55 protein-coding genes and 1 riboswitch (1 of these 56 only partly in view) are annotated in these 55911 nt (G+C 67.0%); of the genes, 32 read left to right on the forward strand and 23 right to left on the reverse strand.

All coding sequences use genetic code 11. The annotated features are described in order from the left end of the window. Window positions 1-19 precede the first annotated feature (19 nt). The 3 genes from N5C88_RS27225 to N5C88_RS27235 form a co-directional block, all read right to left on the reverse strand. A complete protein-coding gene (locus N5C88_RS27225; protein ID WP_280016603.1) occupies window positions 20-445 on the reverse strand; it encodes an organic hydroperoxide resistance protein in 426 nt (141 codons plus the stop codon). A gap of 143 nt (window positions 446-588) precedes the next feature. Continuing rightward, entirely contained in the window at window positions 589-1050 is a 462-nt protein-coding gene (locus N5C88_RS27230; protein ID WP_054456924.1) for a MarR family transcriptional regulator, read from the reverse strand. Between the two features lie 63 nt (window positions 1051-1113). Further along, on the reverse strand, window positions 1114-1818 hold the full coding sequence (locus N5C88_RS27235) for a Crp/Fnr family transcriptional regulator (RefSeq protein ID WP_280016604.1): 705 nt from the start codon (window positions 1816-1818) through the stop codon (window positions 1114-1116). A 169-nt stretch (window positions 1819-1987) separates the two neighbouring features. Here N5C88_RS27235 and N5C88_RS27240 point away from each other — a divergent pair, with 169 nt between their 5' ends. The 7 genes from N5C88_RS27240 (at window position 1988) to N5C88_RS27270 (ending at window position 10466) form a co-directional block, all read left to right on the forward strand. Then, complete coding sequence (locus tag N5C88_RS27240; RefSeq protein WP_059374160.1) at window positions 1988-3964, forward strand: AMP-binding protein; 1977 nt, start codon at window positions 1988-1990, stop codon at window positions 3962-3964. A gap of 5 nt (window positions 3965-3969) precedes the next feature. Beyond that, window positions 3970-4767, forward strand: a complete 798-nt coding sequence (locus tag N5C88_RS27245; RefSeq protein WP_054456930.1) for an ABC transporter ATP-binding protein — start codon at window positions 3970-3972, stop codon at window positions 4765-4767. Between the two features lie 11 nt (window positions 4768-4778). After that, on the forward strand, window positions 4779-5708 hold the full coding sequence (locus N5C88_RS27250; protein WP_042796065.1) for a branched-chain amino acid ABC transporter permease: 930 nt from the start codon (window positions 4779-4781) through the stop codon (window positions 5706-5708). A gap of 26 nt (window positions 5709-5734) precedes the next feature. Beyond that, complete coding sequence (locus N5C88_RS27255; RefSeq protein WP_059374159.1) at window positions 5735-6799, forward strand: branched-chain amino acid ABC transporter permease; 1065 nt, start codon at window positions 5735-5737, stop codon at window positions 6797-6799. A 126-nt stretch (window positions 6800-6925) separates the two neighbouring features. Then, window positions 6926-8266 (forward strand): ABC transporter substrate-binding protein, encoded by a 1341-nt coding sequence (locus tag N5C88_RS27260; protein ID WP_118933242.1) that lies wholly within the window; start codon window positions 6926-6928, stop codon window positions 8264-8266. A 60-nt stretch (window positions 8267-8326) separates the two neighbouring features. After that, complete coding sequence (locus tag N5C88_RS27265; protein ID WP_088143324.1) at window positions 8327-9169, forward strand: ABC transporter ATP-binding protein; 843 nt, start codon at window positions 8327-8329, stop codon at window positions 9167-9169. A gap of 28 nt (window positions 9170-9197) precedes the next feature. Then, entirely contained in the window at window positions 9198-10466 is a 1269-nt protein-coding gene (locus N5C88_RS27270) for an AMP-binding protein (RefSeq protein WP_118933243.1), read from the forward strand. A gap of 19 nt (window positions 10467-10485) precedes the next feature. Here N5C88_RS27270 and N5C88_RS27275 read toward each other — a convergent pair whose 3' ends face one another. The 5 genes from N5C88_RS27275 to N5C88_RS27295 are packed head-to-tail and all read right to left on the reverse strand — an operon-like array spanning window position 10486 to window position 13766. Next, entirely contained in the window at window positions 10486-11310 is an 825-nt protein-coding gene (locus tag N5C88_RS27275) for a sulfite exporter TauE/SafE family protein (protein WP_059374156.1), read from the reverse strand. 8 nt (window positions 11311-11318) lie between these two features. Then, window positions 11319-12554, reverse strand: coding sequence for an FAD/NAD(P)-binding oxidoreductase (locus N5C88_RS27280; RefSeq protein WP_059374155.1), 1236 nt, complete (start codon window positions 12552-12554; stop codon window positions 11319-11321). Between the two features lie 18 nt (window positions 12555-12572). Continuing rightward, on the reverse strand, window positions 12573-12992 hold the full coding sequence (locus tag N5C88_RS27285) for a DUF6691 family protein (RefSeq protein WP_059374154.1): 420 nt from the start codon (window positions 12990-12992) through the stop codon (window positions 12573-12575). A gap of 1 nt (window position 12993) precedes the next feature. Beyond that, window positions 12994-13425: a YeeE/YedE family protein gene (locus tag N5C88_RS27290; RefSeq protein ID WP_118933245.1), complete on the reverse strand. Its 432-nt coding sequence runs from the start codon at window positions 13423-13425 to the stop codon at window positions 12994-12996. Then, window positions 13422-13766: a metalloregulator ArsR/SmtB family transcription factor gene (locus N5C88_RS27295; protein WP_059374152.1), complete on the reverse strand. Its 345-nt coding sequence runs from the start codon at window positions 13764-13766 to the stop codon at window positions 13422-13424. Before N5C88_RS27295 ends, N5C88_RS27290 begins: the two co-directional genes overlap by 4 nt. A gap of 123 nt (window positions 13767-13889) precedes the next feature. On the opposite strand from N5C88_RS27295, the gene N5C88_RS27300 reads away from it, so the two are divergent. The 4 genes from N5C88_RS27300 to N5C88_RS27315 all read left to right on the forward strand — a co-directional run bounded on the left by N5C88_RS27300 (window position 13890) and on the right by N5C88_RS27315 (window position 17239). Continuing rightward, window positions 13890-14753, forward strand: coding sequence for an MBL fold metallo-hydrolase (locus N5C88_RS27300; RefSeq protein WP_280016605.1), 864 nt, complete (start codon window positions 13890-13892; stop codon window positions 14751-14753). An 85-nt stretch (window positions 14754-14838) separates the two neighbouring features. Beyond that, window positions 14839-16305 (forward strand): polyphosphate:AMP phosphotransferase, encoded by a 1467-nt coding sequence (pap, locus tag N5C88_RS27305; RefSeq protein ID WP_059374150.1) that lies wholly within the window; start codon window positions 14839-14841, stop codon window positions 16303-16305. Between the two features lie 23 nt (window positions 16306-16328). Next, window positions 16329-16778 carry a GNAT family N-acetyltransferase gene (locus tag N5C88_RS27310; RefSeq protein ID WP_059374149.1) on the forward strand — a complete coding sequence of 150 codons (450 nt, stop codon included), beginning with the start codon at window positions 16329-16331 and terminating at the stop codon, window positions 16776-16778. Further along, on the forward strand, window positions 16775-17239 hold the full coding sequence (locus tag N5C88_RS27315) for an HIT family protein (RefSeq protein ID WP_280016606.1): 465 nt from the start codon (window positions 16775-16777) through the stop codon (window positions 17237-17239). The genes N5C88_RS27310 and N5C88_RS27315 overlap by 4 nt, the downstream gene beginning before the upstream one ends. Window positions 17240-17252: 13 nt before the next feature. Here the strand turns inward: N5C88_RS27315 and N5C88_RS27320 are convergent, their stop codons facing one another. Then, window positions 17253-18410, reverse strand: coding sequence for a glycosyltransferase (locus N5C88_RS27320; RefSeq protein WP_059374147.1), 1158 nt, complete (start codon window positions 18408-18410; stop codon window positions 17253-17255). Between the two features lie 2 nt (window positions 18411-18412). Then, window positions 18413-18790 carry a hydrogenase gene (locus tag N5C88_RS27325; RefSeq protein WP_251878242.1) on the reverse strand — a complete coding sequence of 126 codons (378 nt, stop codon included), beginning with the start codon at window positions 18788-18790 and terminating at the stop codon, window positions 18413-18415. 230 nt (window positions 18791-19020) lie between these two features. Here N5C88_RS27325 and nhaA point away from each other — a divergent pair, with 230 nt between their 5' ends. From nhaA to N5C88_RS27355, 6 genes are all read left to right on the forward strand, one after another. Continuing rightward, complete coding sequence (nhaA, locus tag N5C88_RS27330; protein WP_280016607.1) at window positions 19021-20241, forward strand: Na+/H+ antiporter NhaA; 1221 nt, start codon at window positions 19021-19023, stop codon at window positions 20239-20241. A gap of 66 nt (window positions 20242-20307) precedes the next feature. Then, complete coding sequence (locus N5C88_RS27335; protein WP_118933249.1) at window positions 20308-20697, forward strand: DUF488 family protein; 390 nt, start codon at window positions 20308-20310, stop codon at window positions 20695-20697. Between the two features lie 82 nt (window positions 20698-20779). Then, window positions 20780-21442 (forward strand): thiaminase II, encoded by a 663-nt coding sequence (gene tenA / locus N5C88_RS27340; protein ID WP_118933250.1) that lies wholly within the window; start codon window positions 20780-20782, stop codon window positions 21440-21442. A 57-nt stretch (window positions 21443-21499) separates the two neighbouring features. Next, entirely contained in the window at window positions 21500-22261 is a 762-nt protein-coding gene (locus tag N5C88_RS27345; RefSeq protein ID WP_280016608.1) for a uracil-DNA glycosylase, read from the forward strand. A gap of 278 nt (window positions 22262-22539) precedes the next feature. Further along, window positions 22540-24339 carry a DEAD/DEAH box helicase gene (locus tag N5C88_RS27350; RefSeq protein WP_054456966.1) on the forward strand — a complete coding sequence of 600 codons (1800 nt, stop codon included), beginning with the start codon at window positions 22540-22542 and terminating at the stop codon, window positions 24337-24339. Between the two features lie 89 nt (window positions 24340-24428). After that, a complete protein-coding gene (locus N5C88_RS27355) occupies window positions 24429-25616 on the forward strand; it encodes an SAM-dependent methyltransferase (protein ID WP_280016609.1) in 1188 nt (395 codons plus the stop codon). A gap of 53 nt (window positions 25617-25669) precedes the next feature. On the opposite strand, the gene N5C88_RS27360 is transcribed toward N5C88_RS27355, so the two are convergent. Further along, window positions 25670-26770, reverse strand: a complete 1101-nt coding sequence (locus tag N5C88_RS27360; RefSeq protein WP_059374140.1) for a tRNA CCA-pyrophosphorylase — start codon at window positions 26768-26770, stop codon at window positions 25670-25672. Beyond that, entirely contained in the window at window positions 26767-28917 is a 2151-nt protein-coding gene (locus N5C88_RS27365) for a lytic transglycosylase domain-containing protein (protein WP_059374139.1), read from the reverse strand. Before N5C88_RS27365 ends, N5C88_RS27360 begins: the two co-directional genes overlap by 4 nt. A 115-nt stretch (window positions 28918-29032) precedes the next feature. On the opposite strand from N5C88_RS27365, the gene N5C88_RS27370 reads away from it, so the two are divergent. From N5C88_RS27370 to N5C88_RS27400, 7 genes are all read left to right on the forward strand, one after another. Continuing rightward, complete coding sequence (locus N5C88_RS27370) at window positions 29033-29707, forward strand: 5-formyltetrahydrofolate cyclo-ligase (protein ID WP_059374138.1); 675 nt, start codon at window positions 29033-29035, stop codon at window positions 29705-29707. A 418-nt stretch (window positions 29708-30125) separates the two neighbouring features. Continuing rightward, a complete protein-coding gene (locus tag N5C88_RS27375) occupies window positions 30126-31559 on the forward strand; it encodes a circularly permuted type 2 ATP-grasp protein (protein WP_280016610.1) in 1434 nt (477 codons plus the stop codon). 2 nt (window positions 31560-31561) lie between these two features. After that, window positions 31562-32533, forward strand: a complete 972-nt coding sequence (locus tag N5C88_RS27380; RefSeq protein WP_059374137.1) for an alpha-E domain-containing protein — start codon at window positions 31562-31564, stop codon at window positions 32531-32533. 13 nt (window positions 32534-32546) lie between these two features. Next, window positions 32547-33350: a transglutaminase family protein gene (locus N5C88_RS27385; protein ID WP_280016611.1), complete on the forward strand. Its 804-nt coding sequence runs from the start codon at window positions 32547-32549 to the stop codon at window positions 33348-33350. 55 nt (window positions 33351-33405) lie between these two features. Then, window positions 33406-34269: a proteasome-type protease gene (locus N5C88_RS27390; protein ID WP_059374135.1), complete on the forward strand. Its 864-nt coding sequence runs from the start codon at window positions 33406-33408 to the stop codon at window positions 34267-34269. 345 nt (window positions 34270-34614) lie between these two features. Further along, the gene (locus N5C88_RS27395) at window positions 34615-35409 is read left to right on the forward strand and encodes a DUF3800 domain-containing protein (protein ID WP_280016612.1); all 795 of its coding nucleotides are present in this window, start codon (window positions 34615-34617) and stop codon (window positions 35407-35409) included. A 131-nt stretch (window positions 35410-35540) separates the two neighbouring features. Then, window positions 35541-36539, forward strand: a complete 999-nt coding sequence (locus N5C88_RS27400) for a tripartite tricarboxylate transporter substrate-binding protein (protein ID WP_118933257.1) — start codon at window positions 35541-35543, stop codon at window positions 36537-36539. 76 nt (window positions 36540-36615) lie between these two features. Here the strand turns inward: N5C88_RS27400 and metF are convergent, their stop codons facing one another. The 9 genes from metF to N5C88_RS27445 form a co-directional block, all read right to left on the reverse strand. Continuing rightward, complete coding sequence (metF, locus tag N5C88_RS27405; RefSeq protein WP_059374132.1) at window positions 36616-37464, reverse strand: methylenetetrahydrofolate reductase [NAD(P)H]; 849 nt, start codon at window positions 37462-37464, stop codon at window positions 36616-36618. Continuing rightward, window positions 37464-37799, reverse strand: a complete 336-nt coding sequence (locus N5C88_RS27410) for a phage holin family protein (RefSeq protein WP_006389784.1) — start codon at window positions 37797-37799, stop codon at window positions 37464-37466. The genes metF and N5C88_RS27410 overlap by 1 nt, the downstream gene beginning before the upstream one ends. 120 nt (window positions 37800-37919) lie before the next feature. Then, entirely contained in the window at window positions 37920-39338 is a 1419-nt protein-coding gene (gene ahcY / locus N5C88_RS27415; RefSeq protein WP_059374131.1) for an adenosylhomocysteinase, read from the reverse strand. A gap of 100 nt (window positions 39339-39438) precedes the next feature. Further along, window positions 39439-39574, reverse strand: a riboswitch (S-adenosyl-L-homocysteine riboswitch). Window positions 39575-39609: 35 nt separating this feature from the next. Next, window positions 39610-40716 (reverse strand): glycosyltransferase family 1 protein, encoded by a 1107-nt coding sequence (locus tag N5C88_RS27420; protein ID WP_280016613.1) that lies wholly within the window; start codon window positions 40714-40716, stop codon window positions 39610-39612. Window positions 40717-40794: 78 nt separating this feature from the next. Further along, complete coding sequence (locus tag N5C88_RS27425) at window positions 40795-41031, reverse strand: DUF1289 domain-containing protein (RefSeq protein ID WP_054457003.1); 237 nt, start codon at window positions 41029-41031, stop codon at window positions 40795-40797. Window positions 41032-41136: 105 nt separating this feature from the next. After that, window positions 41137-42027, reverse strand: a complete 891-nt coding sequence (locus N5C88_RS27430; RefSeq protein ID WP_280016614.1) for an alpha/beta hydrolase — start codon at window positions 42025-42027, stop codon at window positions 41137-41139. Further along, window positions 42024-42671, reverse strand: a complete 648-nt coding sequence (leuD, locus tag N5C88_RS27435) for a 3-isopropylmalate dehydratase small subunit (protein WP_280016615.1) — start codon at window positions 42669-42671, stop codon at window positions 42024-42026. Before leuD ends, N5C88_RS27430 begins: the two co-directional genes overlap by 4 nt. Continuing rightward, window positions 42668-44089, reverse strand: a complete 1422-nt coding sequence (gene leuC / locus N5C88_RS27440; RefSeq protein ID WP_059374128.1) for a 3-isopropylmalate dehydratase large subunit — start codon at window positions 44087-44089, stop codon at window positions 42668-42670. Before leuC ends, leuD begins: the two co-directional genes overlap by 4 nt. A gap of 36 nt (window positions 44090-44125) precedes the next feature. After that, complete coding sequence (locus tag N5C88_RS27445; RefSeq protein WP_280016616.1) at window positions 44126-45103, reverse strand: tripartite tricarboxylate transporter substrate binding protein; 978 nt, start codon at window positions 45101-45103, stop codon at window positions 44126-44128. Window positions 45104-45229: 126 nt separating this feature from the next. On the opposite strand from N5C88_RS27445, the gene N5C88_RS27450 reads away from it, so the two are divergent. Next, entirely contained in the window at window positions 45230-46153 is a 924-nt protein-coding gene (locus tag N5C88_RS27450) for a LysR family transcriptional regulator (RefSeq protein WP_118933261.1), read from the forward strand. 34 nt (window positions 46154-46187) lie between these two features. On the opposite strand, the gene N5C88_RS27455 is transcribed toward N5C88_RS27450, so the two are convergent. After that, window positions 46188-47192, reverse strand: a complete 1005-nt coding sequence (locus N5C88_RS27455) for an Lrp/AsnC family transcriptional regulator (protein ID WP_280016617.1) — start codon at window positions 47190-47192, stop codon at window positions 46188-46190. An 81-nt stretch (window positions 47193-47273) separates the two neighbouring features. Here N5C88_RS27455 and N5C88_RS27460 point away from each other — a divergent pair, with 81 nt between their 5' ends. Together N5C88_RS27460 and N5C88_RS27465 are read left to right on the forward strand one after the other, a co-directional pair. Beyond that, window positions 47274-48590, forward strand: coding sequence for an MFS transporter (locus N5C88_RS27460; RefSeq protein WP_059374124.1), 1317 nt, complete (start codon window positions 47274-47276; stop codon window positions 48588-48590). 79 nt (window positions 48591-48669) lie between these two features. After that, window positions 48670-50097 carry an amidase gene (locus N5C88_RS27465; protein ID WP_280016618.1) on the forward strand — a complete coding sequence of 476 codons (1428 nt, stop codon included), beginning with the start codon at window positions 48670-48672 and terminating at the stop codon, window positions 50095-50097. Window positions 50098-50162: 65 nt separating this feature from the next. Here the strand turns inward: N5C88_RS27465 and metK are convergent, their stop codons facing one another. Continuing rightward, a complete protein-coding gene (gene metK / locus N5C88_RS27470) occupies window positions 50163-51326 on the reverse strand; it encodes a methionine adenosyltransferase (RefSeq protein WP_088143368.1) in 1164 nt (387 codons plus the stop codon). 277 nt (window positions 51327-51603) lie between these two features. Between metK and N5C88_RS27475 the strand changes: the two genes are divergently transcribed. The 5 genes in view from N5C88_RS27475 to xerC are tightly spaced (at most 34 nt apart) and all read left to right on the forward strand, a layout consistent with a single transcriptional unit that may run on beyond the window. Next, a complete protein-coding gene (locus tag N5C88_RS27475) occupies window positions 51604-52470 on the forward strand; it encodes a lysophospholipid acyltransferase family protein (RefSeq protein WP_059374122.1) in 867 nt (288 codons plus the stop codon). Between the two features lie 34 nt (window positions 52471-52504). Then, window positions 52505-53395, forward strand: coding sequence for a lysophospholipid acyltransferase family protein (locus N5C88_RS27480; protein ID WP_251878252.1), 891 nt, complete (start codon window positions 52505-52507; stop codon window positions 53393-53395). A gap of 30 nt (window positions 53396-53425) precedes the next feature. Beyond that, window positions 53426-54337 (forward strand): diaminopimelate epimerase, encoded by a 912-nt coding sequence (gene dapF, locus N5C88_RS27485; protein ID WP_251878253.1) that lies wholly within the window; start codon window positions 53426-53428, stop codon window positions 54335-54337. A gap of 3 nt (window positions 54338-54340) precedes the next feature. Then, window positions 54341-55018 carry a DUF484 family protein gene (locus N5C88_RS27490; protein ID WP_059374119.1) on the forward strand — a complete coding sequence of 226 codons (678 nt, stop codon included), beginning with the start codon at window positions 54341-54343 and terminating at the stop codon, window positions 55016-55018. Window positions 55019-55038: 20 nt separating this feature from the next. Beyond that, window positions 55039-55911, forward strand: partial view of a tyrosine recombinase XerC gene (gene xerC / locus N5C88_RS27495; protein ID WP_251878254.1) — the 5' portion only. Its footprint extends 123 nt past the window's final position; only the first 873 of its 996 coding nucleotides appear in the window; its start codon is at window positions 55039-55041; the stop codon falls past the right edge of the window.

Below are 55911 nucleotides of genomic sequence, written 5' to 3' on the forward strand. Positions count from 1 at the left end.
ATCAACAACCCATCAACGATCAAGCAATCGTCAACGTCACATCAATATTGCCCCGCGTAGCATTCGAATAAGGGCAAACGATATGCGCCGCAGCGACCAGCTTCTCGGCCTCGGCCCGCTCCATCCCCGGCAACGAAATCTTCAATTCGACTTCGATCCCGAACCCCGTAGGAATAGGACCGATGCCAACAGCGCCGTCGATCGTCGCATTCGACGGCATGGCGATCTTGTCGCGGCCGGCGACGAATTTCATGGCGCCCATGAAGCAGGCCGAATAGCCCACGGCGAACAGCTGTTCCGGATTGGTGCCGGCCGCGCCCGCGCCGCCCAGTTCCTTCGGCGTGGTCAGCTTGACGTTCAGGTTGCCGTCGTCCGTCGCGCCCGTTCCTTCACGGCCGCCGGTAACGTGCGCATGGGCGCGGTACAGCACTTTTTCGATAGACATGATGCGTTTCCTTGTAGGGAAGTGGGGGTTGAACTGCCAGGCCTGGCGGGAACATCCCGCTGCGACCCTTACTATTTAAATAGCGCAATATTAAATAGCGCACTATTTATTTAACCTAACAGTAGCGGGCCTGGCCCGCTACTTCAAAGACTTGCGCTCAGCTTCTCCCGCAGCGCATGCAGCGTTTTCATCATACCTTGCGCCTCTTCCAGCGAACACTGCGCGGCGCCCGCGATCGAGTGCGGCACGGCCTCGGCCTGCGCGCGCAGTTCGCGGCCCTGGCGGGTCAGCCCGACAATCACCTGGCGCTCGTCTTCCACGGCGCGCTTGCGCGTCACCAGGCCCGCCGCTTCCAGGCGCTTGAGCAGCGGCGTCAGCGTGGCCGAATCCAGGAACAGGCGCTCGCCGATATCCGTCACCGTAATCTCGTCGCCTTCCCACAGCACGAGCATCACCAGGTACTGCGGATAGGTCAGATCCAGCCCGCGCAGCAGCTTGCGGTACACCTTGTTCATCGCCAGCGAAGTCGAGTACAGGGCGAAGCACAGCTGGCTGTCCAGCAGCAGCGGATTGAATGCAGCCTTGGCTTTGGATCGAGATTTCATTGCGCAATATTAAATAGCGCGCGATTTATCGTCAACAACTATTTTGAGCAAAACCGCCGGCGCCTATGCCGGCTCGCCCTCGGTCGCGGCACGGTCTGACCCGTATTGTTTCAGACCGTCCAGGTCCAGCACCCGGACAGCGCCGTATTCCACGTTCAGCAGGCCCGCCTCTTCCAGCTTGCGCAGCGCCTGGTTGGCGCGCTGGCGCGACACCCGGGCCAGATAGCCGACTTCTTCCTGCGTAATCGCCAGGCGCATGCCCATGCCGGGATACAGCAAAGGGTTGAAGAGTTCGGCCAGGCAGCGGGCCACGCGCGCATCCGGGTCCAGCAAACGGTCGTACTCCGCCTTGCCGATGAACTGCGCCACGCGCTCGTTCAATTGGTGGAGCAGATAGCGGTTGAATGGGATGCTGCTGTCCAGCAGCCAGTCGAACGTGGTGGCCGGCAAACGCGCCACCACCGAATCCCGCAGCGCAACGATGTCGTACTTGCGGATCTCGCGCTTGAGCAGCGAACCCTCGCCGATCCAGCCGCCCGCAGGCACGCCGGTCAGCGAAGCCACCTTGCCTTCCGCATTGCCCACCGAAACCTTGACCAACCCTGCCAGCACTCCTATCCAAGCCTGGGCGAGTTCACCTTTGCGCTCTATGATCGACCCGGCAACCACCTGCTGCACGGTAAGGTCCCGCTCGACGCGCTCTTGCTGATCGCGGCTGAGCACGCGAAACCAGGCGGCGGCGAGTTGCAGGGAGTCGGATAGCTGCATCGGGAATACCCTAAAAGTTCCTTGAATGTCGCGATGGTGACAGTTGGTAGCAACCCAACCTTATACCTTAACTCCTGCCGTAAATCTAAAACCAACTGGTCAAGCGCCTCATCGCCGCCGCCGCTCTCGCGGACTCCCGGCCCGATGCGCCCAAACCGGAGGAGACATCGTGGCACATACACCGCCCGCATCTGCACAGATGCCGGCGGCGCTGGATACCTTTCCGGCGCTGCTGTTCACGCATGCCAGCGTTCGTGGGTCGCGGCCCGCCATACGCGAAAAAGATCTGGGGATCTGGCAAACCCTCACGTGGTCCGAAGTGGCGGAGCATGTCCGGCACGTCGCGCATGGCTTGGCCGCATTGGGCATCAAACCCGGCATGCACGTGGCCGTGATCGGCGAAAACCGCCCGCGCCTGTACATGGCCATGATGGCTGCGCAGTCGCTCGGTGCGATACCGGTTCCGCTCTACCAGGATGCCGTGGCGCAGGAAATGGTCTACGTGCTGCAGGACGCCGAGATCAGCGTGGCCATCGTCGAAGATCAGGAACAGGTCGACAAGATGCTCGAAGTCCACGAGCAATGTCCCGCGCTCAAGCACGTGGTGTATGACGATCCGCGCGGCCTGCGCCATTACACCGACCCGATGCTGCGCTCGTATGAACAGCTGGAAGAGCTGGGCCGCGAGTACGCCAAACAGCATCCCGGCTTCTTCGACCAGGCCGTCGCAGCCGTGCAGCCGCATGATCCGGCCGCCATGTTCTACACCTCCGGCACCACCGGCAAGCCCAAGGGCGTGGTGCTCACGCACCATGCGCTGATCGACCGCGCGCGCGCCGTGTCCGATATGGAAAAGCTGACCGACCAGGAAGACGTGCTGGCCTATCTGCCGCCCGCCTGGATCGGCCAGAACATGTTCTCGTACACGCAGCTGCTGGTAACGGGCTTTACCGTGAACCATCCTGAATCGCCCGACACCGTGTCGATCGACATGCGCGACATCGGCCCCACCTATTACTTCGCGCCGCCGCGCGTGCTGGAAGGCCTGCTGACACACGTGATGATCCGCATGGAAGACGCGGGACTGATCAAACGCAAGCTGTTCGCGGCCTGCATGAAGCTCGCGCGCCGCGTGGGCGCCAAGATCCTGGACGGCGAGCAGGTCGGCGCCTGGGACCGTCTGCGCTACGCGCTGGGCAACATGATGATCTACGGTCCGCTGCGCAACGCGCTGGGCATGAGCCGGGTGCGCGTGGCCTATACCGCGGGCGAGGCCATCGGCCCCGACCTGTTCGTGTTCTACCGCTCCATCGGCATCAACCTCAAGCAGCTCTACGGCTCCACCGAAACCTCGGTCTTCGTCTGCGTGCAGCCCGACGGCCAGGTACGCGACGACACCGTGGGCCCGCCCGTCGAAGGCGTGGAGATCCGCGTGGCCGACAACGGCGAGATCCTGGTCAAGAGCCCCGGGCTCTTCAAGGAGTACTACCGCAACCCCGAAGCCACCGCCGAAGCGCGCAGCGCCGACGGCTGGTTCCATACGGGCGACGCGGGCTATCTGGACACCGACGGCCAGTTGAAGATCATCGACCGCGCCAAGGACGTGGGCAAGCTCGCCAACGGCGCCCTGTTCGCGCCCAAGTACATCGAGAACAAGCTCAAGTTCTTCCAGCACATCAAGGAAGCAGTCGCCTTCGGCGCCAACCGCGACGACGTGTGCGCCTTCATCAACATCGACCTGGAAGCCGTGGGCAACTGGGCCGAACGCCGCGGCATGCCCTATGCCGGCTACACCGACCTGGCGTCCAAGGACGAGGTCTACCAGCTGATCGCCGAATGCGTGGAACAGGTCAACGCCGACCTGGCCACCGATCCCAAGCTGTCGGCCTCGCAGATCAGCCGCTTCCTGATCCTGCACAAGGAACTGGATCCGGACGACGACGAACTGACCCGCACGCGCAAGGTGCGCCGCGCCTTCATCGCGCAGAAGTACGGCGTGCTGATCGACGCGCTCTTTGGTGGCAAGCAGTCGCAGTTCATCGAGACCGAAGTGAAATTCGAAGACGGACGCACCGGCAAGATCTCGGCGGATCTGAAGATCCGCCCGGTCAAGACGTTTCCCGCCATTACTGCCAAGGCCGCGTAGAGATCATGAGCAACAACGACCGCGACCAGCGTATCGGCGACGTCATGCTGGACATGCAGAACATCTCGCTGTCCTTCGGCGGCGTGAAGGCGCTGACGGACATATCCTTCAACGTGCGCGAACACGAGATCCGCGCCATCATCGGCCCCAACGGCGCCGGCAAGAGCTCGATGCTCAACGTCATCAACGGCGTCTACACGCCGCAGCAGGGCGGCATCGAATTCCGCGGCGAACGCTTCTCGCGCATGAATCCGCGCCGCGCCGCTGAAATGGGCATCGCGCGCACGTTCCAGAACCTGGCCCTGTTCAAGGGCATGAGCGTGCTGGACAACATCATGACCGGCCGCAACCTGCGCATGAAGTGCGGGCTGCTGGCCCAGGCCTTCCGCCTGGGACCGGCCGAGCGCGAAGAGATCAAGCACCGCGAATTCGTCGAGAACATCGTCGACTTCCTGGAAATCCAGGCCTACCGCAAGACGCCCGTGGGCCGGCTGCCCTACGGCCTGCAAAAGCGCGTGGACCTGGGCCGCGCGCTGGCGATGGAGCCGCGCCTGCTGCTGCTGGACGAGCCCATGGCCGGCATGAACATCGAAGAGAAGCAGGACATGAGCCGCTTCATCCTGGATGTGAACGACGAGTTCGGCACCACCATCGTGCTGATCGAGCACGACATGGGCGTGGTCATGGATATCTCGGACCGCGTCGTGGTGCTGGACTACGGCAAGAAGATCGGCGACGGCAAGCCGGACGAGGTCCGTGCCAACGAAGACGTCATCCGAGCTTACCTCGGCGTATCGCACTAAGGCGGACAGACATGGGATTTTTTCTAGAGACCTTACTCGGCGGCCTGATGAGCGGCATGCTGTATGCCCTGATCGGCCTGGGCTTCGTGCTGATCTTCAAGGCTTCGGGCGTCTTCAACTTCGCGCAGGGCGCGATGGTGCTGGTCGCCGCGCTGTCCATGGCCCGCTTCTCGGAGTGGCTGCCGCGCTGGTTCGGCTTTGACAACATGATCCTGGCCAACGTGCTGGCATTCATCGTCAGCGCCATCGTGATGTTCCTGCTGGCGGTCGCCATCGAACGCTTCGTGCTGCGCCACCTGGTCAACCAGGAAGCCACCACCCTGCTGATGGCCACGCTGGGCATCAGCTACTTCCTGGATGGCCTGGGCCAGATCACTTTCGGCAGCTCGGTGTATTCCATCAACGTCGGCATGCCCAAGGATCCGCTGATGATCCTGGACTCGGTCTTCGAGGGCGGATTGCTGATCAACCTGGAAGACCTTACCGCAGCGGTGATTGCCGCCCTGCTGGTGGCCGCGCTGGCGCTGTTCTTCCAGTACACCTCGACCGGCCGCGCCCTGCGCGCGGTGGCCGACGATCACCAGGCCGCGCAGTCCATCGGCATTCCGTTGAACCGCATCTGGGTGATCGTCTGGAGCGTGGCCGGGCTGGTCGCGCTGGTGGCCGGGATCATCTGGGGCTCGAAGTTCGGCGTGCAGTTCACGCTGTCCACCGCGGCGCTGCGGGCCCTGCCGGTGGTGATCCTGGGCGGCCTGACCTCGGTGCCGGGCGCCATCCTGGGCGGCCTGATCATCGGCGTGGGCGAAAAGCTGTCCGAGGTCTATTTGGGGTCGCTGGTGGGCGGCGGTATCGAAATCTGGTTCGCCTATGTGCTGGCGCTGGTGTTCCTGCTGTTCCGTCCGCAAGGGCTGTTCGGCGAGAAGATCATCGACCGTGTCTGAGCCCAAAGGCCCTCTAGGATAAAAACATGTTCTATCGCGAAAACGGCCAGTTCAAGACCAGCTATCGCGCTGACCAGCAGATCTTCCCGATCCGCCAGGACCGCATCTTCATCTGGCTGCTGCTGGCGGTGGCGTTCGTCGCCATCCCGGCCATGGCCAGCGACTACCTGCTGCGCGCCATCCTGATCCCGTTCCTGATCCTGGCGCTCGCCGCCGTGGGCCTGAACATCCTGGTGGGCTATTGCGGCCAGATCTCGCTAGGCACCGGCGCCTTCATGGCGGTGGGCGCCTATGCGGCCTGGAACTTCGGCGTTCGCTTTCCCGGCATGCCGCTGGTCGTCCAGATCCTGCTGGGCGGCTTCTTCGCCACCATTGTGGGCGTGATCTTCGGCATACCCAGCCTGCGCATCCGCGGCCTGTACCTGGCGGTGGCGACGCTGGCCGCGCAGTTCTTCGTGGACTGGGCGTTCCTGCGCATTCCCTTCTTCACCAACTACTCGTCGTCCGGCAACGTCTCGGTGCCGCCGCTGACGGCCTTCGGCCTGCCGGTGCAGAGCGCGCTGGAAAAGTACCTGTTCGTGCTGATCCTGGTCGTCATCTTCAGCCTGTTGGCCAAGAACCTGGTGCGCGGCGCCATCGGCCGCCAATGGATGGCGATCCGCGACATGGACGTGGCGGCCTCCGTCATCGGCATCCGCCCCATGTACGCCAAGCTCACGGCCTTCGCGGTCAGCTCGTTCATCGTCGGCGTGGCCGGGGCCTTGTGGGGCTACATCCACCTGGGTTCATGGGAACCGCTGGCGTTCGACCTGACGCGTTCGTTCCAGCTGCTGTTCATGGTCATCATCGGCGGGCTGGGTTCGATCATCGGCAGCTTCTTCGGCGCGGCGTTCATCGTGCTGGTGCCGGTGGCGCTGTCCAACATCCCGCACGCGCTGGGCATCCCGCTGTCGGTGGACACGGCGGCGCACATCGAACACATGGTGTTCGGCGCGCTGATCGTGTTCTTCCTGATCGCCGAACCGCACGGACTCGCCAGACTATGGAGCATCGGCAAGGAGAAGCTGCGCATCTGGCCGTTCCCGCATTGATTTCGCATTGATTTCCGCGGTCCGCGGCGGCACAAGCGCGGCGGACCCGCCCTGAATACCCGGCTCAAGACCGGGCCAATCCCGGTGTCCCAGGGTTTACTGACCCAAACACCACGCAGGAGGTAAATGGAGATGAAGCGTCTTAACCTGAAGTTGGCGGCAGCTTTGATGGCCGCAGCCGGCGCCGCAGGCGCCGTGGCCACGCCGGCAATGGCGGCGGAAGAGCAGTTCGTTCCGTTGCTGGTGTATCGCACCGGGTCCTTCGCGCCCCTGGGCATTCCCTGGGCCGACGGCAAGCTGGACTACCTGAAGCTGGTCAACGAACGCGATGGCGGCGTCAACGGCGTCAAGATCACGTACGAAGAGTGCGAAACCGCCTACGCCACCGACCGCGGCGTGGAATGCTACGAGCGCCTGAAGGGCAAGGGCACCGGCGCATCGGGCTTCGACACCCAGTCCACCGGCATCACCTTCGCCGTCAGCGACAAGGCCATGGTCGACAAGGTGCCGGTCGAAACGATGGGCTACGGCCTGTCGCAGTCGGTCGACGGCAGCGTGTTCGAGTGGAACTTCCCGCTGCTGGGCACCTACTGGACCGCGGCCGACGTGATGATCCAGGACATCGCCAAGAAAGAAGGCGGCATGGACAAGCTCAAGGGCAAGAAGATCGCCCTGGTCTACCACGACTCGCCGTATGGCAAGGAGCCGATCCCCCTGCTGCAGAAGCGCGCGGCCAAGGAAGGCTTCGAGCTGGTGCTCTATCCCGTGACCGCCCCCGGCGTGGAACAGAAGTCCACCTGGCTGCAGATCCGCCAGGCGCGCCCCAACTACGTGCTGCTGTGGAGCGCCGGCATCATGACGCCGACCGCCATCCGCGAAGCCCAGGCCAGCGGCTATCCGCGCGACAAGATGTACGCCATCTGGTGGGCCGGCTCTGAAGGCGACGTGAAGGACCTGGGCGATGTCGCCAAGGGCTACAACGCCATCACCATCCACAACAGCGGCGCCGAACACGACAAGGTCTACGACGACCTGAAGAAGTTCGTCTACGACAAGGGCCAGGGTTCGGACAAGACCGGCAAGACCACGCTGGGCACCATCGCCCATACCCGCGGCATGATGATCTCGATGCTGCAGGTGGAAGCGATCCGCACCGCGCAGGAAAAGTTCGGCAAGGGCAAGGCGCTGACGCCGGACCAGGTGCGCTGGGGCTTCGAGAACCTGGACCTGACGCAGGAGAAGCTGGACAAGCTGGGCTTCGGCCAGATCATGCGTCCGGTCAAGACCTCTTGCAGCAACCACAAGGGCGACGACTGGGCCCGCATCGTGCAGTGGGACGGTGCGAAGTTCAAGGTCGCCTCCGACTGGTACCAGGCCGACAAGACCATCCTGGACCCGATGGTCAAGGAAAGCGCAGCGAAGTACGCGAAAGAAAAGAACATCACGCCCCGCACTTGCGAGAACTGATGTGAACCGGCCGCCGGTCCTGCATAAGGGGCCGGCGGCCACCAAGCCGCAGGAACAGCCATGACCGCTGCAACGACTTCCGCAGTACCCGCAGACACCCCCAAGGTGCTGCTCGACGTGAACGGCATCGAGGTGATCTACAACCACGTGATCCTGGTGCTCAAGGGCGTTTCCCTGCAAGTGCCGGAAGGCAAGATCGTGGCCTTGCTGGGCGCCAACGGCGCGGGCAAGACCACCACGTTGCGCGCCATCTCAAACTTGCTCAAGGGCGAGCGCGGCGACGTCACCAAGGGCCACATCCAATACCGCGACCAGCGCATCGAGAAGCTGTCGCCGGCGGAATTGGTCAAGCGCGGTGTGGTGCAGGTGATGGAGGGCCGGCATTGTTTTGCCCACCTGACCATCGAGGAAAATCTGCTGACCGGCGCCTATACGCGCAGCATGAGCCGCGCCGACACCGCGGCGGCGCTGGACCGCGTCTACCAGTATTTTCCGCGCCTGAAGCAGCGCCGCGCCAGCCAATCCGGCTACACCTCGGGCGGCGAACAGCAGATGACCGCGATCGGCCGCGCACTGATGGCCAACCCGAACATGATCTTGCTGGACGAGCCCTCCATGGGCCTGGCGCCGCAGATCGTCGAGGAAATCTTCGAGATCGTGCGCGACCTGAACCAGCGCGAGCGTGTCAGCTTCCTCTTGGCCGAGCAGAACACCAACATTGCGCTGCGCTACGCCGACTACGGCTACATCCTGGAAAACGGCCGCGTGATGATGGACGGCGCGGCGGCCGACCTGGCCCAGAACGAGGACGTGAAGGAGTTCTATCTGGGCATCTCCAGCGGCGAACGCAAGAGTTTCCGCGACAACAAGTTCTACCGCCGGCGCAAGCGCTGGCTGGCGTGATCCCTGGCATACGAGAGGGTGTGATCCCATGTCCCAGTTTTTTGATGTTCTCGAAACCAGAGCGCCCGAGCAACGCGAGCGCGAGCTGATGGCCGCCCTGCCCGGCGCGATCGCGCGGGCCATTGCGCGCGCGCCCGCCATCGCCGAGCAGCTGCGCGGCATCGACCCCGCCGCCATCACGTCGCGCGCGGCCCTCGCGGGCCTGCCGGTGCTGCGCAAGCACGAACTGCTGGAACGCCAGCAGCACAGCCGCGCCGACGCGGCCGCGCCTGCCGGACCGCAGAAAGCCTTCGGTGGCTTCTCCGCCATCGGCTGGGGCGAGGCGATGCGGGTGTTCGCGTCCCCCGGTCCCATCTACGAGCCGGAAAGCGCGCGCAGCGATTACTGGCGCTTCGCCCGGGCTCTGCACGCCGCGGGATTCCGCGCCGGCGAGCTGGCCTACAACTGCTTTTCGTATCACTTCACCCCCGCCGGCTCCATGATGGAAACCGCGGCGCATGCCGTGGGCTGCACCGTGTTTCCCGGCGGCACTGGCCAGACAGAACAGCAAGTGCGCGCGATCCAGGACCTGGCGCCCACCGGCTATACCGGCACGCCCAGCTTCCTCAAGATCATCCTTGAAAAAGCCGACGAGCTGGGCGTGAAGCTGGATTCGCTGCGCCGCGCGCTGGTGTCCGGCGAAGCCTTTCCGCCGTCGCTGCGCGACTGGCTGGCCGCGCGTGGCATCGACGGCTACCAGGCCTACGGCAGCGCCGACCTGGGCATGGTCGCGTTTGAAACCCCGGCCCGTGAAGGCCTGGTTCTGGGCGAGGACATCATTGTCGAAATCGTGCGCCCCGGCACCGGCGAACCCGTGCCGGACGGCGAAGTCGGCGAGGTCGTGGTCACCACCTTGAATCCGGACTATCCGCTGGTGCGCTTCGGCACCGGCGACCTGTCCGCCGTCATGCCCGGTATTTCGCCCTGCGGGCGCACCAACACCCGCATCAAGGGCTGGATGGGGCGCGCGGACCAGACCACCAAGGTGCGCGGCATGTTCGTGCATCCGTCGCAGGTGGCCGACGTGGCGCGCCGCCATCCCGAGATCCTGCGCGCGCGGCTGGTGATCAGCGGCAGCACGGGGTCCGACCGCATGGTGCTCAAAGTGGAATCGCGGGTACGCAGCGAAGAGCTGGGCAAGCGCATCGCCGAATCGGTGCGCGACGTGACCAAGCTGCGCAGCGACGTGGAATGGGTGGATGCGGATGGCCTGCCGAACGACGGCAAGGTCATCGACGATATCCGCACCTACGAGTAAGCGACGCGGGCTCGCGGCCTCATGCGGCCGCGAGCAGCGCCAGCACGCCCTTCACCAGCATCGCCACGGCCACCAGGCCCGCGAACAGCGCAAAGCTCTGCTGCAGGCGGCGCGGGGGAAACCGGTCGGCCACCTTGCGCCCGCCCAGCATGCCCAGCACCGCCGCCGCCGTGAAAGGCGCGGCGATACGCCAGTCCAGATGCCCGCCCGCCGCCGCGGCCACGACGCCGCTGGCGGACACCAGCGCGATCACGGCCAGCGACGTGCCGACGATGGCCTGCATGGTCAGGTCGGTAGCGCGCCGCAGCGCGGGCACGATGACAAAGCCGCCCCCCACGCCCAAGAGGCCGGACAGGAATCCCGCGATCAGCCCCGCACCCGTCAAGGCGCGCGCGCAGGGCGCGGTCCAGCGCAGCCGGCCGGTGCTGGCGTTGAGCTGGCAGGGCGGCGTGCGCGGCGCGGCCTGCGCCGCCGGCTTGTTGCCTTGGTTCCACATGCGCCAAGCCACCATGCCCAGCACGCCGGCGAAGATGATGGCCAGCGGCGCATTGGGCAAACGCCGCGCCGCCCACAGACCCAGCGGCGACACCAGGATGCCGGTAACGGCCATGAAGCCCGCCGCGCGATAGCGCACCTGCCCTTTGCGCAGGCCAAGCACCGCGCCCAGGGCGGCCGACAGCCCCACCGCCAACAGGGCGATGGGCGCGGCCTGCGACACCTGCAAGTGCAGGCCGAAGACCAGCAGAGGCACCGCCATGATGGCGCCGCCCGCGCCGGTCAGCCCGAGTATCAGGCCCACGCACGCCCCCAGCGCCGCGCTGGCGGCCAACACCGTATCGATCATGGAGACGCTCAGTTACCCAGCGGGCGGGCCAGCCATTCGCGGCCCTTGAGCATGCCGTTCCAGTAGATCCAGGGCAGCATCGTGGCCTTGAGGAACCAGGCGCTCTTGCGCGGCACGGTCGGGTCCAGCGGGAAGGTGGGCAGCAGCTTACCGCCGTAGCCGAACTCGGCCAGCACGATGCGGCCGCGCTCCACCGTCAGCGGGCAGGAGCCGTAGCCGTCGTACTTGACCGGCATGGCGTAGCCCTCGCGCAGCGCCAGCAAGTTTTCGGCCACCGTGACGATCTGCTTGCGCGCGGCCGCGGCGGTCTTGGCATTGCTGGTGCAGATGCCGTCACCCAGTCCGAATACGTTGCCGTGGCGCACGTGCAGCAGCGTGGACGGATCCACTTCGCACCAGCCGGCGGCGTCAGCCAGCGGGCTGTTCTTCAGGAAGTCATGCGGCACCTGCGGCGGCACCGCGTGCAGCATGTCGAAGGACTTTTCCACGCGCGTCACCGCGCCGTCGGCGTCCTTGAGATCGAACCAGGCCTTGCGTGCCGCGCCGTCCACCGCCACCAGCGCCGAGTTGAAGGCCAGCGCGATGCCGTAGCTTTCGACATAGCGCATCAGCGGCGGAACAAACGTGGGCACGCCGAACAGCGCCGCGCCCGCCAGGTCGAACTCCACGTCGATGCGGTCCAGCACGCCGGTGCGCTTCCAGTGGTCGCAGGCCAGGTACATGGCCTTTTGCGGCGCGCCGGCGCATTTGATGGGCATGGCCGGCTGCGTGAACAGCGCCTGCCCGCCCTTCAACCCGCGCACCAGTTCCCAGGTATAGGGCGCCAGGTCGTAGCGGTAGTTGGAACTGACGCCGTTCTTGCCCAGCGTGTCGGCCAGGCCCTCGATCTTGTCCCAGGCCAGGCGCAGGCCGGGGCAGACGATCAGCTGCTGGTAGCTCACCGCCCGGCCGTCGGACAGCAGCACGCGGTTGGCCTCGGGTTCGAAGCCAGCCGCGGCCGCCTGCAGCCAGGTGGCGCGCCTGGGCATGACTTCGCGGGTCGGGCGCACGGTCTTGGCGACGTCGAAGGCGCCTCCGCCCACCAGCGTCCAGGCCGGCTGGTAGTAGTGCTTGTCGCTGGGTTCGATCACGCCGATGCGCAGGTCCGGGCGGCGGCGCAGCAGGCTGGCGGTGACGCCTATGCCCGCCGATCCGCCGCCCACCACCACCACATCGAAATCGCGCTGCGCCTCTGCTATCGGCATGCTTGTCTCCTTGCCGGTCTACCGGCTTTTGAATTTTTCCAGGACTGAAAATATTGCCATGCCGGCAACCATGGCGGCCACGAAGATCAGGGCCTCGGACACGCCGGCGGATGCCGCCACCAGCGCCGGCCCCGGGCAGAAGCCGGCCAGCCCCCAGCCCGCGCCAAACGCCAGGCTGCCCGCGGCCAGGCGCAGGTCCACGCGCGTGGCCGTGGGCCAGCGCAGGGGTTCGCCCGACAGGCTGGCGCGGCGGCGGCGCAGGAAAGCGAAGCCCACCGCCGTGACCAGCACGCCGCCGCCCATGACGAAGGCCAGCGACGGGTCCCAGGCGCCGCCGATATCCAGAAAGCCCAGCACCTTGGCCGGGTTGGCCATGCCGGAAATGATCAGGCCCAGCCCGAATACCAGGCCTGACGCGAAAGCGATCAGCGCAACCATGTCAGAGTCCTCCCAGATGGCGCGTGGCATAGACCACGACAAAGCCGGCAGCCATGAACAGGGCGGTGGCGGTCAGCGAGCGGCGCGATCCGCGCGACACGCCGCAGACCCCATGGCCGCTGGTGCAGCCCGAGGCGTAACGGGTGCCGATGCCCACCAGCAGGCCCGCCACGATCAGGCGCGTCGTGCTGGCTTCGACCACGATGGGCGGCAAGGCGCTGCCCAGGCGGTACAGCCATGGCGCGGCGAACAGGCCGATCAGGAAGGCCACGCGCCACATGCCGCCGCGCTCGGGAGGCAGCAGCCCGCCCAGGATGCCGCTGATGCCGGCAATGCGGCCCGCACCCGCCATCAGCAGCACGGCCGCGGCGCCGATGAGCAAGCCGCCCGCGCCGGCGGATACAGGAGTGAAGGAGGTCCAGGCAATGCTCATTTCAGTGACTCCAGTGACTCCATGGTCCGGCCGCAGTACAAACTGGATAAGGTCTTCATCACCTGGCTGACCTCGAAGCTGGCCATCTGGTAATAGACGTACTTGCCCTCGCGCCGGGTCGCGACCAGCCCTTCGTCGCGCAGTACGCCCAGCTGCTGGGACAAGGTGGGCTGGCGGATGCCGGTCAGCGATTCGAGCTCGCTCACATTGCGCTCGTTCTGGACCAGTTGGCACAGCAGCAGCAGGCGGTCTTCATTGGCCAGCGCCTTGAGCAAGGCGCAAGCTTGGGAGGCGGATTCGCGCAGGGCGGCGGCTTCGCACTCGGTCAGGACATGATTCATTTGATGCGCATCAATCTGCTGGGTAGGATTTGATCATTATATTGACTAATATAATATTCAACAATATTATTGAAATACATATATTGTTTCCTGATGCAGCCACTCGCTGCGACGCGAGCGTCCATGTCTCCCCAGATCCAGGCCTTCTTCGACACCGTCACCGCCACCGTCACCTATGTGGTGCATGAGCCCGCGCCAGGCGGCGCCTGCGCCATCATCGACTCGGTGCTGGACTACGATCCCAAGTCCGGCCGCAGCAGCACCGCCAGCGCCGACCGCGTGGCCGACTACGTGCGCCAGCACGGCCTGAAGACGGAATGGCTGCTGGAAACCCATGCCCATGCCGACCACCTGTCGGCCGCGCCCTACCTGCAGCGCCAGCTTGGCGGAGTCATCGCTATCGGCCAAAGCATCCAGACCGTGCAGGGCGTCTTCAAGAAGATCTTCAACCTGGAGCCGGAGTTCCAGCTGGACGGCTCGCAGTTCGGCCATCTGTTCAAGGACGGCGAGACCTTCCGCATCGGCGCGCTGACGGCGCAGGCCATCCACGTGCCCGGCCACACGCCGGCCGACATGGCCTATCTGATCGGCGATGCCGCCTTCGTCGGCGACACGCTGTTCATGCCGGACGTGGGCACGGCGCGCTGCGACTTCCCCGGCGGCGACGCCCATCAGCTCTACCATTCCATCCAGCGCCTGCTGAGCCTGCCCGCCGAAACCCGGCTGTACATGTGCCACGACTACCCGCCCGCCGGGCGCGAAGCCTCCTGGCAGACCACGGTGGCCGAACAGCGCCGCGCCAACATCCACGTGCGCGACGGCATAGGCGAAGACGCATTCGTGGACATGCGCACCCGGCGCGACGCCACGCTCTCCATGCCCACCCTCATCCTGCCCGCCATCCAGGTCAACATCCGCGCCGGCCACTTCCCGCCGGCCGAGGACAACGGCGTGCGCTACCTGAAGATCCCCGTCGACGCGCTCTGACCGCGCCGCGATCCGGGCTTGCGCGCCTGGGGCTTATCCCGCAAGATCGGCTGATCGCAGAATTGCCGATCAGACGGATCCCCCCATGTTTGCAGAAGCCGAAGCCGACCCCAGCCTGTCCAAGGAAGAATTCAAGCCGCTGGAAGCGAAGCTGCGCGTCGCCTTGCTGAACGCGCAATACCAGCGTCTGCAGAACGCGGACAAGACGCTGCTGGTGGTCATCGCCGGCATCGACGGCGCCGGCAAGGGCGCCACCGTCAACCTGCTGAACGAATGGATGGATCCGCGCCATATCAAGACGCTGGCCTACGGACCGCGCGAAGGCCCCGCGCTGGAGCGTCCGCCCTTCTGGCGCTACTGGCACGATCTGCCGCCCAAGGGCAGCACCGGCATCGTCTTCGGTTCCTGGTATACGCCGCTGGTGCTCGAAGCCACGCGCAAGAAGCCTGACCAGAACAGCATAGAAGCCCAGGCCGCCGCGATCCGCCGCTTCGAGGCCATGCTTGCGGCCGAGGGCGTCCAGATCGTCAAGCTCTGGTTCCATCTGTCGGCCCAGGCCCAGAAAGCGCGTGCCGAGCGATTATTGGCCAGCCCTGAAACCTCCTGGCAGGTCAGCCCGGTCGATCTCAAGGTCTACAAGAAATACGACCGCATCCGCAACGCCGGCCAGGTGGTGCTGAACCATACGGACAGCGGCCACGCCCCCTGGGTCGTGATCCCCAGCGCCGACGAGGACATGCGCGCGGCGCGTACGGCCGAAGCGGTGCTGGCTGCCATGCGCCAGCGCGGCGTGCCGCGCATCCCGCCCGCCTTCGTGGCGCATGCCAGCCCCACGCGCATCGTCGACCGCCTGGGCGACCTGGACTACAACGCCAAGACCGAAAAGGACGACTACGAATCCGAACTGGGCCTGCTGCAAGGGCGGCTGGCGCGCGCGGCCCGTTCCAGGAAATTCCAGGAACGCTCGCTGGTGCTGGTGTTCGAGGGCCAGGACGCGGCCGGCAAGGGAGGCGCGATCCGGCGCGTGACGCATGCGCTGGATGCGCGCCAGTTCGACATCACGCCGATCGCCGCGCCCACCACCGAGGAACTGGCCCGGCCCTATCTGTGGCGCTTCTGGCGCCACGTGCCGCGCCATGGACGTATCGCCATTTTCGATCGCTCCTGGTACGGCCGCGTGCTGGTCGAGCGCGTCGAGAAGCTGACCGCGCCGGCCAACTGGCGCCGCGCCTATGCCGAGATCAACGACTTCGAGGGCCAACTGGCCGCCAGCGGCGCGCTGGTGCTGAAGTTCTGGCTGGCGGTCACGCCCGACGTGCAGCTGGAGCGCTTCAAGGAGCGCGAGAATTCGCCCTTCAAGAACTTCAAGATCACGCCCGACGACTGGCGCAACCGCGACAAATGGAAGGACTACGCGGCCGCCACCAACGAAATGCTGACGCGCACCGACGTCGCGCACGCGCCGTGGCATCTGGTTTCGGCCAACGACAAGCGCTACGCTCGATTGCAAGTGCTGCGACACATCGTCGAAGCCATGGAAGATCAACTCTGAATCCCGCCTGGAGGCCGCAAGCCATGAGTACCGCAGAAATCCGTCCCATCGTCGCCGCCGACTTCGAAGCCTGGCTGCCGCTATGGAAGGGCTACCAGGAGTTCTATCGCGTCAACATCGACGACGCGGTCACGCGCAACACCTGGGCGCGCTTCCTGGACCCCGCCGAACCCATGCACGCGGCGCTGGCGTACGAAAGCGGCCGGGCCGTCGGCATGGTGCACTGGATCTTCCACCGCTCCACCTGGACCGCAGGCGACTATTGCTATCTGCAGGACCTGTACGTGGACCCGGACGTGCGCGGCACCGGCGCCGGCCGCAAGCTGATCGAGCACGTGTACGCGCAGGCGGCCGCCGCCAATTGCGCGCGCGTTTACTGGCTGACCCATGAAACCAACGCCACCGCGATTCAGCTCTACGACCGCATCGCCGACCGCTCGGGCTTCATCCAGTACCGCAAGGTGATGCCGTGAGCGCACGCGACCCCAACTGTCCGCTGTGCCAGGAAGACGGCGGCACGCTGCTGTGGCGCGGTCCGCACCTGCGCATCATCGAGGTCGCCGACGCCGATTATCCGGGCTTCACGCGGGTAATCTGGAACGGCCATCTGGCCGAAATGACCAGCCTGTCCACCCACGGCCGCGACCTGCTGATGCGGGCCGTGTACGTGGTGGAAGAAGCCCAGCAATCGGTCCTGGGACCGGACAAGATCAACCTGGCCTCGCTGGGCAACATGGTGCCGCACCTGCACTGGCACGTGATCCCGCGCTGGCGCGGCGACCGCCATTTTCCCGACCCGATCTGGGCGCCGCCGCGCATCGCCGCCGGCGCTGAATCGTTGGAATGGAAAGAGCGCCAGGCGCGCGTGCAGGCGCTGCTGCCGCGCTACCGGGACCGGCTGGTCGAGGCCATGAACGCCCTGCTCTGGCACTGAGCCGCCGCCCGCCTCAGGCGGCGCGCGCAGCCCCCCGCAGTTCCGCCAGCCAGCCGGCGTACGCCTGTTCCACCAGCGCAGCCGCGCGTTCGGCGGAAAATCGGCCCTGGCCCCGGATCAGCTCACGGCCCGCATCACCCATGCGGCGGCGCAGCGCCGGATCGGCCAGCAAACTTTCCAGCGCGCTGGCCAATGCCGCCGGATCGCTCGGCGGCACCAGCAATCCGGTCACACCGGCCTCCATGGTTTCCGGCACCCCGCCCACGTTGGCGCCCACCACCGGCACCCCCATGGCCGCGGCCTCGATGAAAACGGTGCCCAAGGCCTCGCGCCGCGTCGGCAACGCGAACACATCGAAGGCCGTCAGCACATTGCCGATATCGTCGCGGCGGCCGGTGAAATGCACCCGCGGCGCCAGGCCCAGTTGCGCCGCCTGCGCCTGCAGCTGCCCAGCCATGGGCTGGCCTTCGCCCACCAGCACCAGATGGGCATTCGGAAACGTGGCGGCGATGCGATGGAAGGCGTCGATCAGGTCGCAATGGCCCTTGTCCGGTCGCATGACGGCCACGCAACCGACCACCAGCGCGTCCTCGGGCAAGCCGAGTTCGCGCCTGACGCAGACGCCAGGGTGCACCTGCGGCAGCACCACCGGCGAATGGATGGTGGCGACAGCGCCCGGGCGGGCGCCGCCGTCCAGCAATTGCCCGCGCACGTAGCGGCTGACGGCGATGACGCGGTGCGCCAGCCAGGTGTAGGCGTAGAGGGAATTGATGGGCTTGGCCAGATGGCGGGTACGCACGATGAGCGGCGTGCCGGCCAGCCGCGCCGCGATGGCGCCCAGGACGGTGTCGCGCCGGCTGTGCGTATTGACCACGTCGAAACGGCCGCTGCGCAATAACCGGCGCACGAAGGCAACGCAGCGCACGAAATTGAGCGGGCCGTCCATGGGGACGAGATGCACCGTGAAACCGGCCTCGCGCAGACGCCTGCCCAGCTCTGCATCCGGCTGGCAAACCGCTTCCAGATGATGGCCGCGCTCGCGCATGGCGATCATTTCCTTGTAGATGCAGAACTCCTGGCCGCCGAACGAGGTGGCGGCTTCGGTATGCAGGATGCGCAGGCGCGTATCCGTGGCGGCCACGCGCTGGAACGATTCGATGGGATCGCGCATGATCAGGGATGACCGCTATGGGTGGTGTGCGCGTCGCTCCAGCGGCGGCCCTGCGACAACAGGTAGGCCTCCAGGTAAGCGATGTCTTCCTGGTTCAACTCGGCCGCGCCTGCGCTGGCGCGATCGCGCGGGCACTCCGAAGCCTGCATCCGGCCTTCGGACCAGACGCGGGCCGCGCCCGTGCGGGACAGTTCAAAGCGCGCACCCGAGCGGGCCCAGCCCAACAGACGCGCGCTGGGAATCAGTTGACGGGTTTGATAGACACCGTGCGGCGTCGGCGCCGCAGGCACGACCAGTGCGTCGCCGACATCCACCAGACGGCTCGCGGCGCCGGGTTTGCCAGGCGTGTAGGTCAATACCGTAAGAGGGCGTAATGGCATTTGGCTAGCATGAGTCGCCAGGCGGCGTTGCGAGCCACGGACTGGTCGGGATTCGAGGGAAAGGGGTTTGGCCGCCGGACAAGCAACGCCAAATATTCGACGCTGATGAGCTATTTTTTCGAATAATTGAAAGATGTTCGACGAAGTAGAGGAATCCCGAAAGTTGAATTCAGGTAAAATTCAGGAATGAAACGCGCATCTTATCAAAACGTAAGCAAGGGCGGTACTGCATGAGCGCCCCTACCGTCCCTCCCCACAAGCCGGTCTCGTTCCTGCAATCGTTTCTCCGCTCCGAAGCGCTGGGCGGTTATGTCCTGATGCTGGCCGCGCTGGTCGCCCTGGTGGTGGCCAACAGCCCGGCCGCGCCGGCCTATTTCAGCGTGCTGGAGACCAAGCTTGGCTTCCAGGCAGGTCCGGTCGTGCTCAAGGAAACCGTGCTGCACTGGATCAACGACGGCCTGATGGCGGTGTTCTTCCTGTTGGTCGGGCTTGAGATCAAGCGCGAAGTCCTGGACGGCCAGCTGCGCGGCGCCGCCCGCATCGTGCTGCCCGGCATCGCCGCCCTGGGCGGCATGGCGCTGCCCGCGCTGATCTACGTGCTGATCAACTTTGGCAGCCCCGGCACTTTGCGCGGCTGGGCCATTCCGGCCGCGACCGACATCGCCTTTGCGCTGGGCATCCTGGCGCTATTGGGCAGCCGCGCGCCGACCTCGCTGAAGATCTTCCTGACGGCGCTGGCCATCCTGGACGACCTGGGCGCCATCGTCATCATCGCCTTGTTCTATACCGCCGAACTCAACGTGGTCGCGCTGAGCATGGCGGGCGCCCTGCTGGTCTGCCTGTTCTGCCTGAACCGCTCCGGCGTGCTGCGCCTGACGCCGTACCTGCTGATCGGCGCCGTGCTCTGGTACTTCGTCCTGAAGTCCGGCGTGCATGCCACGCTGGCCGGCGTGGCGCTGGCGCTGACCATTCCGCTGCGCCCGCAGAACCAGGGCCATCCGGGCGCGCATTCGCCCCTGCATGCGCTGGAACATGCGCTGCATAAGCCGGTCGCCCTGCTGATCGTGCCGATTTTCGGCTTCGCCAATGCCGGCGTGTCGTTCGCCGGCATGGGCCTGGGCAGCCTGGCGGCGCCCGTGCCCCTGGGCGTGGCGCTGGGCCTGTTCCTGGGCAAGCAGCTGGGCGTGTTCGGCTTTGCCTGGCTGGCCATCAAGAGCGGCATTGCCACCCTGCCGCGCCACGCCAGCTACATGCAGCTGTACGGCGTGTCGCTGCTGTGCGGCATCGGCTTCACCATGAGCCTGTTCATCGGCGCCCTGGCGTTCAGCGACCCGGCCGCCATCGACGCCACCAAGATCGGCGTGCTGACGGGCTCGCTGGCGTCCGCCGTGGTCGGCTTCCTGGTGCTGCGCACCTGCGGCACGCGCGCCGGCGCCGCGGCAAATCCTTGAACGCCGGTTGAGCAGGGACGGCGGGCGCTAAAGTAGCGAGGTTCGCCATCCTTCCCTGGAACCGCCATGAAACCGTCCGCCATCGCTGTGCAACGCGTCTACGAGGGCTTGGGCCCGGAAGGCAGCTACCGGGCGCTGGTGGACCGCATGTGGCCGCGCGGACTGCGCAAGGCGGACCTGCACCTGGACGAATGGGCCCGCGACATCGCGCCCACCCTGGAACTATGCAAATGGTTCAGCCACATCGAAGACCGCTGGGAAGAATTCCGCCAGCGCTACCAGGCCGAACTGGCGGAACCCGAACAGCAGGCCCGCATGGCTGCCCTGCTGGACGCGGCCGGCGACCGTCCGCTGACCCTGCTCTACGGCGCCCGCAATACTGAACACAACCAGGCCGTGGTGCTGCGCGAGGTCCTGCAGGACTATGTCCGGCATCACCGCAAGCGCAAGGCCTGACGCCCCGCACGTTTTGCTACCCTAGCCCGCTTTTATCGACCGGCGCGCAGCCGCACGCCGACAGTCTGTCTTGAGGAACCCCATGTCTTTCAGCTCCGACGCCTGGGCGCGCAACGCCGCACTCTACGAAACCACGCGCGACATGCCGTTCAACCGCGAACTGGCCAGCGGCCAGCTCGACGAGAACGCATTCAAGCACTACATGATCCAGGACGCGCACTACCTGGTGGCCTTCGGACGCGCGCTGGCCATCGCCTCTGCCAAGGCCGACGACGCCGACGGCGTGGTGCAGTTCGCCGACGCCGCCAAGGGCGCGGTGGTGGCCGAACGCACGCTGCACGCGGGCTTCCTGAAGCAGTTCGGCATCGATGACGCCACCTTCGAAGCGACGCCACTGACCCCGGCCTGCCACCACTACACCAGCTACCTGATCGCCACCGCCTGGAGCGCGCCGTACCCGGTGGCGCTGGCGGCCCTGCTGCCGTGCTTCTGGATCTACGCCGAGATCGGCCGCGAAATCCATGCGCGCGCGGCCCAACCCAATCCCTATTCGGCCTGGATCGAGGCCTATGCCTGCGAGGACTTCCACGCCCTGGTGCGCCGGGTCATCACCACGGTCGACCGCGTCGCCGAAAAGGCGTCCGCCGAAACACTGGCGCAGATGCACGCCGCGTATACGCGTGCCGCACAGTTGGAATGGATGTTCTGGGATTCGGCCTATCGGCAGGATGGGTGGCCGGTTTGAAGCAAGACGGGCCGACTCACCCCGGCCCGCGGTCCGCGCTATGCCAAAATCCCGCCCATGCCGACCGACAACCGACTGACTCCCCTAGCCCTCTCCGCCCAGACGGCGCAACTGCCAGCCGCCTGGCAGGAGGCTTTTGCCGCCAAGCCTGTGGCCGATGCCCTGGCCGCCGTGACCGCACATGTGGAAAGGCGCCTGAGCGAAGGTGCGACCATTTACCCCGCGACGCCTTTCCGCGCCCTGCACGGCCTGGAGCCGTCGGACGTGCGCGTGGTGATCCTGGGGCAGGATCCCTATCACGGCCCGGGCCAGGCCCAAGGCCTGGCGTTCTCGGTGCCGGACGACTGCAAGCGGCCGCCCAGCCTGCGCAACATCTTCAATGAGATCGTCCAGGAGTTTCCGGGCACCCGCGTGCCGGCGGGCAACGATCTGAGCGATTGGGCGGATCAGGGCGTGTTGCTGCTGAACACCGCGCTGACCGTGGAAGACGGCCAGCCCGCTTCGCATGCCAAGCGCGGTTGGGAAACGGTGACGGACGCGTTGATCGCCCTGGTCGCGCGCGACCCGTCGCCCAAGGTTTTCATGCTGTGGGGCGCCCATGCCCAGGCCAAGCGGGCGTTGCTGCCGGACAACAGCGGCCACCTGGTCCTGATGTCCAACCACCCCTCCCCTCTGTCTGCCAGAAGGCCCCCGGTGCCCTTCCTGGGCTGTGGCCATTTCCTGACCACCAATCAGTGGCTGACCAACCAAGGGAAAAACCCTATTGATTGGGCGCTGGACAAAAAAATAATTCCCATGCAGGGCGAATTCGGGTTATGATCGCCGCACTGCACAAAACGAGTTCGGCATTTACCGCCTTGATTTAGCGGAAGTTTTCGCAGTCTGCCGGGTGACACAGTCCCGGCCCCATGCCGAACTATCATCGATTCCTGACCTCCTTTCCTTTCGCCCTGCGTTCCACTCAGTACACGAGAACGCGCCACGCGCACGGTTGATTCGGTCGGCACGATGCTCCATCAACCGTCGCCTGGATCCGGCCGCCTAATCCCCTGGCCCGACCAAGCACTGCGTCGCATTGATTGCGGCAAGGGAAAGTAATGTCTTTCGAAAACCTGGGTCTTGCGCCCGCTCTGTTGTCGGCCATTCAAGACGCTGGCTTCACCTCCCCCACTCCTGTCCAAGCTTCGGCCATTCCGCAAGCGCTGGCTGGCCACGACCTGATGGTGTCCTCGCAGACGGGTAGCGGCAAGACCGCGGCCTTCATGCTGCCGGCCCTGCACCGCATCGCCCAGATGCCCGCCAACAAGGGCGTCGGCGTGCAAGTGCTGGTGCTGACCCCGACCCGCGAACTGGCCCTGCAAGTCACGGACGCCACCGCCACCTACGGCCGCAAGCTGGCCGACCTGCGCACCGCCACCGTCGTGGGCGGCATGCCTTACGGCGCGCAGCTGAAGGCGCTGTCGCGCCGCGTGGACGTGCTGGTCGCCACCCCCGGCCGCCTGATCGACCACCTGAACTCGGGCCGCGTCAAGCTGAACACCGTGCACACGCTGGTGCTGGACGAAGCCGACCGCATGCTGGACATGGGCTTCATCGAAGATATCGAGACCATCGTCAGCCGCCTGCCGGAAGGCCGCCAGACGCTGCTGTTCTCGGCCACGCTGGACGGTACCGTCGCCAAGCTGGCCTCGCGCATGATGCGCGAGCCGCAGCGCATCGAGATCGCCGGCGCCAAGGAAAAGCACACCAACATCACGCAAAGCCTGCTGTACGCGGACGACGCCAGCCACAAGATGCAGTTGCTGGACCACGTGCTGCGCGACGCCTCGCTGGACCAGGCCATCGTCTTCACGTCGACCAAGCGCGGCGCCGACGATCTGGCCGACCGCCTGGCCGACCAGGGCTTTGCCGCCGCCGCCCTGCACGGCGACATGAACCAGCGCCAACGCACCCGCACGCTGTCGCAACTGCAGCGCGGCCAGCTGCGCATCCTGGTCGCCACCGACGTGGCTGCCCGCGGCATCGACGTGCAAGGCATCAGCCACGCCGTCAACTTCGACCTGCCGATGCAAGCCGAAGACTACGTGCACCGTATCGGCCGTACCGGCCGCGCCGGCCGCAGCGGCCTGGCCTTCACGCTGGCCACGCATTCCGAGCGCCACAAGGTCCGCCGCATCGAGCACTACATCGGCCAATCGATCACCCCTGAAGTGATCGCCGGCCTGGAACCCAAGCGCACCCCGCGTCCCTCGGCTGGCGGCGCCGGCCCGCGCGGCGGCAAGCCGTTCGGCAAGCGTCCCGGCGGCGGCTACCAGGGCAACCGCGAGGGTCGTTCCTTCGGCGGCCCGCGTGGCGAGTTCAAGCCGCGTGAAGGCGGCTATCAAGGCAACCGCGAGGGCGGTCCGCGCGAAGGCGGCTACCAAGGCAATCGCCCGTTCGGCGACCGCCCGGCCCGTTCCTTCAGCGATCGTCCGAGCTTCGGCGACCGTCCGCAGCGTGAAGGCGGCTACCAGGGCAACCGCCCGTTCGGTGACCGTCCCCAGCGCGAAGGCGGCTTCCGCGGCGGTGACCGCGATTCGCGCCCCAGCTTCGGCGACCGTCCCAGCTATGGCGACCGCCCCCAGCGCGATGCCCGCCCGTTCAGCGAGCGCGGCCCGCGTGAAGGCGGTTTCCGTGGCGGCGACCGCGATTCGCGCCCCAGCTACAACGACCGCGCCAGCTTCGGCGACCGCCCGAGCTTTGGCGATCGTCCCAGCTTCGGCGACCGTCCGCAACGTGAAGGCGGCTTCCGCGGCGGCGACCGTCCGGAAGGCGGTTTCCGTGGCAAGCCCTCGTTCGACAAGCGCCCCGGCGGCCCCGCCAAGCGCTTCGGCAAGTCGGCTGACCGCCGCGGCTAATCCGCCCGCTTGAGCCCAACACAAACCCCGCGCCTGTCGCGGGGTTTGTTTTTTGGGAAAATGTCCGCTTGTCCACGCACCGCCCGACCATGCAACGATCCGCCCCCGCCAACCTGCCCGCCCTCTCTCCCGCCGCCCAGGAACACAGCGCTGCCGCAGCGGCGCACCTGCGCGCCACCATCGCCGCCCACGGCGGCTGGCTGTCGTTCGACCACTGGATGGCGCAAGCGCTGTACGCGCCCGGGCTGGGCTATTACGCGGCCGGCAACGTCAAGCTGGCCGACGCCGACGGTGACGTCCGCGCGCCCGCCGGCGACTTCGTCACGGCGCCCCAGCTGACCCCGCTGTTCGCCCGCACACTGGCCCGCCAGGCGGCCCAGGTGCTGCGCCAGACGCAGACCGACGCCGTGCTGGAATTCGGCGCCGGCACCGGCGCCCTGGCCGAAGGCGTGCTACGCGAATTGGACGCGATGGGCCTGGATCAGACCCGCTACCTGATCCTGGAAGTGTCGGCCGACCTGCGCGTCCGCCAGGCTGAACGGCTGGCGGCATTCGGCGAGCGTGTGCAATGGCTGGACGCGCTGCCCCAGCGCTTTGCCGGCTGCGTGCTGGCCAACGAAGTGCTGGACGCGATGCCGGTGTCGATCTTCCGCTGGAGCGAGACCGGCGAAGTGCTGGAACGCGGCGTGGCGGTGGACGCCGCGCAAGGCTTCGTCTGGGAAGACCGGCCCGCGCCGCCGGCGCTGGCCGCCGCCGTCGCCGCCCGCATGCCAGCCCTGCCCGGCTACGTGTCCGAGATCAACCTGCAAGGCGAAGCCTGGATCGCCGCCATGGGCGGCTGGCTGGAGCGCGGCGCGGCGCTGTTGGTGGACTATGGCTTTCCGCGCAGCGAGTACTACCATCCGCAGCGCGCCGGCGGCACGCTCATGTGCCACCTGCGCCACCACGCCCACGGGGATCCATTCACCGCGCCGGGTTTGCAGGACATCACCGCCCATGTCGATTTCACCGCCATGGCGGATGCCGCGCTCGAGGCCGGCCTGCAGGTCCTGGGCTATACCTCGCAGGCCCGCTTCCTGATGAACGCGGGGCTGATGGATCTGTTGGCGCAGCTGGACCCGAGCGACGTGCAGCAATACGCGCAGGCCGTGGCGCCCGTGCAGAAACTCCTGTCCGAATCGGAGATGGGCGAACTGTTCAAGGTATTGGCGGTGGGACGCGGCATTACTGAACCGCTGGCAGGGTTCTCGCGCGGCGACCGGCTAGGCAAGCTGTAAGAACGCGTGGCGGCCCGCATGCTTGGCCGCCACGTTTCAAATCGATAGCGGAATCACTGCGCCCGCAGGCGCTCCAGGCGCGCGGCGCGCACCTGCTCCTTGATGCGCGCCGGCTCTCCGGCGCAAGCTTTGGCGATGGCCCCGGCATCCACGCCGCGTACGATCGCCACGCGCGACTGCCAGGCCGCGCGGTCCACGGAACGCAGCACGGCAGCCGTGTCCAGCAAATCCAGAAACCGCTCCGGCTTGCGCAACGCATCGGCGCGCTCCATCAGCGCCAGTTGCGCATCGGCAGCATCGCCACCTTGTTCCACGGCATCGAGGCCCGCCAGCACCTCCGGCAACAGCCGTGCGTAATCGTTGCATTCGGTAGGCACGCGCAGACGACGGCCCATGGCATCGCGTTCGGGCGTCAGCCGGCACAGCAAGGCATAGCGCCCCGGCAGCGACAGGCCCTGCGAGGCCGCGCGATCCACATCGGCCGCAGTCTGTTCCACGCCTTGCAGCTCGGGCATCACGCGGGCCAGCGCGCCGCATTGCTGCAATATGCCCAGCATGCGCGACGGCGCCGCCGCCATCAGGCCGCGCGACAATTCCTTCCAGACCCGTTCGGCCACCAGCGCGTCAGCCTCGCCGGCCTCGACCATGCTGCGGCACAGCGCCAGGGTCTCGGGCGCCACGGAAAAATCGGCAAAGCGCGCCGCGAAGCGGGCCAGCCGCAGGATGCGTACCGGATCCTCTTCGAAGGCCTCGCCAACATGACGGAAGATGCGGTCGCGCACGTCGGCGGCGCCGCCCAGGGGATCGACCAGCTCGCCATCCTGCCTCTGCGCGATGGCGTTGACGGTGAGGTCGCGGCGGCGCAGATCCTCTTCCAGCGTGACGTCGGCGCCGGTATAGAACGTGAAGCCCTTGTAGCCACGCCCCGACTTGCGTTCGGTGCGCGCCAGCGCGTATTCCTCTTTGCTGCGCGGATGCAGAAACACGGGGAAGTCGCCGCCGACCGGCACGAAGCCGCGGCGCGCCATGTCCTCGGGCGTGGCGCCGACCACGACCCAGTCGTGGTCGCCGGGCGGCAGGCCGAGCAGTGCATCGCGCACCGCTCCGCCCACGATATAGACCTGCAGGCCGTCCGTGGCCGGATCCCGCGTCATGGGATCGAGGTGCTTTCCGCGCCCAGCGGCACGATGTTGCCCAGGCGTTCCTTCAGGGACTGGGACTGGCCGGTGAACATGGCCGCGTAATACACCGAGTTGGACATCACGTTCTTCACGTAGGTACGCGTCTCGTTGAACGGGATGGTTTCGGCGAAGATCGCGCCTTCCACCGGATGCGTAAAGGTCGAGCGCCAGTTATGCGGACGGCGCGGGCCGGCGTTATAGCCTGCGCTGGCCAGCATCTGCGAACCATTCAGGTCGCGCAGCACCATGTTGAGGTAGTTGGTGCCGAGTTCGGTGTTGGTGTCGAAGTCGTTGACACTGTCGGGCGTGAAATTGCTCATGCCGATCTTGCCCGCGACCCACTTGGCCGTGGCCGGCATCAGCTGCATCAGGCCGGAGGCGCCGACGTGCGAGCGCGCATCCATGATGAAACGCGATTCCTGGCGGATCAGGCCATAGACCCAGGCCGGATCCAGCGCGATGGCGTTGGCCTTGGCGGTGACGCGGCCCTCGAAGGGCGCGATGAAGCGCTGGCTGAAGTCGAACTCTTTTTCCGTGCGGTCGGAGGTGTTGACCACGCGGTCGTAGATGTTCTCGGCACGCGCCAGTTCGGCGGCGGCCATCAGCTGGCGGTCGCTCATGCCGCGCAGCGTGAAGTTCCATTCCGGCACGGCTTCGGCGCGCCAGCCCAGGCGGAACAGCTGGATCGCGCGGCGCAGGCCGGGATTGGCGCGGGCCTCGGTGATTTCCTGATCGCTGAGGGGCGCGGGGCGCGGCGGCACGGTGATGCGGCGGCCCAGTTCCTCGGCGGCCAGCTGGCCGTAGAAGTCGAAGCGGTCGGCAATGCTGGCGTACGCGGTGGCGGCCTGTTCCTTGTTGCCGCGCGCGGCCTGGCCACGGGCCTTCCAGTAGATCCAGGACGAGTCGGCCTGCTGCGAGGCGGGCATCTGGTCGATGGATTCGATGACCCATTTCCAGTCGATCTTGGGCTGGCGCAAGGCGGCCCGCACCTTCCAGGCGGCGTTGTACTCCGTCATGCGGATGTGGCCGGCCTCGTGGTACCAGTCGTCCGCACGGCTGTCGAGATTCAGCGCGGCGACCAGCGCGTACTGGCCGCGCACCCAGGCCAGGTTCGACTTGGCCATGGACTTGGACCAGTCCCCGGACTTTCCCCATTCGCGGCGCAAGTAGGAGTCGGCCACGCTGACGTCCGAACGCGCCAGGCGCGCCAAGGCGATGGTCACCAGTTCCTTCTCGTTGCGGCCCACTGGCTGACGGCTCTGGCGCGTCAGCCACTTCATGGGATCCTTCATGAGCAGGTCATAGGTTTTCAGGTCGCCCGGCTCGAACATGTACTGCGCGAACTTGCGCGCATCGGCCGTCTTGTTGGCTTCGATGGCGTCGCGCAACTGGGGCTCCAATTGCTCCCAGCCCATGATGCCGTCGGCAACCAATTGGTCGTACAGCGCCCAGCAGGCGCCGCCGGGCGCGAACACGGCCGCGGCCTGCGCCGCCGTGGCGCGCTGCCCGGTCATGTGCTTGGCATCGAGGATGGCGCACTCGATCTGCGCATTGCTGTTCTTCACGGGCGCCAGCTTGCGCACGGTTTCGAAGTCCCCGCTGCGGGCCGCGGCCAGCAGCCAGTCGCCGCGCAGGCGGTCGGCCAGGTAGGCGTCGGAATTGCCGCTGATGAACTTCTGCAGGTCGGCGGTGGGCCGGCCGGTGGCGGGCGGGGTCCACAACTGGTAGCGCAGCAGCCAGTATTCGGGATACATGCCCAGCGGATCCGGCTTGGCCTGCGGCACCAGCGCGCCCAGCACGGACCACTGCTTGCGGTTCATGGCTTCGCGCGCGGCGACCACGGCGGCCAGCGCGGGGGTCTGGGACGTCGGCGGCAGGCCGGCCAGCACCGCGGGCGGAACGGAAATGGCGGGTTGCGCAGCCTGGACGGCTGGCTGAGGCTGGGGCTGGGTGTTGACCGATGCGCTGCGCTGCTGCGCATCCACGGGCGCACAGGCCGCGGTAAACAGCGCCAGCAGCGGCAACCAGCGGCGCAGGCCGGGAGCGGCTTCGGCGGCGGCGGCGGACCCGGATTTCCGCGCGGTTTTCTGATACCGTCCGGGTTGCAGAGTCTGTGTCATGCCCTGTCCCTCATACACTGGCCTTGCCGTACGCCAGCATGCCGGAAATCCACATGTTCGTCCGCATGCGTCCGCACATTCGCCATCATTTGTCCATCCCTCTTACAGCCACCGCATGACTACGCAAAATACTCCAGAGGATACCGCAGTACCGCTACGCGCGCGATTGCGGAAACTGCGCGCCGAACTGCCGGAAGACCAGCGTAGCCGCGGCGGCCTGCTCATGCGCGCGCGCCTGTTCACCTGGCTGAATGTGGCGCGCGACGAAGCCGTGCGCGCGGGCCGTCCCGCGCCCGCCACCGTGGCCGCTTTCTGGCCCATGGCCGACGAGCCCGACCTGCGCCCGCTGCTCGAGCAATGGGTCGAAAACGGCGTGGCCGTGGCGCTGCCCGTGGTGCGCGAACGCAACGCCCCGCTGGCCTTCCTGCCCTGGACGCCGGACGCCGAATTGCGCGCCGGCCCCTATGGCATCCAGGAACCCGTCGCCGGCGCTGAACTGCTGCCCGACGTGGTGCTGGTGCCCACCCTGGGCTATACCGAACAGGGCGATCGCCTGGGCTACGGCGGCGGCTACTACGACCGCACCCTGGCCGCGCTGCGCGACCGCGGCCATCCGTTCATCGCCATCGGCATCGCCTGGAGCTGCGGCGAACTGGACGCCGGCTATGAACCCGCCAGCCACGACTTCCCGCTGGACGCGGTGCTGACCCAGGACGGCTGGGTGCCCCAGGCGCCGCTGGAACAAGGCGGCACCGGCGGCACCACGCTGCACAGCTTCCGCATGAACTGACGCACCAGCTTTGCCCCACCGGTTTGCACCAAAACGGTGCACGGCCTATCATAGAGACTGCCGCCGGGCCTAGCCCAGACCCCGGCCGCAGCACGCGGCGCCCGCGCACTTCCGCGCGCTTTCTTCGGCAGCGCCGCCCCGCCCGTTCCCCTGGCCAGGCATTTCCGCGCCAGCCCCGCTGACCCCGTTCCACCCGCCAGGCCCGGCCAATCCGCACCCGGCGCCCACGCCATCCCCTGGCCTCAGCCGCCGCGGCGATGGCGCCGCAACGCCCTTCGGAGGATATTGGTCCTCAGGGGCGCCCCCGCGCGTGCCGGCCAGGCTGGCATGCGGGTTGCTTAATCCCTAGCAACCGGCCGGATATCGGCCGGACGGCGGCCGCGCGCAGACCGGCCGCCGGCACTGTACCGGAGGAGCCATGAAGGACAGATCACCCCGTCCCCCCGCCTATGACGAAATGCGCGACAGCGCCGGCGGCATACGCTCCCACTACCAGGCTTTCGAGCGCTGGCATGACGAGCAGTCCGCGCAGGCCATGGCCGCGCGCCGCCTGGAAGCGGACCTGAGTTTCCGCCGGGTCGGCATCACGTTCTCGGTGGCGGGCGACGCGGCCGGCACCGAACGCCTGATCCCCTTCGACCTGATCCCGCGCGTCATTCCCGCCGCCGAATGGCGTCTGCTGGAAGCCGGCCTGAAGCAGCGGGTACGCGCGCTCAACATGTTCATCCACGACATCTATCACGGGCACGACATCGTGCGCGCGGACGTGGTGCCCGCCGAGCAGGTGTTCCTGAACGCCCAGTACCGCCCCGAGATGCAGGACGTGGACGTGGCGGAGGACATCTACTGCCACATCGCCGGAGTGGACATCGTGCGCGCCGGCGCGGGCGAGTTCTACGTGCTGGAAGACAATCTGCGGGTGCCATCCGGCGTGTCCTACATGCTGGAGAACCGCAAGATGTCGATGCGGCTGATGCCCGACGCCTTCAGCCGCATCAAGGTGGAGCCGGTGGCGCACTACCCTGACCTGCTGCTGGACAACCTGCGCGAAGTCGCGCCGCACGGCGGCGACGATCCCACCGTGGTGGTGCTGACGCCCGGCATGTACAACTCGGCCTACTTCGAACACGCCTTCCTGGCGCAGCAGATGGGCGTGGAGCTGGTGGAGGGCCAGGACCTGTTCGTCGAACAGAACACCGTCTACATGCGCACCACGCAGGGGCCCCGCAAGGTGGACGTGATCTACCGCCGCCTGGACGACGACTTCCTCGATCCGCTGTCGTTTCGCGCCGATTCCGCACTGGGCGTACCGGGCCTGCTGTCGGTGTACCGCGCCGGCCGCGTCACGCTGGCCAACGCCATCGGCACCGGCATCGCCGACGACAAGTCCACCTATCTGTACGTGCCGGACATGATCCGCTTCTATCTGGGCGAGGAGCCGATACTGTCCAACGTCCCCACCTGGCGCTGCAACCGGCCGGACGAGCTGTCACATGTGCTGGCCCACATGCACGAACTGGTGGTGAAGGAAGTCCACGGCTCCGGCGGCTACGGCATGCTGGTGGGGCCGTCGGCCTCGCGCGCCGAGGTCGACGCCTTCAAGGACCGCGTGCGCGCCAACCCCGCCAACTACATCGCGCAGCCCACGCTGGCGCTGTCCACCGTGCCGACCTACGTGGAATCGGGCGTGGCGCCGCGCCACGTGGACCTGCGGCCCTACGTGCTGTGCGGCAAGGACATCCGCACCGTGCCGGGCGGCCTGTGCCGGGTGGCGCTGACCGAGGGCTCGCTGGTGGTCAACAGCAGCCAGGGCGGCGGCACCAAGGACACCTGGGTGCTGGAGGAGGACTGAACATGCTGAGCCGAACCGCAGACAATCTGTTCTGGATGTGCCGCTACACCGAACGCGCCGAGAACACCGCCCGCATGCTGGACGTGAACCTGCAGATGTCGCTGCTGCCGCAGGACGCGCAGCGGCGCGAAGGCTCGTGGCTGGCCGTGCTGCGCATCTCCGAGCTGCAAGGCCTATACCAGAGCAAGTACGCCGCCATCTCGCCGCACGACGTGCTGCAGTACATGGTGCGCGATCCCGAGAACCCCTCGTCCATCTATTCCTGCATGCGCGCCGCCCGCGAGAACGCGCGCGCGGTGCGCGGCAGCCTCACCACCGAGGTCTGGGAAACCTACAACACCACCTGGCTGGAACTGCTCAAGCACCTGCATACGGGCTTGCTGGAGCGCAATCCGGGCGAGTTCTTCGAATGGGTCAAGTTCCGTTCGCACCTGGCGCGCGGCGTCACCATCGGCACCATGCTGGAGGACGAGGCCCTGTACTTCCTGCGTATCGGCATGCACCTGGAACGCGCCGACAACACCGCCCGCATGCTGGACGTGAAGTTCCATGAACGCGGCGCCAACGGCCATGACGGCCGAACTGAGCCCGCCGGCGCGGCCGCGCTGCAGAGCGAGTTCTACCGCTGGTCGGCGTTGCTCAGCTCGGTGTCGGGCCTGGAGATCTACCGCAAGGTGTACCGCGACGTCATCACCCCCGACCGCGTGGCCGAGCTGCTGATCCTGCACGGCGACATGCCGCGCTCGCTGCTGGCCTCGATGCGCGCGGTGGCCGACGACCTGGCGCGCGTTTCCAACCAGCGCTCGACCGAAACCGAAAGGCGCGCCGGCATGCTGTGCGCGGAACTGCAATACGGCCGCGTCGAGGACATCCTGGCCAGCGGCCTGCACCAGTACCTGGAGCACTTCCTCGACCGCATCAACGATCTGGGCAACCGGATCAGCCAGGACTTCCTGGTGCCGCTGTCGGCCTAGGCAGGAGAGCAGAATGAAACAGATCATCACCCACGTCACTCACTATCGCTATACCGCCCCGGTCACCTACAGCATCCAGACCTTGCGCCTGACCCCGCGCGACGACGAACACCAGCGCGTGCTGCGCTGGCACATCGAAGCGCCCGGCGAACTGGACAAGCAGGTGGACGCCTACGGCAACATCACGCACACGCTGACGCTCAACCAGCCCCATACCGACATCGAGCTGCGCGTGGTCGGACAGGTGCTGGTGGCGCCGCAGGAACGCGGCCTGCTGGGCAGCGAGGACAGCCGCCTGCCGGTGCACGCCTATTGCGTGCAAACGCCGCTGACCCAGGCCGACGACACCGTCATGGCCTTCGTGCGCGAGGCGCTGCCTGGCGGCCTGCATACGCCGGACGACATCCTGGCCCTGGCCACGGCGGTCAGCGATCGCGTCGCCTACGAGCCCGGCACCACCGACGTCACCACCGCGGCCAACCAGGTGCTGGCCATGGGCCACGGCGTCTGCCAGGACCACGCCCACCTCTTTCTGGCCTGCGTGCGCGGCCTGGGCGTGCCCGCGCGCTACGTCAGCGGCTACCTGTACACCACCGCCGAACACGCGGCCAGCCACGCCTGGGCCGACGTCTGGCTGCCCGACGTGGGCTGGACCAGCGTCGACATCACCAACCGCCAGTTCGCCTCGGACTGCCACTGCCGGCTGGCGGTGGCGCGCGACTATGACTCGGCCTCGCCGGTGCGCGGCGTGCGCAACGGCGGCGGCCAGGAATCCATGGAGGTCAGCGTGCAGGTCCAGTCCAGCGCCCAGCAGTAACATCCCGCCGGCCTCGCCGCAATACAATGCGGCGTGGTTTTCCCTATTTCTGATCATGACCTACTGCGTCGCAGCCCGCCTTGATTCCGGCCTGGTGTTCCTGGCCGACTCCCGCACCAATGCCGGAGTCGACCAGATCAGCGTCTTCCGCAAAATGACCGTGTTCGAACGCCCGGGCGACCGCGTCATGGTGCTGATGAGTTCCGGCAACCTGGCGGTCAGCCAGGCGGTGCTGAACGCCCTGGCGCGTCAACACGACGAAGACGGCGAAACCGTCTGGAACGCCCCCGACATGTTCGAGGCCACCCGCCGCGTCGGCGCGGCGGTGCGCAGCGTCTACCACCACGAAGCCCCGGCCCTGCGCGAGCAGGGCGTGGACTTCAACGTCAACCTGATCTTCGGCGGCCAGATCGGCACTGAACGCTGCCGCTTGTTCCAGGTGTATTCGGCGGGCAACTTCATCGAAGCCGGCCAGGAATGCCCGTACTTCCAGATCGGCGAGGCCAAGTACGGCAAGCCCATCCTGGACCGCGTGCTGCGCCCCGACACCTCGCTGGACGAAGCCGCCAAGTGCGCCCTGATCTCCATGGATTCCACGCTGCGGTCGAACATCTCGGTCGGCCTGCCGCTGGACCTGCTGGTCTACGACACGCACTCGCTGCGCGTCACGCACTTCGCCAGCATCGACGAGCACAACGAGTACTTCCGCATGATCCGCGGCACCTGGGGCGAACGCCTGCGCCAGGTCTTCGCCGAGATCCCGGACCCGCTCTGGACCAATCCCGACTCGCCCGATTCGCTGGTCCCTCCCAGCCGCGTGCACCAGCCGCTGCGTGCGGAGCCGGTGGATGCGCCCGTGTCGAACTATTCGGCGCCGCAGGTGCTGGCGGAAGATCCGGGGAAGGATCAGGCGAACTAGGGACCGTTGCCGACAGGAACACGCCGAGTCTTCCAGGCTGAAACCCGGAATTCCGTCTGATACCGCAGGTTCCCGCGCACATTTGCGTGTTCCGGACGCCTTGATCCCTTGTGGCACGACCGGAATCGGCATAGAGTTTCTTCAACGTATATGCACGCCATATGCCCACCTTCCGAGGCCCGCGCAATTCACTGCTGCGGGCTTTCGTGTTCTTGTGCGGCATGATCGTTGCCAAGATGAATTTGAGTGCGATCTTTCCATTCACTGAAGGAAAATCGACCGTCCCCCGCGCCCTACACTGCTTCGATTCGCATACAAGCCATGTTTCGGGCAAAGGGTTACGTCATGCATTACGTCATGTACCTGGACGAGTTCGGCCACATCGGACCCTTCGTCTCCCGTGATCATGGCAAACACCGGACGAGCCCGGTATTCGGATTCGGCGGGTTGGTTTTGCCTGTGGAAACCGTGCGCGAATTCGCCATCTACTTCTACAAACTGAAATGCCATCTATTGAAGTTCGAACTGGAACGGCAAGACCAACCTGCGTACCGCTGGGAAAAGAAAGGCGCACAACTCTATACCGTCCGGAATGTTGAAAAGTACCAGCAGTTGCGGACCGCAACGGGGCGTTTGCTGAACCGGATCAGACAAATCGGCGGACACGTGATCTACAGCGGTGAGCAAAAGACAACAGACGCGACATCGCATCAACCCGCAGAGATCTTCAAGCAGCAATTGCTACGCATAGTCCGACGCGCGGATCGGTTTTTCTCGGCAAGACAGGCCACCTTCATGCTTTTGATCGACGAACAACAGGCGGGCAGCCGGTGGCGCGAAATGAATGTCGAAGCCTGCACGCTGGCGATGTTCGAAGATGCCACCGACCAATGCAGAACGCTGGTCGAGCCGCTGATTCAAGGTGAAAGCCACCTGTTCCAGACCCTTCAATGCGCTGACTGGATCTGCAGCCTGGTGGGCCGGCTGTGCGCCTTCCAGGTGGCGTCCGCGCAGTACCGAGACTGGGAGATTTTTCACCGTTACTTTCATGACCGCCTGCAAGCCGCAGCCCTCCCGTGCAGCGGACTCGGTTCGCAGGACGAGCAGGAAAATCCCCCGCTCATATCGCCTTCCGCGTAAACCCTCCTTTCCAGCAACCGAAACCCGGCTTGCGGAACCGCGAATTCTCATCCGGGCGCTGTCGCGCCACACTGGTGTCCGGCCGTCATGCTTTGCCTTGGGGGCCCCGACAACACCACAAGGAGCGAGACATGCCCCCTATCTACGCGCGCGCGCTCAAGCGCGCGGCCTGGCCCGTGCTGGCCCTGTCCTGCCTGGTCTCTGGCACCGCCGGCGCGCAAGGCGCCTATCCCAACCATCCCATTTCACTGGTCGTGCCGTTCGCGGCGGGCGGGCCGACCGATGTGGTGGCGCGCAGCCTGGGCGCGTCCATGTCCAAGACGCTGGGCCAAAGCATCATCATCGAGAACCGCACGGGCGCCGGCGGCACGCTGGCGTCGCAGCACGTGGCGCGCGCCGCGCCCGATGGCTACACCTTCCTGATACACCATAACGGCATGGCCACCGCGCCAGCGCTGTACCGCAAGCTGTCGTTCAACCCGCTGACGGACTTCGCCTATGTCGGCCAGGTGGCCGACGTTCCCATGACGCTGCTGGGCCGCAAGGACCTGCCCGCGGACGGCATGAAGGACTTCATCAAGTACGCCAAGGAGAACGGCAACAAGATCAACCTGGCCAACGCCGGGCTGGGCGCGGTGTCGCAGCTCTGCGGCATGCTGCTGCAGGAATCGCTGGGCGTGCAGTTCACCACCGTGCCCTATGCCGGCACGGCGCCGGCGATGACCGCCCTGCTGGGCGGGCAGGTGGACGTACTGTGCGATCAGACCACCCAAACCATTCCGCAGATCAAGGCCGACCGCGTGAAGCTGTACGGCGTCACCACGCTGGACCGCATCAAGACGCTGCCCGATGCGCCGACCCTGCAGGAGAATGGCCTGAAGGGCTTCGAGGTCAAGGTATGGCATGGCGTCTACGCGCCCAAGGGCACGCCGCCGGAAGCCGTCGCCAAGTTCAACGAAGCGTTGCGCGCCGCGCTGAAGGACCCCGCCTTCACGCAGAAGATGGCGGAACTGGGCGCCGAGATCGTGCCGGAATCCAAGCAGACCCCGCAGGGCCTGCAGACCTGGCTGCAATCCGAGGTCGACAAATGGGGCGGCATCATCCGCAAGGCGGGGGTGTACGCCGACTGACGGCGCACACCGGGCGCGCGGCCAAAGAAAAGCCCACCCTCTCGGGTGGGCTTGGCCTTTATGGCGGGGCAGCCTGTTACGCCTGCACCGCTAGTTCCTTCCACACCGCCAGCGGCGCTTCCGCGTGGTTCAAGGTGTAGAAATGCAGGCCCGGCGCGCCGTTGTCCAGCAGCGTCTGGCACAGCTCGGTGACCACGTCCACGCCGAAGGCGCGGATGGAGGCCTTGTCGTCGCCGAACTCGGCCAGGCGCAGACGGATCCAGCGCGGCACTTCCGCGCCGCACATTTCCGAGAAGCGCAGCAGCTGCGTGTGGTTCGTGATGGGCATGATGCCCGGCACGATAGGCACGTTCACGCCCTTGGCCTGGGCCCGGTCGACGAAGTCGAAGTAAGCGTCGGCGTTGAAGAAGTATTGCGTGATGGCTGCGTCGGCGCCAGCTTTGACCTTGTTCACGAAATGGTCCAGGTCGGCCGAGGGATTGGCTGCCTGGGGGTGCATTTCGGGATAGGCCGCGACTTCGATGTGGAACCAGTCGCCCGTTTCCTCGCGGATGAACGACACCAGCTCGTTGGCGTAACGCAGTTCGCCCGCATCGCCGCCCATGCCCGAGGGCAGGTCGCCGCGCAGGGCCACCACGCGCCGCACACCGTCGTTCTTGTAGGCCTGGAGGATGTCCCGCAGATCCTGGCGCGTGGCGCCGACGCACGAAAGGTGCGGCGCCGCCTCGCAACCCAGGTTGCGCAGCGTGCGCACGGCGTCCGCCGTGCCGGCGCGGGTGGAACCGCCCGCGCCGAAGGTCACGCTGACGTACTTGGGCTGGATGGCCAGCATCTGCTTGGCCGCGCGCACCATCCGTTCCTGGCCGGCCAGGTCGCGCGGCGGGAAGAATTCCAGACTGAAAGCGGGAGTAGTCGAATCAGACATTAGGGGATCAGCTTCGTGAGCAGGCCAGAGATGATGCTGTACAGGATCGCACCGCCCACGGCCCACCAGAACCCGTTGACCTGGAAGCCCTTCAGCACGGAGCCGACGAACCAGAACAACAAGGCGTTGATGACGATGAGGAAGAGACCGAGAGTGACGATCGTGATCGGCAGCGTCAGCAGCACCAGCACCGGCTTGACCAGCATGTTCACCAGACCCAGCACCAGCGCGGCGATGAGCGCCGATCCGAAGCTGGCCACGGTGATGCCGGGCAGCAGGTAGGCCACGGCCAGCAAGGCCACCGCGTTCAGGATCCAGACGAGTATCAATGCCATGTTCGATCTCCTGTTGTGAGCCCGCCGGCCCTGTCGCGGCGATACGTTCGCGACAGGGGTCCCGCAGACCGGAAAGCCCGCGCCGACATGGCGCGGCACTTGCCTATTTTGCTACAACCATCAATAGCGGTAGTGCTCGGGCTTGTACGGGCCTTGCACCGGCACGTTGATGTAGTCTGCCTGATCCTGGCGCAGGGTCGTGAGCTTCACGCCCAGCTTCTTCAGGTGCAGGCGGGCGACCTTCTCGTCCAGGTGCTTGGGCAGCACGTAGACCTGGCCCGAGGTGTAGGCTTCGTTGCGCGTGAACAGCTCGATCTGGGCGATGGTCTGGTTGGCGAACGAGGACGACATCACGAACGAGGGGTGGCCGGTGGCGCAACCCAGGTTCACCAGGCGGCCCTGGGCCAGCAGGATGATGCGCTTGCCGTCCGGGAAGATGACGTGGTCGACTTGCGGCTTGATCTCTTCCCACTTGCAGTCAGCCAGGCTGGCGACGTCGATTTCGTTGTCGAAGTGGCCGATGTTGCACACGATGGCCTGGTCCTTCATGGCGTTCATGTGCTCACGCGTGATGACGTGGTAGTTGCCGGTGGCGGTGACGAAGATGTCGCCGTGGGCGGCGGCTTCTTCCATGGTCACGACCTTGAAGCCTTCCATGGCGGCCTGCAGGGCGCAGATCGGATCGACTTCGGTGACCCAGACCTGGGCGCGCAGCGCGACCAGCGCCTGGGCGCAGCCCTTGCCGACGTCGCCGTAGCCGGCCACGACGGCAACCTTGCCAGCGACCATCACGTCGGTGGCGCGCTTGATGCCGTCGACCAGCGATTCACGGCAGCCATACAGGTTGTCGAACTTGGACTTGGTGACCGAGTCGTTGACGTTGATGGCGGCAAAGGCCAGCTCGCCCTTTTGCGACATCTGGTACAGGCGATGCACGCCGGTGGTGGTTTCTTCCGTCACGCCCTTGATCAGGGCCAGGCGGGTCGAATACCACTTGGGATCGCGCTTGAGGGTTTCCTTGATGGCGGCGAACAGGATGCGCTCTTCGTCGCTGCCCGGGTTGGCCAGCACCGAGATGTCCTTCTCGGCCTTGGTGCCCAGGTGCAGCATCAAGGTGGCGTCGCCGCCATCGTCGAGGATCATGTTGGCGTTTTCGCCATTGGGCCATTCGAAGATCTTGTGGGTGTACTGCCAGTACTCTTCCAGCGTTTCGCCCTTGACGGCGAAGACCGGGGTGCCCGACGCGGCGATGGCGGCGGCGGCGTGGTCCTGCGTCGAGAAGATGTTGCACGAGGCCCAGCGCACTTCGGCGCCCAGCGCCACCAGCGTTTCGATCAGCACGCCGGTCTGGATGGTCATGTGCAGGCTGCCGGCGATGCGCGCGCCCTTGAGCGGCTGCTTGGCGGCGAATTCCTCGCGGATGGCCATCAGGCCGGGCATTTCGGTTTCGGCGATGGCGAGTTCGCGGCGGCCCCAGCCGGCCAGCGACATGTCGGCGACGAGGTAGTCGGAAAAGGATTTATCGGTCACAGCGTTCATGGTGTGTAGGCTCCACGTGAAATACGAACGGCGCAGGATATGGCCGGACAACGCGAAGGCACCACGAAGGTCGAGTGCTCGCCTTTCCCGCCATATGCGACAAAGGTGAGCGCCGTTGCTGTAGCGCCGCGCAAGGCGCGCCGCTTGAACAAGGATTCCTGAGCCTGGCGAGCCTGGCCCCGCTTGCCGTGCCGGCTGGCGGGAACCGCAGGGTCGTCGCAACGCTCCTCAGGATTGCCGGGCATTGTACCCGGGAACCGTCCGCCAAGGATCAAACCCCTGGCTCCCTGGCGGGCATTTCGCCGCCAGGCCGCCGCGCAAGCACGGCCCCTCCGGGCACGCACGACGCCTGCGCATGCTCCGCGCCGCGGGCGCTCCCGTCCAGCGGCACCAGTGCAGCCAGCAGGGTCGCGGCCACCGAGTCCCAGCTGCGCGTCAGGGCGTGTTCGCGCACCGCATGGCGGTCCAGCGACAGGGCCGAGCGGCAGGCATGGGCCAGGTCTTCGTCCAGGAAACCGGTGACGCCCTGGGTCACCACCGCCAGCGGCGCTTCGCTGCGGAAAGCGGCCACCGGCGTGCCGCAGGCCATGGCCTCCAGCATGACCAGGCCGAAGGTGTCAGTCAGGCTGGGGAAGACGAAGGCGTCGGCCGACCCGTAGAGCGCCGGCAGCGCTTCGTCGTGCCGCATGCCCAGGAAAATCGCGCCGGGAAAGCGCTTCTTCAGCCGCGCCTCATCCGGCCCCGCCCCCACCACCACCTTGCTGCCCGGCAGGTCCAGCGACAGGAAGGCGTCCAGATTCTTCTCGCGCGCCACGCGGCCCACGCTCAGGAATACGGGACGGGGCAGGTCCGGGAAGGCCTGGCCTGCCCCCGGCTGGAACTTGCGCGGGTCCACCCCGCGCGACCAGATCTGCAGGTTCCCCAGGCCGCGCCGCGCCAGCACGTCTCGCACCGTGGGCGTAGGCACCAGCACCCGCTGCGAGGGCCGGTGGAACCAGCGCAGATAACGCCAGGGCAAGGCCGCCGGGATGCCCATGCGCGCCTGCAGGTAGTCCGGGAACATGGTGTGGAACGACGTCGTGAAGCGCCAGCCCCGCGCCAGCGCCATGCGGCGCGCGGCCAGGCCCAGCGGGCCTTCGGTGGCGATGTGCAGGGCGTCGGGCACGATGTCGCCCAGGATGCGGCGCAATTGCCGGCCGGGCTGCAGACACAGCCGCAGGTCGGGCTCGGAGGGCGCCGGCACGGTGCGGCTGCCCTGCGGGTTCACCACGATCAGCTCGTGGCCCCATTCTCCAAGGATCTGCTGCATGGTCGTCCAGGTGCGGACGACGCCATTGACTTGCGGATGCCAGGCATCCGTGACCAGGACGATGCGCATGATGGAGCCGGAAGTGGGCAATAGCGCGATTTAGCCCGCGCCATGTGACATGCCCAAGACGGCCTGCGCGGCCGCCGGCTAGTTGTTGCGGCGCGGATACCCTTGCGCCGTGATGCGCACCCAGACTTCGCGCTTTTCCTCTTCCGTCATGAACACCCAGTTGGCGACTTCCATGGCGGTGCGGCCGCAGCCGCGGCAAATGTCGTCAAACAACGTGGAGCAGACGGCCACGCAGGGCGAATCCGAAGCCTTGAAGGCGCGTTGCGCGTCTTCGGCGTCGGGGAGTTTGGAGAGGTCGACGTGGTGCTGATTCATCGGGCGTAGGTTAACACCCGGAGTGCGTCCCCTTTTGGATGGCCCTATGCCCCGCCCGGACTTGAATACCTGCCCGCGCGCACGGTGCTACACGCGGGCAGCCCTCTATTCGCGCCAGCCGAAAAACTCCCTGGCCTGCGCCAGCAGCGCGTCCGGACATTCTTCCGCCAGATAGTGCGCGCCCGGCAACGGACCGCCGGATACCTCGTCCGCGATCGCGCGCCATAGCGCCAGCACGTCGAAGTTGCGGCCCACGGCGCCGCGCTCGCCCCACAGCGCACGCAATGGCAGGCGCAGGCGTTCGCCGGCCTCCCGGCCGGCGCGGTCGTGCTCCAGGTCCAGCGTGGCGGAAGCGCGGTAGTCCTCGCAGATGCCCGTGGCCCAGCCGGGCAATTGCGCAGCGCGTTCGTACTCGGCCATGGCCTCGATGGAAAAGTGCGCCAGTCCGCCGGGCCGCCCGCCCATCACGGAACGCAGGTAGAACACCGGGTCGCGCTCGATCATGGTTTCGGGCAGCGGCGCCGGCTGGATCAGCCAGAACCAGTGGTAATAGGCCTGGGCGAAGGCGCGCGTGGTGCCTTCGTACATGTCCAGCGTGGGCGCGATGTCCAGCAGCATCATGCGGCTGACGGCGGCGGGATGGTCCAGCGCCAGCCGGTGCGCCACGCGCGCGCCGCGGTCGTGCGCCAGCACCTCGAAGCGCTGGTGGCCCAAGGCGCGCATCAAATCGATCATGTCGGCCGCCATCGCCCGCTTGGAATAGGCCGCGTGGTCCGGCGACGCGGCCGGCTTGTCGCTATCGCCGTAGCCGCGCAGGTCCGCCGCCACGCACGTGCGGTGGCGCGTCAGTTCCGGCCAGACGCGGTGCCAGATGGCGTGCGTCTGGGGATGGCCATGCAGCAGCAGCAGCGGCGGGCCAGCGCCGTCGACGCGGGCTGCGATGTCGATGCCGTTGGCCGCGATGCGGCGCACGGGCAGGTCGAAGAATGCGGTCATATGGCCTCTTGGTTCAGGCGGTCGCGCACACGGCGCGCCAGATCTTTCATCCAGGGATGCCGCGCCCAATGGCCGGCCTCGAAACGCTCCACCTCGTCCAGCCGCTGCAATGATGCGCCCACCATGTCCTGCCCCTGCGCGTACATGCGGCGGTGCCGTTCAGGCAGCGTGAACCCCGCCGTCCAGCCGTCCATGGCGGTGACGCGCCCGGCCGCCACATCGATGCCGACGCGGTTGGTGGCCGTATTGGACACCCTGGCAAGCAAGGCGTCGATCTCGGCCGGCGCCAGGCTGATCAGCAGCAGGCCGTTGTTCACCGCATTGAAGTAGAAGATCTCGCCGAAGCTGGGCGCGATCACCGCGCGGATGCCGAACTGCTGCAAACCCCACACCGCATGCTCGCGGCTGGAGCCGCAGCCGAAGTTCGGCCCCGCCACCACGATGGACGCGCCGGCGTAGGCGGGCTGGTTCAACACGAATTCGGGCCTGGGCGCGCCGCCCACGTCAAAGCGCAGGTCATGCAGCAGGCCACGGTCCAGCCCTGCCTTGTCGATGATGCGCAGGAACTGCTTGGGCATGATCTGGTCGGTGTCCAGATTGGAAAAAGGCAGCGGCGCGGCGACGCCCTCGATGATTGCGGTCATGCGTGTTGCTCCCAGACGCGGACGTCGACGATGCGGCCGGCCAGCGCGGCGGCGGCGGCCATGGCCGGAGACATCAGGTGCGTGCGGCCCGCGCGCCCCTGCCGGCCTTCGAAATTGCGGTTGGTGGTGGAGGCGCAGCGCTCGCCCGGGCTGAGCACGTCGTCATTCATGGCCAGGCACATGGAACAGCCGGGCTGGCGCCATTCAAAGCCGGCCTCGATCAGTTGCGCCGCGATGCCCTCGGCCTCGGCCTGCGCGCGCACCGCGCCCGATCCGGGCACCACCATGGCCCGCACGCCGGCCGCCACCTTGCGGCCGCGCAACACGGCTGCCGCCGCGCGCAGATCCTCGATGCGCCCGTTGGTGCAGGAGCCGATGAACACGCGGTCTATCGGCACGCCGGCTATCGGCGTGCCCGGCGCGAGGCCGATGTAGTCCATGGCCTTCTCCAGCGCCAGGCGGGCCAGCGCGTCGGGCTCGGCCCGCGGGTCCGGCACCACGCCGTCCACCGGCATGGCCTGGTCCGGGCTGGTGCCCCAGGTGACGAAGGGCGCGATCGCGGCGGCATCCAGCACGTGCTCGGCGTCGAACGCGGCGTCCTCGTCCGAGCGCAGCGTGGCCCAATGGGCGCGCGCCTGCGCCAGCGCCTCGCCTTGCAGTTCGGGCGCATGCGCGGCGATGTAGGCCTCGGTGGTGGCGTCCGGCGCGATCAGCGCGGCGCGGGCGCCGGCTTCCACCGTCATGTTGCACAAGGTCATGCGGGCCTCGGCGGACAGCGCGGCGATGGCCTCGCCGCAGAACTCCACCGCATGCCCGCGCGCGCCTTGCGCGCCGATGCGGTGCACGACGCAGATCACCAGGTCCTTGGCGGTGACACCGGCCGGCAGCGCGCCGTCGACGCGGATGCGCATGTTGCGCGCCACCCGGTACGCCAGCGTCTGCGTGGCCAATATGTGTTCGACCTCGGACGTGCCGATGCCGAAGCCCAGCGCGCCCAGCGCGCCGTAGGTGGTGGTGTGGCTGTCGCCGCACAGCACCACCATGCCCGGCAGCACCATGCCATGCTCAGGCGCGATCACGTGCTCGATCCCTTGCAGCGGATCGGTGGTGTCGAACAACGCGATGCCCTGCGCGTCGCAGTTGCGCTTGAGGTTGAGCGCCTGGCGCGACGAAGCGTCGTCGGCGATCACGCGCAGCGCCGCCGGCACCGGATGCGTGGGGATGATGTGGTCCACCACCGCCATCTGCTGCCCGGGACGCAGCACGCCGCGCCCGCGCGCGGCCAGGCCGCTGAAGGCCTGCGGGCTGGTGTATTCGTTCATGATGTGCAGGTCGACGTAAAGCAGGATGTGCTCGTCGTCGATCCGGGCCACCTCATGGCTGGCCACCAGTTTGTCGTACAGCGTCTTGCCGGGCATGTCTTGCGTCCTTCGTAGTTGGGTCTTGCGGCCCGATCAGTTGGCCTGGATGCCGGCGTCCTTGACGATGCCGGCCCAGCGCGTCATCTCGGCGGCCACCATCGCGTCGGTCTTGGCGGGCGTGGAAATCAGCGGATCGAAGCCTTCGCGGCCCATGCGCTGCGCCAGCTCGGGCGAACGCAAGGCCTGTTCGAGCTTGGCGTTCAGCGTGTCGATCACGGCTTGCGGCGTGCCCGCGGGCGCGCTGATGACGAACCAGGTGTTGAACTCGTAGCCGGGCAGCCCGGACTCGGCGATGGTGGGCACGTCGGGCAAGAGCGGCGAACGCCTGGTGCCGGTCACGCCCAGCGCCTTGAGCTTCTTGCCGTCGACCTGCGGCTTGGCCGCGGACAGCACCGGAAAGCTCATCTGCACCTGGCCGCTGATGGTGTCCACCATGGCGGGGCCGCCGCCCTTGTAAGGCACGTGCAGGATCTGGGTCTTGGACACCGACTTGAACAGTTCCGCGGCCATGTGGAAGGTGCTGCCCGTGCCTGCCGAACCGAAGCTCAGGTCGTTGGCGGGCCGCGCGCGCACATAGGCCAGCAACTCGCTCACATTGGCCACGGGCAACTGGTTGGTCACCGTCAGCACGTGCTGCGACGTCCCTATCGTGCCGACCGAACGCAGGTCCTTGGTCGTGTCGAACGGCATGTTCTGGAACAACGCCGGGTTGATCGCCAGCGACATGGTGTTGACGGCCAGCGTGTAGCCGTTGGGCTCGGCGCGCGCCACCGCGGCCATGCCGATGTTGCCGGAAGCGCCGGCGCGGTTCTCCACCACCACGCTCTGCCCCAGGGCGCGGCCCCAGGCATCGGAAATCAGGCGTGCGGCGATGTCCACGCTGCCGCCGGGCGCGAACGGCACGATGAGCGTCACGGCGCGCTGGGGAAAGGCGTCGGCGGCGGCCGGTTGGGTCCAACAGGATGCGGCAATGGCCGCGCATAGAACGCCGGCAGCTTTGTTGATCTTCATTCCTGGTCTCCTCGGTTGGCCGCGCCAGGCGGCTCTTTAGTGGTGAGGCCAGTGTATAAGCCGGTCCGGTTCTTATAATTACTTCTCCAGATAAAGCTTTATTAAATTAAGTTTATAAATAAGCGCATGGACGCCCTTTCCGATCTCGCCTTCTTCTCGCTGGTGGTCAAGCACGGCAACCTGTCCGCCGCCGCCCGCGAACTGGGCCTGACCCCGCCCGCGGTCAGTACGCGCCTGGCCAAGCTGGAGCAGCGCCTGGGTGTGCGGCTGCTGAACCGCACCACCCGCCGGGTCAGCGTCACGCAGGAAGGCGAGCTTTATCTGGCAGAAGGCGCACGCATCCTGACGGACCTGGAAGCGCTGGAACGTTCCGTATCGAGCGCCCGCGCCCGTCCCCAGGGGCTGCTGCGGCTGAATGCCACATTCGGCTTTGGCCGCGCCCACATCGTGCCCGCGGTGTCGGACTTCGCCCGCCAGTACCCGGAAGTGGAAGTCCAGATGCGCCTGACCGACAGGCCGCTGAACCTGATCGAAGAAGGCTTCGACGTGGCGGTGCGCTTTGGCGACCTGCCCGATGCGCGCCTGACCGCGCGCAAGATCGCGTCCAATCGGCGGCTGCTGTGCGCGTCGCCGCGCTACCTGGAAATCCATGGCGAGCCGCGCGCGCCGGGCGACCTGCAACGCCACCGCTGCATCGTGGTGCGCGAGAACGACGTGGCCTATGGCACCTGGCGGCTGGAATCGGGCCAGCGCGCGGAGACCGTGAAAGTGCGCGGCCCGCTCAGCTCCAACGATGGGCAAAGCGCCCTGGAATGGGCGCTGGACGGCCACGGCATCGTCATGCGTTCGGAATGGGAAACGGCGGAGCACCTGCGCGCCGGCCGTCTTCGCGCGGTGCTGGCCGACTGGCGCACCCCGCCCGCGGACATCCATGCGCTGTATCCCGAACGCCTGAACCTGCCGGCCAAGACAATTGCCTTCGTGGAGTTCCTGTCGCAGCGCTTTGCCCGGCATCTGCGCGCACCAGGTTCGGACGACGCGGTCTGGTGAACCGGTCGCGTCCCGCTCCGGCGCGGCCGCGATGCTACGCGTCCGCGCCCAGCCGCCCGCCGGCGCGCACGATGCCGCAACGCTTGTGCGCCCGCATCACCACGCCGACTTCGCTGTTCAACACGCCGTCCAGCTCGCCCAGGCGGCGCGTCACGACATCCCACAGATGCAGGCTGTCGCGGCACAGCACGTGCCAGAACAGCTGCGATGCGCCGCTGGTGCCGAACAGGCAGCGGGTGTTGGGGTCCAGCGCCAGATGCGCGGCCAGCGCGTCCACGGCTTGCGGGCGCACCTGCACCGAAATCACCGCCTCCACCGGAAAGCCGACCAGCGCCGGCTCCACTTCCACGCGGAAACTCAGCGCGCGACGCTCCACCATGTTGTGCAAGAGACGCTGCGCGGTGGGCTCGCTGACTCCGGCATGCTCGGCCAGTTCCGCCAGGCTGGCGCGGCCATCACGCATCAGGTAGGCCACCATGCGCTGTTCAGCATCCGTCAATGCGGCGGGCGGCTGCGCCGCGGCGGGCTCGGCCGCCGCCCCATCGGGCTGGGCCTGGATACGCCACTGGCCGGCGCGGCGGAACGGCCGCAGCACCAGCCGCGCCTCCACGTGCTCCACCCCGTCGATGGACGGCAGCACGCGCGTCACCACGTCCGGCATGTCGGCGGCGTCCGCCAGCGTCAGCTCGGCCATCAGATCGGCCGAACCGGCCAGCGTGACCACCAGCTGGCTCAGGTCCAGCCGCGCCATCTGGTCCGCCACCTCCGGCACGCGGCCCGACCGGCAGCGCACCCAGGCGTGCAGCACCACGCCGCGTCCGGTAGCCAAGGGATCGGGTTCCGCGATGACACGCAGGGCGTCGGCATCCATCAGGCGCTTGATGCGCCGCGCGACGGTGCGCTCGGGAATGCCGGTGGCGGCGCCCAGCTCGCGCCAGGACGCGCGCGGGTCCGCCTGCAGCGCGATGAGGCAGGCGAGATCGGTGTCGTCCAGCCCCGGAGCTAGGGGCTTACCCTTACTTGACGTGTCCATATTCATTAAATTAACGTTCGCGCATTGATAAAAACACAAAATTAAACGGTCTTTTTGACCAAAAATAAATTCTTATTTGAGGTTTTCATGAGCAGCACTTCAGCGCCCCTGCGCAAGCCGCAGGGGGCAGCCGCCTCGGCCGGCACCGCGCCCGTCTCCCGCTCGCGCACCATTCTGGCCGGTAGTGTAGGCAATGCCGTCGAATGGTTCGACTGGACCATCTACGCGTCCTTCGCCATCTTCTTCTCCAGCCAGTTCTTCCCCGAAGGCAACGAAACCACGGCCCTGCTGGCGACCTTCGGCATTTTCGCCGTGGGCTTCTTCATGCGCCCGGTGGGCGGCTGGCTGCTGGGCATCTTCTCCGACCGCTACGGCCGCAAGGCCGCGCTGGGCCTGACCATCCTGATGATGGCCGGCGGCTCGCTGATCATTGCCGTCACCCCCACCTACGCCTCCATCGGCCTGGCCGCTCCGCTGCTGCTGACCGCCGCGCGCCTCTTGCAAGGCCTGTCGCTGGGCGGAGAGTATGCCTCGGCCACGACCTTCCTGGCGGAAATGGCGCCGCCCAACAAGCGCGGCTTTTACTCCAGCTTCGTGTTCTTCAGCGCCGCCGTGGGCATCCTGGCCGCCTCGGCCATCGGCTGGGTGCTGACCTCGACCTTGACCAAGGCCGAGATGGCCGCATGGGGTTGGCGCATCCCGTTCTTCCTGGGCGCCTTGGGCGGCCTGGCTGGCATGTGGATCCGCCGCTCCATCCCGGAAACCGAAGCGTTCTCGCACGCCAAGAAGGCCGGCGTCGAAAAGCAGCCGCTGCGCACCCTGCTGCGCGACCACCCGCGTGAAGTGCTGCGCATCGTGGGCTTTTCCATCCTGACCACGTTCGCGTTCTACATCTTCGTGGCCTACGTACCCACCTACGCCATCCGCCAGGTGCATGCCGACCCGAAGACCGCGTTCGCCGCAAACACCGTCGCGCTGATCGTATTCATGCTGGTGCAGCCGCTGTTCGGCATCCTGTCCGACCGCATCGGCCGCAAGCCGCAGTTGATCTTCTTCGCCGCCGGCTACCTGGTGTTCTTCTACCCGCTGATGACCACGCTGGGCCCGTCGTTCGGTTCGATCCTGGCGGTGGAGCTGTTCGGCCTGGTGCTGTATGCCATGTACACCTCGATCGCGCCGGCCATCATGTCCGAACAGTTCCCCACCAGCGTGCGCGCCGTCGGCATCGGTACGCCGTACAACCTGGTCGTCGCCTTGCTGGGCGGCACCACGCCCTACCTGCTGACCTGGCTGCAGAGCAAGGGCATGGAGCGCTGGTTCTTCTACTACGTGCTGGCGGGCGCCGTGATCACCCTGATCACCTTCATCCGCATGCCGGAAACCAAGGGCCAGAGCCTGAAGTAAGCAGAGAGAACGAACGTCACGCACCAGCGCTTTCCGGTTCCCGCGGGACCGGAAAGCTTTTTCTTTTCCGATGAGACCCATGCCAGCACTAGACACCGCCCTGCACTTCCAAGACGCCCAGGCCCTGGCCGGCGCCATCCGCCGGCGCGAACTGAGTTCGCGCCAGGTCACCACCCACTTCCTGGACCGTATCGAGCGCGCCCCCGCGCTGGCCGCCTACAGCGAAGTCACGGCCGAGCGCGCGCTGGCCCAGGCCGACGCCGCCGACCGCCTGCTGGCCGCGGGCATTCTGCTGGGTCCCCTGCACGGCGTGCCCGTGGCGGTGAAGGACAGCGTGCAATGGGAGGGCGTCAGCGTCTGTCTGGGTTCGCTCGCCCTGCAGGGCCGGATCAGCGACGTCACGGCGGTCCCGCTGCAACAGCTGGCTGCGCAAGGCATGGTGGTGCTGGGCAAGACCCGCATGACCGAATTCGCCTTCGGCCTGTCGGGCCAGAACCCCACCCAAGGCACCGCGCGCAACCCCTGGGACGCGCAGACCGCGCGCGCGCCGGGCGGCTCGTCCAGCGGCGCGGGCGTGGCCGTGGCCGCCGGCCTGGCGCCGCTGGCGCTGGGCGGCGACACCGGCGGCTCGGTGCGCGCGCCGGCGGCGCTCAACGGCCTGGTGGGCTACAAGCCGTCCACCGGCGTCATCAGCCGCACCGGCTGTCTGCCCTTGTCGGATACGCTGGACGTGCTGGGTCCGATCACGCGCACCGTGGCCGACGCCCGCCTGCTGACCCAACTGCTGGCCGGCCCCGACATCGGCGACGCGGCCACGCTGGACTTTCCCGCAAGCGCCATCGCCGCCTTGCGCCAGCCCGCCGCGCGCGGCCCGGGTCCGGTGGCCGTGCTGGCGCCCGAGGCCTGGCCCGCCCCCTTGGCCGAGGCCGGCCTGCGCGCTTGGCGCGAGGCCGAGGAAAACCTGGCGCGCGCCGGCTACACGCCCACGCCCTGGCATCCGCCCGCGGCGCTGTCCTTTGCCCGCATGGCCGACGACAACTCCGTGGTGCTGGCCTACGAGGCCTACCGCTACTACGGCGCGTTGGCCGAAGACCCGGCCACGCCGCTGTGGGACGTGGTGCGCAAGCGCATCGCGGCCGGCGGCCGCATCGCGCAGGCCGACTATGAAGCCGCGCTGCAACGCCGCGCCGCCGACATGGCCGCATTCGCGCAAGCCATGCAAGGCCTGGACGCCCTGCTGATGCCCGCCTGCGACCAGGCCGCGCAAGCGCTGGACGCCGACGATACGCGCCACGCCGGGTTGGGCAAGCTGCTGCGCCCCGCCAACTTCCTGGGCGCGGCCGCCATCTCGCTGCCTGTGGGCTTCGATGCCGAAGGCATGCCCATGGCGGTGCAATTGCTGGCGCCGGCAGGCGGCGACGCCGCAATGCTGGATTGCGCCGCGGCGCTGGAGCCGGTGCTGGCGCCGGCGCTGCGCCGGCCGGATTTGTCAGGCTGGGGGCTGTAAGGTCGCTGCCGCAATGAAAAAGCCCCCGCACTGCGGGGGCTTTCTTGTTCAAGCGCCGGGAAGGCTTACGCGCCCTTCTTCAGCGCCTGGACCTTGTCCGTGGCTTCCCACGAGAATTCCGGCTCGGAACGGCCGAAGTGACCATAGGCGGCGGTCTTGGCGTAGATCGGACGCAGCAGGTCCAGCATGTTGACGATGCCCTTCGGACGCAGGTCGAAGTGCTCGCGCACCAGCTTGGCGATCTGGTCGTCGGGGATGACGCCCGTGCCTTCCGTGTAGACGGTGATGTTGATGGGCTCGGCCACGCCAATGGCGTAGCTGACCTGCACCTGGCACTGGCGCGCCAGGCCGGCAGCCACGATGTTCTTGGCCACGTAGCGGGCCGCGTAGGCGGCCGAACGGTCGACCTTGGACGGATCTTTGCCCGAGAACGCGCCGCCGCCGTGCGGGCAAGCGCCGCCGTAGGTATCGACGATGATCTTGCGGCCGGTCAGGCCGCAATCGCCTTGCGGGCCGCCGATGACGAAGCGGCCGGTCGGGTTGACCAGGAACTTCGTTTGCGGCGTGATCAGGCCTTCGGGGAAGCTGGGCTTGATGATGTCTTCGATCACCGCTTCGCGGATGGTTTCTTGCGAAACCTCGGGTGCGTGCTGGGTCGACAGCACCACCGTGTCGACTTCCGCCGGGCGGCCGTCGATATAGCGGAACGTCACTTGCGACTTGGCGTCGGGACGCAGCCACGGCAGGCGGCCGTCCTTGCGCAGCTCGCTCTGGCGCTGCACCAGGCGGTGCGCGTACCAGATCGGAGCAGGCATCAGATCGGGAGTTTCGTCGCAGGCATAGCCGAACATCAGGCCTTGGTCGCCCGCGCCCTGGTTCAGATAGTCTTCAGAGCTGCGGTCCACGCCCTGGGCAATGTCCGGCGACTGCTTGTCGTAGGCGACCAGCACCGCGCAGCCTTTGTAGTCGATGCCGTATTCGGTGTTGTCGTAACCGATGCGGCGGATCGTGTCGCGCGCGACCTGGATGTAGTCGACGTTGGCGGTGGTGGTGATTTCGCCAGCCAGCACTACCAGACCGGTGTTGCAGAGGGTCTCGGCTGCGACGCGCGCATTCGGGTCCTGCGTGAAGATCGCGTCCAGGATCGAGTCGGAGATCTGGTCGGCAACCTTGTCGGGGTGCCCTTCGGAGACGGATTCGGAAGTAAAGAGAAAGTCGTTGTTGGCCACAGATGCGTCCTTGGTGACCGGCATTGCCGGCGCATAGGTTCACGAGGCGCGTTGCACCCCTGACCGCATGACATACGCAAATCTGGGCGCGACGCTTTAGCGGATTTGGCAAGAGGCGCGCAAAGCGCTGTACCCTTGCCGTCGCCCCGCAAGTTGTCGGTTAACTCGGCGACTGCGCTATTTTAAGCGAAAATGCGGTTCTGCCGCCAAAGCTGGGGGACGTATGCATATATCCCGGCCCCAGGCGCACTTTCTGTCCGTCCCATTTTTCTGCCGCATGCTGCTCTTCCTGTTCAGATCATTCGCCGCCCTGCCCCTTTCCGTCGCGCACGCCGTGGGGCGGCTGGCCGGGCGCGCGATCTACGCCTGGCCGGGCAAGTACCGCCGGCGGCTGCAGGCCAACGCGGCCCAGGCCGGTTACCCCGATCCGGCTTTCGCGCGGCGCGCAGCGGGCGAAATCGGCGCCATGATCCTGGAGAGCCCGCGCGTCTGGTTCCGCAATGAACAAAGCCTGGCTCAGGTGATCTCGGACGACAACGACGTGGTCAGCGCGGCCCGCGCCGAGAACCGCGGCATCCTGTTCCTGACGCCGCACCTGGGCTGCTTTGAGATCACCGCGCGCTACCTGGCCCGCCAGATGCCCATGACCGTCATGTTCCGGCCGCCGCGCAAGGACATCCTGGCCCCGCTGCTGGAAACCGCGCGCAATACCTCGGCCGTCAATGCCGTGCCGGCCACCATGCAGGGCGTGCGCGAATTCGTGCGCGCCCTGCGCCGCGGCGAATCCGTCGGCATGCTGCCCGACCAGGCGCCCAGCGTGGGCGACGGCGTCTGGGCGCCGTTCTTCGGGCGCATGGCCTACACCATGACGCTGCCCGGCAAGCTGGCCACGCAAACGGGCGTGCCCATTATCCTGACCGCTGGCGAACGGCTGCCGGGAGGCCGGGGCTGGCGCATCCACTATGTCCGCGTGCCCGAACCGCTGCCCGCCGATGCCGCCGAGCAGGCCGCGTTGCTCAACGCCGCCATGGAAACGCTGATCCGCCGCTGTCCGGAGCAATACCTCTGGAGCTACAACCGCTACAAGACGCCGCGTGGCGCCCCGCCGGCCCCCGCCGCCGACACTCCTGCTTCGGCCAGTTGAACCGCCGCGCCCCGTCCGCTCCCTATTTCCCACCATGACTGATTTCAAAACGCGCGCGCTGGTATCCCTGATGAAATGGTTCGGCCGCATCAAGCCGTCGACCCGGCAGCGCATCGGCGCAACCCTGGGCTGGCTGGCGCCGCGGCTGGCCAAGTCGCGCACGCGCATCGTGCGCCGCAATCTGGAACTGTGCTTTCCCGACCAGCCCGAACACGTGCGCGAACAGTGGGTCGCGGACCACTTCCGCGCACTGGCGCAGTCCATCGTCGACCGCGGCGTGCTCTGGTACGGCACGCCCGAGGCCATCAAGGAGATGGTCACGCAAACTGGCGCTGACCGCATCAACGAACTGACTGCCCAGGGCCGCCCGGTGATCCTGCTGGCGCCCCATTTCATCGGGCTGGACGCTGCCGCGACGCGGCTCACCATGGAGGTGCCCAGCGGCGCCACCATGTACACGCCGCAAAGCGATCCTCAGGTCGACGCCATTGTCGCCGCCGGCCGCAAGCGCTTCAACGAAGTGTTCCTGGTCAGCCGCAAGGACGGCGTGCGCGACCTGATCCGCCACCTGCGCGAGCGCCGGCCCGTCTACTACCTGCCGGACATGGACTTCGGCCGCCAGGGCGCCACCTTCGCGCCGTTCTTCGGCGTGCCGGCGGCGACATTGCTCGCCACCGCCCAACTGGCCAAAAAATGGGATGCCGCCGTGCTGCCCATCCTGGACTTCTGGAACCCGGATACCGGCCGCTACCATGTCGAAGTGCTGCCGCCGCTGGCCGACTTCCCCGGAACCGACTCGCTGGAAGACGCCACCGCGCGTCTGAACCGCGAGCTGGAATCCTGGGTGCGCCGCTGCCCCAGCCAGTACTACTGGGTCCATCGCCGCTTCAAGACCCGTCCGCCGGGCGAACCCAAACTCTACTGAGTCCGCGGCCCGCGCCGCTCGCGCCCCAATATGGGCGATAATCCAGTGATGAACTGGAACTTCACCAAAATGCATGGCGCGGGCAACGATTTCGTCGTGCTCGACGGGGTCCGCCAGACCATCGAAATGACGCCCGAGCGCGCCCGCGCCTTGGGCGACCGCCATTTCGGCATAGGCGCCGACCAGATCCTCCTGGTCGAGCCCGCGACCCGGCCCGACGCCGATTTCCGCTACCGCATTTTCAATTCCGACGGCAGCGAGGTCGAGCACTGCGGCAACGGCGCGCGCTGCTTCGTGCGCTTCGTGCATGAGCAGGGCCTGTCCGACCGCAATCCGCTGCGCGCCGAAATCGCCACCGGCATCCTGGTGCTGGACCAAGGCGATGACGAACAGGTCACCGTCGACATGGGCAGCACGCGCTTCGAGCCCGCCGCGCTTCCGTTCGACACCGCCGGCCTCTCCTCGCGCATCGAAGGCCAGGACACGCTGTGGGAACTGGAACTGGACGCGCCCGCCGGCCTGCCGCGCACGGTCGCGCTATCCGCCGTGGCGATTTCCAATCCGCACGCCGTGCAGGTGGTGGACGACGTCGACACCGCGCCGGTTTGCGTTCTCGGACCGTTGATCGAAACCCATCCGCGCTTCCCGCGTCGCGTCAACGCCGGCTTCATGCAGATCGTCGACCGCAACAACATCCGCCTGCGCGTGTTCGAACGCGGCGCCGGCGAAACCCTGGCTTGCGGCACGGGCGCCTGCGCCGCCGTCGCGGCAGGCATTCGCCGCGGCCTGCTGGACTCGCCGGTGCGCGTGCAAGCGCGCGGCGGCGTTCTGACCGTCGCCTGGAACGGCGAGCAATTACGCATGACCGGCCCAGCCGAGTCCGTCTTCACGGGGCAGGTCGATATCGACAAGCTCGTCTTCTCCATGGGGCTGAACCGATAAGCCATGACTGATACCGCTATTACCGCTCAGGACGTCGCTGATTTCCTGCAAGAGAACCCTGGCTTCTTCGACGATCACGCAGACGTCTTCGCCACGTTGCAGGTGCCGCATCCGCACGGTTCGCGCGCCATTTCGCTGGGCGAACGCCAGATCCTGACGCTGCGCGAGCGCAACCGCGAACTCGAATGGCGCCTGAACGAACTCGTGCGCAACGCCACCGCCAATGAAAGCATCGGCACGCATGTGGCCAAATGGTGCTGCCGTCTGCTGTCCGAATGCGATCCGCAGCATGTGCCGGGCGAGATCGCCCTGGGACTGGCCGAACAGTTCGAGCTGAACCACGTGGCGCTGCGCCTGTGGGATCTGTCGGAACTGCCGGCGACCGGCTACGGCGAACCCGTCACGCAAGACGTACGCACCTTTACCGACAGCCTGAAGACGCCGTACTGCGGCGCCGACACCGAATTCGAAGCGGCCGGCTGGCTGGATGCCAAGCCCAAGTCCCTGGCGCTGGTGCCGCTGCGCCTGGAAGCCGACGGTCCCGCCGTCGGCCTGCTGGTGCTGGGTTCGGACGACGCCGAGCGCTTCACGCCTGAAATGGGCACGACCTTCCTGGAATCCATCGGCCAGTTGGCTTCGGCGGCGCTGCATCGCCTGAATCCGGCCTCGCCCAAGGCCTAGCACCGACACGGGCGGACGCCATGGCGAAAACCACGCAAGCGCAAGACGCGGCCCCGCCCGAAACTCCCCTGCCGGACGCCATGAGCGCCTGGCTGCGCCATCTGGAAACCAACCGGCGCTACTCGCCCCACACGCTGGACGGTTATCGCCGCGAACTGCATTTCCTGCGCGAGCTTGCCGACCAGGCCAAGCTGCCGCTGGACAAGATCGGCAACGGCCACATCCGCCAGTTCGTGGCGCGCCTGCACGCCCAGGGCCGCGGGCCACGCAGCCTGGCGCGCACCCTGGCGGCGTGGCGCGGCTTCTATCAATGGTGGGCGCCGGCCATCGAACTGGCTGGCAATCCCGTGGCCGGCGTGCGCGCCCCCAAGGCGCCGCGCGGCCTGCCCAAGGCCCTGTCCGTGGAACAGACCCAGGCCCTGCTGGACCGCGCGCCCGCACAAGTGGCGAACGAACCGGCCGCGTTGCGCGACCAGGCCATGTTCGAACTGCTCTATTCCAGCGGCCTGCGGCTGTCGGAACTGGTCGGGCTGGACCTGCGCTATGAACGTTCCGGCAATTACGAATCGCGCGGCTGGCTGAGCCTGGAAGAGGCCGAAGTCATCGTCCTGGGCAAGGGCGGCAAGCGCCGCTCGGTGCCCGTGGGCCAGGCCGCGCTGGCGGCCCTGCGCAAATGGATCGCGGCGCGCCCGCAGCTCGCGCCCTTCACGGCGCAGCCCGAGGACGCGGCCGCACTGTTCCTGGGCGCGCGCGGCCGCCGGATTTCGCCGCGCGTGGTGCAGCTGCAACTGGCGCGCATCGCGCAGCAGGCCGGCGTGCCCACGCATGTGCACCCGCACGTGCTGCGCCACAGCTTCGCCAGCCACGTGCTGCAATCCGCGCAGGACCTGCGC

It is taken from the genome of Achromobacter sp. GD03932, assembly GCF_029839485.1.
Classification (GTDB): domain Bacteria; phylum Pseudomonadota; class Gammaproteobacteria; order Burkholderiales; family Burkholderiaceae_B; genus Achromobacter; species Achromobacter bronchisepticus_A.

Coding starts and splice junctions, on each gene's coding strand:
- N5C88_RS27225 (WP_280016603.1), bottom strand. CDS start 445: ATGTCTATCGAAAAAGTGCTGTACCGCGCCCATGCGCACGTTACCGGC.
- N5C88_RS27230 (WP_054456924.1), bottom strand. CDS start 1,050: ATGAAATCTCGATCCAAAGCCAAGGCTGCATTCAATCCGCTGCTGCTG.
- N5C88_RS27235 (WP_280016604.1), bottom strand. CDS start 1,818: ATGCAGCTATCCGACTCCCTGCAACTCGCCGCCGCCTGGTTTCGCGTG.
- N5C88_RS27245 (WP_054456930.1), top strand. CDS start 3,970: ATGAGCAACAACGACCGCGACCAGCGTATCGGCGACGTCATGCTGGAC.
- N5C88_RS27250 (WP_042796065.1), top strand. CDS start 4,779: ATGGGATTTTTTCTAGAGACCTTACTCGGCGGCCTGATGAGCGGCATG.
- N5C88_RS27255 (WP_059374159.1), top strand. CDS start 5,735: ATGTTCTATCGCGAAAACGGCCAGTTCAAGACCAGCTATCGCGCTGAC.
- N5C88_RS27260 (WP_118933242.1), top strand. CDS start 6,926: ATGGAGATGAAGCGTCTTAACCTGAAGTTGGCGGCAGCTTTGATGGCC.
- N5C88_RS27265 (WP_088143324.1), top strand. CDS start 8,327: ATGACCGCTGCAACGACTTCCGCAGTACCCGCAGACACCCCCAAGGTG.
- N5C88_RS27270 (WP_118933243.1), top strand. CDS start 9,198: ATGTCCCAGTTTTTTGATGTTCTCGAAACCAGAGCGCCCGAGCAACGC.
- N5C88_RS27275 (WP_059374156.1), bottom strand. CDS start 11,310: ATGATCGATACGGTGTTGGCCGCCAGCGCGGCGCTGGGGGCGTGCGTG.
- N5C88_RS27280 (WP_059374155.1), bottom strand. CDS start 12,554: ATGCCGATAGCAGAGGCGCAGCGCGATTTCGATGTGGTGGTGGTGGGC.
- N5C88_RS27285 (WP_059374154.1), bottom strand. CDS start 12,992: ATGGTTGCGCTGATCGCTTTCGCGTCAGGCCTGGTATTCGGGCTGGGC.
- N5C88_RS27290 (WP_118933245.1), bottom strand. CDS start 13,425: ATGAGCATTGCCTGGACCTCCTTCACTCCTGTATCCGCCGGCGCGGGC.
- N5C88_RS27295 (WP_059374152.1), bottom strand. CDS start 13,766: ATGAATCATGTCCTGACCGAGTGCGAAGCCGCCGCCCTGCGCGAATCC.
- N5C88_RS27300 (WP_280016605.1), top strand. CDS start 13,890: ATGTCTCCCCAGATCCAGGCCTTCTTCGACACCGTCACCGCCACCGTC.
- pap (WP_059374150.1), top strand. CDS start 14,839: ATGTTTGCAGAAGCCGAAGCCGACCCCAGCCTGTCCAAGGAAGAATTC.
- N5C88_RS27310 (WP_059374149.1), top strand. CDS start 16,329: ATGAGTACCGCAGAAATCCGTCCCATCGTCGCCGCCGACTTCGAAGCC.
- N5C88_RS27320 (WP_059374147.1), bottom strand. CDS start 18,410: ATGCGCGATCCCATCGAATCGTTCCAGCGCGTGGCCGCCACGGATACG.
- N5C88_RS27325 (WP_251878242.1), bottom strand. CDS start 18,790: ATGCCATTACGCCCTCTTACGGTATTGACCTACACGCCTGGCAAACCC.
- nhaA (WP_280016607.1), top strand. CDS start 19,021: ATGAGCGCCCCTACCGTCCCTCCCCACAAGCCGGTCTCGTTCCTGCAA.
- N5C88_RS27335 (WP_118933249.1), top strand. CDS start 20,308: ATGAAACCGTCCGCCATCGCTGTGCAACGCGTCTACGAGGGCTTGGGC.
- tenA (WP_118933250.1), top strand. CDS start 20,780: ATGTCTTTCAGCTCCGACGCCTGGGCGCGCAACGCCGCACTCTACGAA.
- N5C88_RS27345 (WP_280016608.1), top strand. CDS start 21,500: ATGCCGACCGACAACCGACTGACTCCCCTAGCCCTCTCCGCCCAGACG.
- N5C88_RS27350 (WP_054456966.1), top strand. CDS start 22,540: ATGTCTTTCGAAAACCTGGGTCTTGCGCCCGCTCTGTTGTCGGCCATT.
- N5C88_RS27355 (WP_280016609.1), top strand. CDS start 24,429: ATGCAACGATCCGCCCCCGCCAACCTGCCCGCCCTCTCTCCCGCCGCC.
- N5C88_RS27360 (WP_059374140.1), bottom strand. CDS start 26,770: ATGACGCGGGATCCGGCCACGGACGGCCTGCAGGTCTATATCGTGGGC.
- N5C88_RS27365 (WP_059374139.1), bottom strand. CDS start 28,917: ATGACACAGACTCTGCAACCCGGACGGTATCAGAAAACCGCGCGGAAA.
- N5C88_RS27370 (WP_059374138.1), top strand. CDS start 29,033: ATGACTACGCAAAATACTCCAGAGGATACCGCAGTACCGCTACGCGCG.
- N5C88_RS27375 (WP_280016610.1), top strand. CDS start 30,126: ATGAAGGACAGATCACCCCGTCCCCCCGCCTATGACGAAATGCGCGAC.
- N5C88_RS27380 (WP_059374137.1), top strand. CDS start 31,562: ATGCTGAGCCGAACCGCAGACAATCTGTTCTGGATGTGCCGCTACACC.
- N5C88_RS27385 (WP_280016611.1), top strand. CDS start 32,547: ATGAAACAGATCATCACCCACGTCACTCACTATCGCTATACCGCCCCG.
- N5C88_RS27390 (WP_059374135.1), top strand. CDS start 33,406: ATGACCTACTGCGTCGCAGCCCGCCTTGATTCCGGCCTGGTGTTCCTG.
- N5C88_RS27395 (WP_280016612.1), top strand. CDS start 34,615: ATGCATTACGTCATGTACCTGGACGAGTTCGGCCACATCGGACCCTTC.
- N5C88_RS27400 (WP_118933257.1), top strand. CDS start 35,541: ATGCCCCCTATCTACGCGCGCGCGCTCAAGCGCGCGGCCTGGCCCGTG.
- metF (WP_059374132.1), bottom strand. CDS start 37,464: ATGTCTGATTCGACTACTCCCGCTTTCAGTCTGGAATTCTTCCCGCCG.
- N5C88_RS27410 (WP_006389784.1), bottom strand. CDS start 37,799: ATGGCATTGATACTCGTCTGGATCCTGAACGCGGTGGCCTTGCTGGCC.
- ahcY (WP_059374131.1), bottom strand. CDS start 39,338: ATGAACGCTGTGACCGATAAATCCTTTTCCGACTACCTCGTCGCCGAC.
- N5C88_RS27420 (WP_280016613.1), bottom strand. CDS start 40,716: ATGCGCATCGTCCTGGTCACGGATGCCTGGCATCCGCAAGTCAATGGC.
- N5C88_RS27425 (WP_054457003.1), bottom strand. CDS start 41,031: ATGAATCAGCACCACGTCGACCTCTCCAAACTCCCCGACGCCGAAGAC.
- N5C88_RS27430 (WP_280016614.1), bottom strand. CDS start 42,027: ATGACCGCATTCTTCGACCTGCCCGTGCGCCGCATCGCGGCCAACGGC.
- leuD (WP_280016615.1), bottom strand. CDS start 42,671: ATGACCGCAATCATCGAGGGCGTCGCCGCGCCGCTGCCTTTTTCCAAT.
- leuC (WP_059374128.1), bottom strand. CDS start 44,089: ATGCCCGGCAAGACGCTGTACGACAAACTGGTGGCCAGCCATGAGGTG.
- N5C88_RS27445 (WP_280016616.1), bottom strand. CDS start 45,103: ATGAAGATCAACAAAGCTGCCGGCGTTCTATGCGCGGCCATTGCCGCA.
- N5C88_RS27450 (WP_118933261.1), top strand. CDS start 45,230: ATGGACGCCCTTTCCGATCTCGCCTTCTTCTCGCTGGTGGTCAAGCAC.
- N5C88_RS27455 (WP_280016617.1), bottom strand. CDS start 47,192: ATGAATATGGACACGTCAAGTAAGGGTAAGCCCCTAGCTCCGGGGCTG.
- N5C88_RS27460 (WP_059374124.1), top strand. CDS start 47,274: ATGAGCAGCACTTCAGCGCCCCTGCGCAAGCCGCAGGGGGCAGCCGCC.
- N5C88_RS27465 (WP_280016618.1), top strand. CDS start 48,670: ATGCCAGCACTAGACACCGCCCTGCACTTCCAAGACGCCCAGGCCCTG.
- N5C88_RS27475 (WP_059374122.1), top strand. CDS start 51,604: ATGCTGCTCTTCCTGTTCAGATCATTCGCCGCCCTGCCCCTTTCCGTC.
- N5C88_RS27480 (WP_251878252.1), top strand. CDS start 52,505: ATGACTGATTTCAAAACGCGCGCGCTGGTATCCCTGATGAAATGGTTC.
- dapF (WP_251878253.1), top strand. CDS start 53,426: ATGGGCGATAATCCAGTGATGAACTGGAACTTCACCAAAATGCATGGC.
- N5C88_RS27490 (WP_059374119.1), top strand. CDS start 54,341: ATGACTGATACCGCTATTACCGCTCAGGACGTCGCTGATTTCCTGCAA.